The 56826-nt window shown below is 61.1% G+C and carries 53 protein-coding genes and 1 pseudogene (1 of these 54 only partly in view); 24 read left to right on the forward strand and 30 right to left on the reverse strand.

Annotated features, from left to right (window positions below):
• Positions 1–461 precede the first annotated feature (461 nt).
• The 9 genes and pseudogenes from WA145_RS14820 to WA145_RS14860 all read right to left on the reverse strand — a co-directional run bounded on the left by WA145_RS14820 (position 462) and on the right by WA145_RS14860 (position 8138).
• Positions 462–1271, reverse strand: coding sequence for a secretin N-terminal domain-containing protein (locus WA145_RS14820; RefSeq protein ID WP_422582315.1), 810 nt, complete (start codon positions 1269–1271; stop codon positions 462–464).
• A complete protein-coding gene (locus tag WA145_RS14825; protein WP_422582316.1) occupies positions 1268–1909 on the reverse strand; it encodes a histone acetyltransferase HPA2 in 642 nt (213 codons plus the stop codon). Before WA145_RS14825 ends, WA145_RS14820 begins: the two co-directional genes overlap by 4 nt.
• Before the next feature lie 8 nt (positions 1910–1917).
• Entirely contained in the window at positions 1918–2343 is a 426-nt protein-coding gene (locus WA145_RS14830; protein WP_090253657.1) for a GNAT family N-acetyltransferase, read from the reverse strand.
• Positions 2336–3502 carry a JmjC domain-containing protein gene (locus WA145_RS14835; protein WP_422582317.1) on the reverse strand — a complete coding sequence of 389 codons (1167 nt, stop codon included), beginning with the start codon at positions 3500–3502 and terminating at the stop codon, positions 2336–2338. Before WA145_RS14835 ends, WA145_RS14830 begins: the two co-directional genes overlap by 8 nt.
• Before the next feature lie 78 nt (positions 3503–3580).
• The gene (gene purB / locus WA145_RS14840; RefSeq protein ID WP_422582318.1) at positions 3581–4951 is read right to left on the reverse strand and encodes an adenylosuccinate lyase; all 1371 of its coding nucleotides are present in this window, start codon (positions 4949–4951) and stop codon (positions 3581–3583) included.
• A gap of 86 nt (positions 4952–5037) precedes the next feature.
• A pseudogene (locus WA145_RS14845) lies at positions 5038–5899 on the reverse strand (DMT family transporter).
• Positions 5900–5901: 2 nt separating this feature from the next.
• Positions 5902–6522 carry a high frequency lysogenization protein HflD gene (gene hflD / locus WA145_RS14850; RefSeq protein ID WP_422582319.1) on the reverse strand — a complete coding sequence of 207 codons (621 nt, stop codon included), beginning with the start codon at positions 6520–6522 and terminating at the stop codon, positions 5902–5904.
• A complete protein-coding gene (gene mnmA / locus WA145_RS14855; protein WP_422582320.1) occupies positions 6519–7637 on the reverse strand; it encodes a tRNA 2-thiouridine(34) synthase MnmA in 1119 nt (372 codons plus the stop codon). The genes hflD and mnmA overlap by 4 nt, the downstream gene beginning before the upstream one ends.
• Positions 7638–7697: 60 nt before the next feature.
• Positions 7698–8138: an NUDIX hydrolase gene (locus tag WA145_RS14860; protein WP_422582321.1), complete on the reverse strand. Its 441-nt coding sequence runs from the start codon at positions 8136–8138 to the stop codon at positions 7698–7700.
• A gap of 323 nt (positions 8139–8461) precedes the next feature.
• Between WA145_RS14860 and icd the strand changes: the two genes are divergently transcribed.
• Positions 8462–9718 carry an NADP-dependent isocitrate dehydrogenase gene (gene icd, locus WA145_RS14865; RefSeq protein WP_422582322.1) on the forward strand — a complete coding sequence of 419 codons (1257 nt, stop codon included), beginning with the start codon at positions 8462–8464 and terminating at the stop codon, positions 9716–9718.
• 152 nt (positions 9719–9870) lie between these two features.
• Here icd and cspD read toward each other — a convergent pair whose 3' ends face one another.
• Positions 9871–10134, reverse strand: coding sequence for a cold shock domain-containing protein CspD (cspD, locus tag WA145_RS14870; protein WP_422582323.1), 264 nt, complete (start codon positions 10132–10134; stop codon positions 9871–9873).
• A gap of 227 nt (positions 10135–10361) precedes the next feature.
• On the opposite strand from cspD, the gene clpS reads away from it, so the two are divergent.
• On the forward strand, positions 10362–10724 hold the full coding sequence (gene clpS, locus WA145_RS14875; protein WP_422582324.1) for an ATP-dependent Clp protease adapter ClpS: 363 nt from the start codon (positions 10362–10364) through the stop codon (positions 10722–10724).
• A gap of 29 nt (positions 10725–10753) precedes the next feature.
• On the forward strand, positions 10754–13024 hold the full coding sequence (gene clpA, locus WA145_RS14880) for an ATP-dependent Clp protease ATP-binding subunit ClpA (protein ID WP_422582325.1): 2271 nt from the start codon (positions 10754–10756) through the stop codon (positions 13022–13024).
• 98 nt (positions 13025–13122) lie between these two features.
• Here clpA and infA read toward each other — a convergent pair whose 3' ends face one another.
• The 4 genes from infA to trxB form a co-directional block, all read right to left on the reverse strand.
• Positions 13123–13341, reverse strand: coding sequence for a translation initiation factor IF-1 (infA, locus tag WA145_RS14885; RefSeq protein WP_002553999.1), 219 nt, complete (start codon positions 13339–13341; stop codon positions 13123–13125).
• A gap of 100 nt (positions 13342–13441) precedes the next feature.
• Complete coding sequence (locus WA145_RS14890; RefSeq protein ID WP_422582326.1) at positions 13442–14149, reverse strand: arginyltransferase; 708 nt, start codon at positions 14147–14149, stop codon at positions 13442–13444.
• Between the two features lie 55 nt (positions 14150–14204).
• Positions 14205–14885, reverse strand: a complete 681-nt coding sequence (gene aat / locus WA145_RS14895) for a leucyl/phenylalanyl-tRNA--protein transferase (RefSeq protein ID WP_422582327.1) — start codon at positions 14883–14885, stop codon at positions 14205–14207.
• 60 nt (positions 14886–14945) lie between these two features.
• Positions 14946–15896 (reverse strand): thioredoxin-disulfide reductase, encoded by a 951-nt coding sequence (gene trxB / locus WA145_RS14900; protein WP_422582328.1) that lies wholly within the window; start codon positions 15894–15896, stop codon positions 14946–14948.
• A 230-nt stretch (positions 15897–16126) separates the two neighbouring features.
• On the opposite strand from trxB, the gene ftsK reads away from it, so the two are divergent.
• From ftsK to cysG, 6 genes are all read left to right on the forward strand, one after another.
• Positions 16127–18529, forward strand: a complete 2403-nt coding sequence (gene ftsK / locus WA145_RS14905; RefSeq protein ID WP_422582329.1) for a DNA translocase FtsK — start codon at positions 16127–16129, stop codon at positions 18527–18529.
• A 28-nt stretch (positions 18530–18557) separates the two neighbouring features.
• Positions 18558–19184: an outer membrane lipoprotein chaperone LolA gene (lolA, locus tag WA145_RS14910; RefSeq protein ID WP_422582330.1), complete on the forward strand. Its 627-nt coding sequence runs from the start codon at positions 18558–18560 to the stop codon at positions 19182–19184.
• 32 nt (positions 19185–19216) lie between these two features.
• Positions 19217–20542 (forward strand): replication-associated recombination protein A, encoded by a 1326-nt coding sequence (locus tag WA145_RS14915; protein WP_422582331.1) that lies wholly within the window; start codon positions 19217–19219, stop codon positions 20540–20542.
• On the forward strand, positions 20539–20919 hold the full coding sequence (gene crcB / locus WA145_RS14920; RefSeq protein ID WP_422582332.1) for a fluoride efflux transporter CrcB: 381 nt from the start codon (positions 20539–20541) through the stop codon (positions 20917–20919). Before WA145_RS14915 ends, crcB begins: the two co-directional genes overlap by 4 nt.
• Before the next feature lie 120 nt (positions 20920–21039).
• On the forward strand, positions 21040–22320 hold the full coding sequence (gene serS / locus WA145_RS14925; protein ID WP_422582333.1) for a serine--tRNA ligase: 1281 nt from the start codon (positions 21040–21042) through the stop codon (positions 22318–22320).
• A 73-nt stretch (positions 22321–22393) separates the two neighbouring features.
• Complete coding sequence (gene cysG / locus WA145_RS14930; RefSeq protein ID WP_422582334.1) at positions 22394–23788, forward strand: siroheme synthase CysG; 1395 nt, start codon at positions 22394–22396, stop codon at positions 23786–23788.
• Here the strand turns inward: cysG and WA145_RS14935 are convergent.
• The 11 genes from WA145_RS14935 to WA145_RS14985 form a co-directional block, all read right to left on the reverse strand.
• On the reverse strand, positions 23773–24759 hold the full coding sequence (locus WA145_RS14935; RefSeq protein ID WP_422582335.1) for a glycosyl transferase family protein: 987 nt from the start codon (positions 24757–24759) through the stop codon (positions 23773–23775). The two genes, cysG and WA145_RS14935, sit on opposite strands and share 16 nt — an antisense overlap.
• Entirely contained in the window at positions 24756–25091 is a 336-nt protein-coding gene (locus WA145_RS14940; protein ID WP_422582336.1) for a TusE/DsrC/DsvC family sulfur relay protein, read from the reverse strand. The genes WA145_RS14935 and WA145_RS14940 overlap by 4 nt, the downstream gene beginning before the upstream one ends.
• On the reverse strand, positions 25088–25387 hold the full coding sequence (tusB, locus tag WA145_RS14945) for a sulfurtransferase complex subunit TusB (protein WP_411177453.1): 300 nt from the start codon (positions 25385–25387) through the stop codon (positions 25088–25090). The genes WA145_RS14940 and tusB overlap by 4 nt, the downstream gene beginning before the upstream one ends.
• Complete coding sequence (tusC, locus tag WA145_RS14950) at positions 25387–25746, reverse strand: sulfurtransferase complex subunit TusC (RefSeq protein ID WP_422582337.1); 360 nt, start codon at positions 25744–25746, stop codon at positions 25387–25389. The genes tusB and tusC overlap by 1 nt, the downstream gene beginning before the upstream one ends.
• 1 nt (position 25747) lies before the next feature.
• Positions 25748–26140, reverse strand: coding sequence for a sulfurtransferase complex subunit TusD (gene tusD / locus WA145_RS14955; protein ID WP_422582338.1), 393 nt, complete (start codon positions 26138–26140; stop codon positions 25748–25750).
• A gap of 132 nt (positions 26141–26272) precedes the next feature.
• Positions 26273–27067, reverse strand: coding sequence for an enoyl-ACP reductase FabI (gene fabI / locus WA145_RS14960; RefSeq protein ID WP_422582339.1), 795 nt, complete (start codon positions 27065–27067; stop codon positions 26273–26275).
• Between the two features lie 30 nt (positions 27068–27097).
• A complete protein-coding gene (locus WA145_RS14965) occupies positions 27098–28705 on the reverse strand; it encodes an ABC transporter ATP-binding protein (RefSeq protein ID WP_422582340.1) in 1608 nt (535 codons plus the stop codon).
• A gap of 1 nt (position 28706) precedes the next feature.
• Positions 28707–29726 carry an ABC transporter permease gene (locus WA145_RS14970; protein ID WP_422582341.1) on the reverse strand — a complete coding sequence of 340 codons (1020 nt, stop codon included), beginning with the start codon at positions 29724–29726 and terminating at the stop codon, positions 28707–28709.
• Position 29727: 1 nt separating this feature from the next.
• Positions 29728–30801 (reverse strand): microcin C ABC transporter permease YejB, encoded by a 1074-nt coding sequence (locus WA145_RS14975; protein WP_090255855.1) that lies wholly within the window; start codon positions 30799–30801, stop codon positions 29728–29730.
• A gap of 1 nt (position 30802) precedes the next feature.
• Entirely contained in the window at positions 30803–32656 is a 1854-nt protein-coding gene (locus WA145_RS14980) for an extracellular solute-binding protein (protein WP_422582342.1), read from the reverse strand.
• Entirely contained in the window at positions 32653–34482 is a 1830-nt protein-coding gene (locus WA145_RS14985; RefSeq protein WP_422582367.1) for an extracellular solute-binding protein, read from the reverse strand. Before WA145_RS14985 ends, WA145_RS14980 begins: the two co-directional genes overlap by 4 nt.
• Before the next feature lie 375 nt (positions 34483–34857).
• Here WA145_RS14985 and WA145_RS14990 point away from each other — a divergent pair, with 375 nt between their 5' ends.
• Positions 34858–36282, forward strand: coding sequence for an HDOD domain-containing protein (locus WA145_RS14990; protein ID WP_422582343.1), 1425 nt, complete (start codon positions 34858–34860; stop codon positions 36280–36282).
• On the opposite strand, the gene WA145_RS14995 is transcribed toward WA145_RS14990, so the two are convergent.
• Together WA145_RS14995 and gloB are read right to left on the reverse strand one after the other, a co-directional pair.
• Positions 36283–37848 carry a LysM peptidoglycan-binding domain-containing protein gene (locus WA145_RS14995; protein ID WP_422582344.1) on the reverse strand — a complete coding sequence of 522 codons (1566 nt, stop codon included), beginning with the start codon at positions 37846–37848 and terminating at the stop codon, positions 36283–36285. It lies immediately after the preceding gene.
• Between the two features lie 98 nt (positions 37849–37946).
• Positions 37947–38720 carry a hydroxyacylglutathione hydrolase gene (gene gloB / locus WA145_RS15000; protein WP_422582345.1) on the reverse strand — a complete coding sequence of 258 codons (774 nt, stop codon included), beginning with the start codon at positions 38718–38720 and terminating at the stop codon, positions 37947–37949.
• Positions 38721–38815: 95 nt separating this feature from the next.
• Between gloB and WA145_RS15005 the strand changes: the two genes are divergently transcribed.
• From WA145_RS15005 to dnaQ, 3 genes are read left to right on the forward strand one after another with little or no spacing between them, the layout of a single operon-like run.
• Positions 38816–39577, forward strand: a complete 762-nt coding sequence (locus tag WA145_RS15005) for a class I SAM-dependent methyltransferase (protein ID WP_422582346.1) — start codon at positions 38816–38818, stop codon at positions 39575–39577.
• A gap of 37 nt (positions 39578–39614) precedes the next feature.
• Entirely contained in the window at positions 39615–40067 is a 453-nt protein-coding gene (gene rnhA / locus WA145_RS15010) for a ribonuclease HI (protein WP_397493250.1), read from the forward strand.
• Positions 40060–40797 (forward strand): DNA polymerase III subunit epsilon, encoded by a 738-nt coding sequence (dnaQ, locus tag WA145_RS15015; protein WP_422582347.1) that lies wholly within the window; start codon positions 40060–40062, stop codon positions 40795–40797. Before rnhA ends, dnaQ begins: the two co-directional genes overlap by 8 nt.
• 122 nt (positions 40798–40919) lie before the next feature.
• On the opposite strand, the gene WA145_RS15020 is transcribed toward dnaQ, so the two are convergent.
• On the reverse strand, positions 40920–42410 hold the full coding sequence (locus WA145_RS15020) for an aldehyde dehydrogenase family protein (RefSeq protein WP_422582348.1): 1491 nt from the start codon (positions 42408–42410) through the stop codon (positions 40920–40922).
• Between the two features lie 131 nt (positions 42411–42541).
• Between WA145_RS15020 and WA145_RS15025 the strand changes: the two genes are divergently transcribed.
• The 8 genes from WA145_RS15025 to WA145_RS15060 all read left to right on the forward strand — a co-directional run bounded on the left by WA145_RS15025 (position 42542) and on the right by WA145_RS15060 (position 50148).
• Positions 42542–43429, forward strand: coding sequence for a LysR family transcriptional regulator (locus WA145_RS15025; protein WP_422582349.1), 888 nt, complete (start codon positions 42542–42544; stop codon positions 43427–43429).
• Positions 43430–43549: 120 nt separating this feature from the next.
• Positions 43550–44806, forward strand: a complete 1257-nt coding sequence (locus WA145_RS15030) for a 2-aminoadipate transaminase (protein ID WP_422582350.1) — start codon at positions 43550–43552, stop codon at positions 44804–44806.
• Positions 44807–44951: 145 nt separating this feature from the next.
• Complete coding sequence (hglS, locus tag WA145_RS15035; protein WP_422582351.1) at positions 44952–46355, forward strand: 2-oxoadipate dioxygenase/decarboxylase HglS; 1404 nt, start codon at positions 44952–44954, stop codon at positions 46353–46355.
• A 235-nt stretch (positions 46356–46590) separates the two neighbouring features.
• Entirely contained in the window at positions 46591–47364 is a 774-nt protein-coding gene (locus WA145_RS15040; protein ID WP_422582352.1) for an ABC transporter ATP-binding protein, read from the forward strand.
• Between the two features lie 13 nt (positions 47365–47377).
• Positions 47378–48130, forward strand: a complete 753-nt coding sequence (locus WA145_RS15045; RefSeq protein ID WP_422582353.1) for an ABC transporter substrate-binding protein — start codon at positions 47378–47380, stop codon at positions 48128–48130.
• Between the two features lie 66 nt (positions 48131–48196).
• Entirely contained in the window at positions 48197–48892 is a 696-nt protein-coding gene (locus tag WA145_RS15050; protein ID WP_422582354.1) for an ABC transporter permease, read from the forward strand.
• A complete protein-coding gene (locus WA145_RS15055) occupies positions 48889–49578 on the forward strand; it encodes an ABC transporter permease (RefSeq protein ID WP_422582355.1) in 690 nt (229 codons plus the stop codon). The genes WA145_RS15050 and WA145_RS15055 overlap by 4 nt, the downstream gene beginning before the upstream one ends.
• A 108-nt stretch (positions 49579–49686) precedes the next feature.
• Positions 49687–50148 (forward strand): Lrp/AsnC family transcriptional regulator, encoded by a 462-nt coding sequence (locus tag WA145_RS15060; protein WP_422582356.1) that lies wholly within the window; start codon positions 49687–49689, stop codon positions 50146–50148.
• A 53-nt stretch (positions 50149–50201) separates the two neighbouring features.
• Here the strand turns inward: WA145_RS15060 and WA145_RS15065 are convergent, their stop codons facing one another.
• Positions 50202–51911: a thiamine pyrophosphate-binding protein gene (locus WA145_RS15065; RefSeq protein WP_422582357.1), complete on the reverse strand. Its 1710-nt coding sequence runs from the start codon at positions 51909–51911 to the stop codon at positions 50202–50204.
• A gap of 120 nt (positions 51912–52031) precedes the next feature.
• The gene (locus WA145_RS15070; protein WP_422582358.1) at positions 52032–53129 is read right to left on the reverse strand and encodes a saccharopine dehydrogenase C-terminal domain-containing protein; all 1098 of its coding nucleotides are present in this window, start codon (positions 53127–53129) and stop codon (positions 52032–52034) included.
• A 216-nt stretch (positions 53130–53345) separates the two neighbouring features.
• Between WA145_RS15070 and WA145_RS15075 the strand changes: the two genes are divergently transcribed.
• From WA145_RS15075 to WA145_RS15085, 3 genes are all read left to right on the forward strand, one after another.
• Positions 53346–55604: an Orn/Lys/Arg decarboxylase N-terminal domain-containing protein gene (locus tag WA145_RS15075; protein ID WP_422582359.1), complete on the forward strand. Its 2259-nt coding sequence runs from the start codon at positions 53346–53348 to the stop codon at positions 55602–55604.
• Positions 55605–55843: 239 nt separating this feature from the next.
• On the forward strand, positions 55844–56656 hold the full coding sequence (locus WA145_RS15080) for a crotonase/enoyl-CoA hydratase family protein (protein WP_422582360.1): 813 nt from the start codon (positions 55844–55846) through the stop codon (positions 56654–56656).
• Positions 56657–56706: 50 nt separating this feature from the next.
• A protein-coding gene (locus WA145_RS15085) for a ferrous iron transporter B (RefSeq protein ID WP_422582361.1) crosses the window boundary here: on the forward strand, positions 56707–56826 show its beginning. It continues 1560 nt past the right edge of the window; the window shows 120 of its 1680 coding nt (coding positions 1–120); the start codon lies at positions 56707–56709; its stop codon lies beyond the right edge, outside the window.

Below are 56826 nucleotides of genomic sequence, written 5' to 3' on the forward strand. Positions count from 1 at the left end.
TGCAAATGACTGGGTCATTTGGCGTTTACCGGCAAAGATGCCGTTGGACGACTCAACCTGCTGTGCGTGCTGCGCGCTGTTGCTAAACGCTTCCCCGTCCCTCAGGACAACTTCGTTCCAGTCGCAATCTCATCGAACGGCCTTGTGGGCTTTACAACGCAAATCGGCTCTGACGGTAAGTTGGAGCGCGATTCGGAGGGCCTTTCAGCACCTCTGATTAGCGGGAGCGAGGTCATCATGCCTCTGCCAAAAGGGTTCGTCAATTATTTTGTAGTGCTTTTTGCATGACTACTACATAAATCCGAAAGCGACCGACAAGTCAGCTGTTACCGCTCTATCCGGCGGTTTGCGGGGTTGGGCAATGGCTGCGAGGTATTTGTTTTGCGGCGGCGGCGAAGATCAGCCGATGAGTGGTTATCGGCACTGGGCCAGGATCGGCCCAGTGCGGAGGGCGGCGGGGTTTAGTTCACCACGTCGACTTTGACGCGCATGCTCATGTCTTCGCGGCCCTGGGTCGAGCGGTGTTGCATAAAGTCGCCGTGCTCACCCTGGCTTTGCTCACTGACGCCGCCAATGCTGATCCACTCACCCAGCCGCCCGCTGACCCGCGTATCGGTGCTTTGCACATCGATGGCGCCGGGTTGCGACTGGCTGAGGCGGTCACGGTTGCTGCTGATGTTGATATGCACCCGCTCGCCACTAAGGCTGGCGGTGACGTAGAAACCGCGGGTGACGTTGCGGTACTGGGTGTTGCTGTAGGGCTGGCCGTAGGCATCATGCCCACGCGTGGTCAGCGGCACGCTTTGGCCGACCTGAATCAGCGCCGGATACCCCTCCGTGGCCTGTACTTGCTGAGTACCGCCGCTGCGGCTGTCGGTGCTGCGGCGGATGATGCGCACCTGATCGCGGCCATTGATTTCGCCCTGGCCGATCTGCACCTCGGCATCGCCCCCGCTGATCGTACCGTCGGCGCGGTAGCCGCGATCCGACTGAAAGCCCGACTCATTGGTGTCGACGCTGATCAGCAGGCGCCGGGGTTCGGTGTCGAGTTGCTGCAGCAGGGTGCGCACCTCGGCAATCTTCGCCGGCTCGGCATTGACGATCAGCTGGTTGCCATAGGCGTTGACCTTGCCCTCATGGCCGAGCACCGATTGCACCACGCTGAGCACTTCATCAGCCGTGCGGAAATTCAGCGGGATCACTTCGGTAGCGGCGCTAAGCGATAGGCTGCAACTCAGCAGCGCGGCGGTGAGCAGGGCACGAACCTTCATAGCAGAAAACTCCGTAAATCAGCGTCGGTGATGCTGGTATCCCAGGCTTGGTCGAACTGGGCGCGGCGCTGGCGATTGCGCCCGGGGTCTTGGTACAGGGCATAGCCGCTGGTCTGGCCAATTTCTGGTAAGAGCAGCACGCCGCGATCATCGGCCAAGAGGAACGCCAGCTCTTCACTAGGGTAGTCCGGGTGCAGCTTGCGGATCTGCAGGTTGGAGGACAGCCGGCGCGCAAGGCTGAGCAGGCGGTGGCCTTCCTTGACTGCACGGCTGGGATCGCGCAGCAGAATGCGCAGTTGATTGCGCGGGCTGGTCAGGAGAAAACGGCTGCAGGCGTCTTGCACGCTGCTGTGGTGATAGAGCCAGGGCTCCAGGTCGTGACTGTAGATGCACAGGCTGCGCTGCGCTTGTTGCAGCAGGGCCAGGGCGTGGGCGCGGGCCTGTTCGGGCTGGCTGAAACGTTCCAGCGTGGTATGCGCGCCGAGGATAAACGGCGCCGGCTCGGCGCGCGGGCTATCCGGTCTGGGGCTGCCGGGGTTGTGCACAGCAAAACGCCCCGGTGACTGAAACTCGATGGCGGGAAGCTCTAGGGGCTCCAGCGGCTCGGTAGGGTCACTCGGGGCGTTTTCGTCGTTCATTTCGGCCTCTAGGCGCTATGACGCACCATGTCCACGTGGGGGATGCCGGCGTCCAGGTACTCCCCGCTGACGATGGCAAACCCGAGCTTTTCATAGAAGGCAGTGGCGTGCACCTGGGCGCTAAGCATTTGTTGCGTCAGGCCGCGTTTTTCCGCTTCGGCGATCACCGCCTGGATCAGCGCCACGCCCACGTTCAGACCGCGCCAGTCCTTGAGCACCGACACCCGGCCGATATGGCCGTCGGGCAACAGCCGGGCGGTGCCGATCGGGTAGTCGCCTTCCAGGGCGAGAAAATGCACGGCGTCGGCGTCTTCCGCATCCCATTCGAGCTCTGGCGGCACCGCTTGTTCCGCGATAAACACGGTTTCGCGAATGCGCCGCAGGTCAGCGTTGTCCTTCTGCCAGTCGGCCAGCCGAACCTGTATCTCACTCATCAGCAAACTCCAGGCTGCCTTGTTTGACCAGCTCCACCAACAGGTTACGCCCTTCGTCATCGGCGAGCCACGTGCCGAGGTTGTCGATATGCAGGGCGTCGGCCGCGCACACCAGTTTCAGCAGCTCACGCAGGCTGGCCGAAAGCAGGCGGCTCTGGCCGCTGGCGAACAGCACCAGGTCGTCGCCGACTTCCGACCAGGCCATGCGCGCGCTGGGGTTGCGGATCAGGATCGCGCCATTTTCCAGGCTCGCAAGGAAGCCTTCTTCGTCGATCTCGATGCCGGCAATCAGCTCCGGATACTTGGGTTCGGTCATAAACTGGCCGAACCAGGTCATCAGCAGGCGCTCATCGCTCATGTGTTCGCTGAGCAGGGCCTTGAGGCGGTCCAGGGCGTCGCGCTGGATCTGCGTCGGGTCGCTGGTCGGCTCGGCGCCTGCGTCGCTGTAGCGCTCTTCGTCAGGCAGGAACTGGCCGAGAAAGTCGGTGAAATGGGTCAGGACCTCAGCAGCGCTTGGCGCACGGAAGCCTACGGAATACGTCATACAGTCATCCTCAGCGGTACCACAGTGGGCCAGAAGCGGCGGCAGATAGAGCATATCGCCGGGCTCCAGCACCCATTCTTCAGTTTTAACGAATTCAGCGAGGATCTTCAGATCCGCGTGTTGCAGCGTCGGGCTATCGGTATTGCACTGCTGGCCGATCTGCCAGCGGCGCTTGCCGTAACCCTGCAGCAGAAACACATCGTAGTTGTCGTAATGCGGGCCCACGCCGCCACCCGGCACGGCGAAGCTGACCATCACGTCATCGATGCGCCACTTGGGCAGAAACTTGAACGCTTCCAGCAGTTCGGCCACTTCCGGGACGAACTGATCGACCGCTTGTACCAGCAGGGTCCAATCGCGCTCGGGCAGCTCGCTAAAGGCGTCTTCGGCAAACGGGCCACGGCGCAGCTCCCAAGGATGTGCGCCATGCTCAATAACCAGGCGCGACTCGATTTCTTCTTCCAGCGCCAGACCGGCCAGCTCGTCCGGGGAGATCGGGCTCTCGAAGCCAGGGATGGCCTGGCGTACCAGCAGGGGTTTCTTCTGCCAGTAGTCACGCATGAACTCACGAGCAGTAAGGCCGCCCAGCAGTTGTAGCGGAGTATCAGGATTCATCGCTAAGCCCTTGAAGTCAGTAAATACCCATAAATAAAAACGCCCGGCGCAGCCGGGCGTCTGGGAGGCTGTTGCCGCTTAGATGCGCTTGGCCTGAGCGACCGCGTTGCCGATGTAGCTGGCCGGGGTCAGGCATTTCAGCTCGGCCTTGGCCTCTGCTGGCATATCCAGGCCATCGATAAAGGTCTGCAGCGCTTCGGGGCTGATGCCCTTGCCGCGGGTCAGTTCCTTAAGCTTCTCGTAGGGGTTCTCGATGGCGTAGCGGCGCATCACGGTCTGGATCGGCTCCGCCAACACTTCCCAGCAGGCGTCCAGGTCGGCAGCGATACGCGCTTCGTTCAGCTCCAGCTTGCCGATGCCATTGAGGCTGGCTTCGTAAGCGATGACGCTGTGGGCGAAGCCGACACCGAGATTGCGCAGCACGGTGGAGTCGGTCAGGTCGCGCTGCCAGCGCGAGATCGGCAGTTTGCTGGCCAGGTGCTGGAACAGCGCGTTGGCAATGCCTAAGTTGCCCTCGGAGTTTTCGAAGTCGATCGGGTTGACTTTGTGCGGCATGGTCGAGGAACCGATTTCGCCGGCAATGGTGCGCTGCTTGAAATAACCCAGGGAGATGTAGCCCCAGATATCGCGGTCGAAGTCGATCAGGATGGTGTTGAAGCGGGCGATCGCGTCGAACAGCTCAGCGATGTAGTCGTGCGGCTCGATCTGCGTGGTGTAAGGGTTGAACTGCAGGCCCAGGTCACCTTCGATGAACTGCTTGGCGTTGGCCTCCCAGTCGATCTGCGGGTAGGCCGAGAGGTGGGCGTTGTAGTTGCCCACGGCGCCGTTGATCTTGCCCAGCAGCGGCACGGCGGCAACCTGAGCGATCTGCCGCTCCAGGCGGTAGACCACGTTGGCCAATTCCTTGCCCAGGGTGGTCGGCGACGCCGGCTGACCGTGGGTGCGCGAGAGCATCGGCACGTCGGCGAATTTGATCGCCAGCTCGCGAATGGCTTCGGCCGTCTGACGCATCAGCGGCAGCAGCACGGTGTCGCGGCCTTCACGCAGCATCAGTGCGTGGGACAGGTTGTTGATGTCTTCGCTGGTGCAGGCGAAGTGGATAAATTCGCTGACCTTATCCAACTCAGGCAGCTTGGCGGCCTGTTCCTTGAGCAGATATTCCACGGCTTTTACGTCGTGGTTAGTGGTGCGCTCGATTTCCTTGACGCGCTCGGCGTGCTCGACGGCGAAGTTGTCGGCCAGCTGATTGAGCACGGCGTTGGCTTCGGCGGAGAAGGGCGCGACTTCGGCAACACCTTCGTGGGCGGCCAGGCGCTGCAACCAGCGCACCTCAACCAGGACGCGGAAACGGATCAGGCCGTATTCGCTGAAAATCGGGCGCAGGGCGCTGGTTTTGCCGGCATAGCGGCCATCAACGGGGGAAACCGCGGTGAGCGAGGAAAGCTGCATGGGAGGCGTTCTCGGACAATCGGGCATTGAAAAGGGCGCATATCATACATGAAATCGGCAGCTGATTTGCGATTGGCTGCGACCATTCAGCCGCGATTGCTTCGTGCAATCGACAGCAAGCTGGCACTGAAAATCAGCGCCGCACCGATCAGCGATGACAAATCCGGAGTTTCACCCCAGCGCAACCAGGCAATCAGTCCGGCAAACACAATCGCCAGATAGGCAAAGGGTCCGATCAGCCCAGGCGACGCCAGGCTGTAGGCTTTGGACATGACGATCTGGCTGGCGGTGGCCAATAGGCTGATTGCCAGCAGCAGCCAGAGGTTGTGCTCAGTTATCGGCTGCCAGGCCCAGGTCAATGGAATGGCCGAGATCAGGGCGCTGAACAGGGAAAAATAGAACACGATGCGATACGCAGGCTCGGTGTCGCTCATCTCGCGGATCGACACGAAGGCAAAGGCGGCCATTACGCTGGCGGCCAGGCCGATCAGTGCGTGGCTGTCGAGCAGGGCGGCAGAGGGCTTGGCCACCAGCAGCACGCCCATCAGGCCAACCACGGTGGTCAGCAGCATGCGCTTGCTCAGCGGCTCTTTAAGCCACCACCAGGCAATCAACGGGGTAAACAGCGGCGCGGAGTAGGTGAACAGCATGGCTGTCGGCCAGCGGCAGGTGGGCAATGGCGTAAAAGAAGCAGTACATCGCTGCCAGGCCATAGGTGGTGCGCCACAGGTGCGATTTCAGCCGTGTGGTTCTGAGCGGTCGCAGGCCTTTGAACAGAATCAGCGGCAGAAAGAACAACACGCCTACCAGGTTGCGCAAGAACACCACGGACTCGTTGTTGACGCTGACCGAGACTTCGCGGATGCCCACACCCATCAGGGAAAACAGCAATGCCGACAGCGTAAGCAGTGCGGCACCCTGAATGGGTTTGACCGAGCGGGTGCCCATGTTCACGCGCGCAGCAGCGGGTAGAGTTCCTTGAGCAGCTTGCTGCGGCTGAACACCATCTGCCAGCGATGGCCGCCCAGTTGGCGCCACAGGCGCGCAGAGCGAATACCAGCGAGCAGCAGTGCACGGATTTTCGCGGCATTGTTGGTCTGTTGTAGGTGGCGCATATCGCCTTGCACCTGAATGCGCTGGCGGAAGGTGCTGATGGTGTCCTGATAAAGGCTGGCGCAGTTGGCGATGACGTTTTCATGGGTCGGACCGAAGTGTTCGACCTGTTGCTGCACCTGGTCGAGGCGGCTGCCCATGACTTGCAGCATGTCGCTACGCTTATCCAGCTGGCGCTCCAACGACAGCAGGGCCAGTGCGTAACGCAGTGGATCACGCTGCAGGCTGGCCGGGTCACGCTCTAGGGCGCTGACCAGTGAACGATAGCCGTCACGCAGGTTGAGGTCATCGCCGCCGTAAACGTCCAGGGTGTCCTTCGGGTCGCGTACCAGCAGGCTGTTGATCATGCAGGCCACGGCCGGCTCACCGATCTGGCCGGTACGCGCCAGTTTGTCGACCAGTGTCGCCGATTCGAATACCGCACCGAGGGCGATCAGTTGTTCGCGGATTGGGTTCACGCCTGTTGCTCCCGTGCAGTCCAGGGCTCGGCTGTTTCAATCACGCCGCCACCCAGGCAAATTTCACCGTCGTAGAACACCACGGACTGGCCTGGCGTCACGGCGCGCTGTGGCTCGTTGAATATGGCGCGGTAGCCGCTGGCGGTTTTCTCCAGCGTGCAGGCTTGATCGCTCTGGCGATAACGCACCTTGGCGGTCAGCTCGCGCGGCGTGCTCAGATCAAGCGGGTTGACCCAGTAAATCTCCGAGGCGAGCAGGGCGCTGCTGAACAACCAGGGGTGTTCATTGCCCTGGCCAACCACCAGCACATTGCGCGTCAGGTCCTTGTGCAGGACATACCAGGGCTCGTCGCTGGCGTCTTTCAAACCACCAATGCCCAAGCCCTGACGCTGGCCAATGGTGTGGTACATCAGGCCGTGATGGCGGCCGATGACCTCGCCTTCAGTCGTTTCGATAGTGCCCGGCTGCGCCGGCAAGTACTGCTTGAGGAAATCACTGAAACGCCGCTCGCCGATAAAGCAGATGCCGGTGGAGTCCTTCTTCTTCGCCGTGGCCAGTGCGTATTTCTCGGCAATTGCGCGCACCGCTGGTTTTTCCAGTTCACCGACCGGGAACAGGGTCTTGGCGATCTGCTCGCCACCAACGGCATGCAGGAAGTAGCTCTGGTCCTTGTTCGGATCGAGGCCCTTGAGCAGCTCGGTGCGCCCGTCGATATCACGGCGGCGCACGTAGTGGCCGGTAGCAATCAGGTCGGCGCCGAGCATCAGGGCGTAGTCGAGGAAGGCTTTGAACTTGATCTCGCGGTTACACAGGATGTCCGGGTTCGGCGTGCGGCCGGCCTTGTATTCGGCGAGGAAGTGCTCGAACACATTGTCCCAGTATTCGGCGGCAAAGTTGGCGGTGTGCAGTTTGATGCCAATCTTGTCGCACACGGCCTGCGCATCGGCCAGGTCATCCATGGCGGTGCAGTATTCGGTGCCATCGTCTTCGTCCCAGTTTTTCATAAACAGGCCTTCGACCTGATAACCCTGTTCAAGCAGCAGCAGGGCGGAAACGGAGGAGTCGACGCCGCCGGACATGCCGACGATTACGCGCTGAGTAGTTGGATCTGACATGGGGATACTGGGCACGGGCTTAAAAAGAGCGCGATTCTAGCAGGCGCAGAGGTGTGGCCGTTAATCGCGGATCAGGCTCAGGGGAAAACACTGGCCGCTTAGGTAGTCGTCGATACAGCGCAGCACCAATGCGCTGCGCCAACGCTCGGGTTGCGCAACCAGTTCGTCACGGCTCAGCCAGCGCGGGCCGATAATGCCGGCATCCAGCGGGTGATTGGGTCGCTGTTGCAATGCTTTGGCGGCAAAGCATACGCGCTGGTAGGTGATGCCGTTGCTTGGCGCGGTGTACAGGTAAATACCGGTGACGCCAGTCAGTTCGACATCCCAGCCGGTTTCTTCGAGGGTTTCGCGCAGGGCGGCCTGTATCAGACTTTCGTCGGCTTCCAAGTGGCCCGCAGGCTGATTAAATACGGCACGGTTATCGGCCATTTCCTCAACCAGCAGAAACCGCCCTTGGTCTTCAATGACGGTGGCAACTGTAACGTGTGGGGTAAAGCGCATACGGAACTCCTTGAGCAGGCGCGTGATCGTAGCTGCAGCCATCTGCGGCAGTGATAGTCGGAGCAATTAACCAGTGAGCTGCTAGGATGAAATCGTCCTGCACGAACGCTGTGTAGTGAGCTTGTAGTTTGACTACAAGTTGTTGCTGGTTGTTAGCTAGATACCCGCAAGAACGCGCATGGGCAATGTTTCTAGTGGATAAAGTGCGTGACTTTCTGTAGAAAAACTACAAAAATAGTTCGCCTTTCCGAGACCCAAAAAGATCTATTCAGCGTGCCATCTGCACGGCTGAATGCCAGACCACGAAAACAACGGAGTCCAGCATGGGATACCAAAAGATCCAGGTGCCTGCCACCGGTGACAAAATCACCGTTAATGCCGATACATCCCTGAACGTCCCGAATAACCCGATCATTCCTTTTATCGAAGGTGATGGTATCGGTGTCGACATCAGCCCAGTAATGATCAAAGTTGTTGATGCTGCCGTGCAGAAAGCCTACGGCGGCGAGCGCAAGATCTCCTGGATGGAAGTGTACGCAGGCGAAAAAGCCACTCAGGTTTACGATCAGGACACCTGGCTGCCTCAGGAAACCCTGGATGCGGTCAAAGATTACGTCGTTTCCATCAAAGGCCCGCTGACCACGCCAGTCGGTGGTGGTATCCGTTCCTTGAACGTTGCTCTGCGTCAGCAGCTCGACCTGTACGTCTGCCTGCGCCCAGTGCGTTGGTTCGAAGGCGTGCCAAGCCCGGTGAAGAAACCAGGCGATGTTGACATGACCATCTTCCGCGAAAACTCGGAAGACATCTACGCTGGCATCGAGTGGAAAGCCGGTTCGCCTGAGGCGAACAAGGTCATCAAGTTCCTCAAAGAGGAAATGGGCGTAACCAAGATTCGCTTCGACCAAGACTGCGGTATCGGCGTCAAGCCGGTCTCCAAAGAAGGTACCCGTCGTCTGGCGCGCAAGGCCCTGCAGTACGTCGTCGATAATGACCGCGACTCGCTGACCATCGTGCACAAAGGCAACATCATGAAGTTCACCGAAGGTGCCTTCAAAGAGTGGGCCTACGAAATTGCGGCTGAAGAGTTCGGCGCAACCCTGCTCGATGGCGGCCCTTGGATGCAGTTCAAGAACCCGCGCACTGGCAAGAACGTCATCGTTAAAGACGCCATCGCCGACGCCATGCTGCAGCAGATCCTGCTGCGTCCGGCCGAGTACGATGTAATCGCCACCCTCAACCTCAATGGCGACTACCTGTCCGATGCCCTGGCGGCTGAAGTAGGTGGTATCGGTATCGCCCCAGGTGCCAACCTGTCCGACACCGTTGCCATGTTTGAAGCCACCCACGGTACGGCACCGAAGTACGCGGGCAAGGATCAAGTGAACCCGGGTTCGCTGATCCTGTCCGCCGAAATGATGCTGCGCCACATGGGCTGGACCGAAGCGGCCGACCTGATCATCAAAGGCACCAACGGCGCTATCTCGGCCAAGACCGTGACCTATGACTTCGAGCGCCTGATGGACGGTGCCAAGCTGCTGTCCTGCTCGGCATTCGGCGATGCACTGATTTCGCACATGTAAGCGAAACCGCAATAAAAAACTGCAGGGAGCAATTTTTAACGTCGCGCGAGCGACGGCCCTTAGGGTGGTCGCCATGGATGGCAGACCATAAAGAAAGGCCGGTCATATGACCGGCCTTTTTTGTGGGCGATTAACTGCCCAGGTGACTCTAATCAGACTTCAGCCGTTGAGCCCTGGTGTTGCTTAGCTGCGGCGGGCGCTTCACTGACGGCAGTCGCCGCACTGATGTTGACGGCGTGGAGTCCTTTTGGACCTTGAATAATATCGAAGCTTACCGGCTGGCCAGCCTTCAGCGTTTTATAGCCGTCCATCTGGATAGCCGAGTAGTGGGCGAACAGGTCCTCATCTCGACCATCGGCCAGGATGAACCCATAGCCTTTGGCGTTGTTGAACCACTTGACCTTACCGCTAACCATGCTGATATCCCTCTGCAAAGGACTCCATCACTGGAGTATCATCCACTTCAATTCCACGCTGTGCTTGACGTGAGTCGGCAAAGCTGTGAAACCCCTAATACCCGCGCTGGGTATTCATTGTTTGTAACACCGTTTTGCCGATAGTCAAGGCAATGCTGTAACTGGCTGAGAAGCCGTTCAAACTCTGTCTAGCACAGACTATTCGCCCATCAACGAAGCTATTCAGCATGCATGCACGTAGCCAGATTCGACTAACATTCAATCAGGATCGCCCCGCCGGGCATGAGGACGATTCCTTCGGCTTAGCCGTTCAGGAATCCAAGCCCGCCCTGCAGGCGCCGCCTATGTATAAAGTGATTTTGTTTAATGACGACTACACGCCCATGGATTTCGTGGTCGAGATTCTCGAGGTGTTTTTCAACCTGAACCGAGAGTTGGCGACCAAAGTCATGCTGACCGTCCATACAGAGGGGCGGGCAGTGTGTGGAGTGTTTACCCGCGATATTGCTGAAACCAAAGCGACACAGGTGAATCAATATGCGAGAGAGAGCCAGCATCCGCTACTCTGTGAAATAGAGAAGGACGGTTAACGCCGGCCACTTGGGCATGAGGTGAAGCTATGTTAAATCGAGAGCTCGAAGTCACCCTCAATCTGGCTTTCAAGGAGGCACGTACCAAGCGTCATGAATTTATGACGGTTGAGCATTTGTTGCTGGCCCTCCTGGATAACGAGGCTGCCGCCAGCGTACTGCGTGCGTGCGGGGCCAATCTGGACAAGCTGCGGCATGATCTGCAGGAGTTTATCGACTCCACCACGCCGCTGATCCCTCAACACGATGAAGAACGTGAAACGCAGCCTACCCTGGGTTTTCAGCGCGTTCTGCAGCGTGCGGTTTTCCATGTACAAAGTTCCGGCAAGCGTGAAGTTACCGGCGCCAATGTGCTGGTGGCGATTTTCAGCGAGCAGGAAAGCCAAGCGGTGTTTTTGCTCAAGCAGCAGAGCGTCGCGCGTATCGATGTGGTCAACTTTATTGCCCATGGCATCTCCAAGGTGCCGGGCCATGGTGGTCATTCGGAAACCGAACAGGAAATGCAGGACGACGAGGGCGGCGAGTCTGCCAGCTCCAGCAATCCGCTGGACGCGTATGCCAGCAACCTCAACGAACTGGCTCGCCAGGGCCGCATTGATCCGTTGGTCGGGCGTGAGTCTGAAGTCGAGCGCGTGGCGCAGATTCTCGCGCGTCGGCGTAAGAACAATCCGCTATTGGTGGGTGAGGCGGGTGTCGGTAAAACCGCTATTGCCGAGGGCCTGGCTAAGCGTATTGTCGATAACCAGGTGCCTGATCTGTTGGCCGACAGCGTGGTCTACTCGCTGGATCTCGGCGCATTGCTGGCCGGCACCAAATACCGCGGTGATTTCGAGAAGCGCCTGAAAGCGCTGCTCAATGAGCTGCGCAAACGTCCACACGCCATTCTGTTTATCGATGAAATCCACACCATTATCGGTGCCGGTGCGGCATCGGGCGGGGTGATGGATGCCTCCAACCTGCTCAAGCCCATGCTGTCTTCGGGTGAGATTCGCTGCATTGGTTCGACCACCTTCCAGGAATTTCGCGGCATCTTCGAGAAAGACCGCGCCCTGGCGCGGCGCTTCCAGAAAGTCGATGTGGTCGAGCCCTCAGTGGAAGACACCATCGGCATCCTGCGTGGCCTGAAAGGCCGCTTCGAGCAGCACCACAGCATCGAATACAGTGATGAAGCCCTGCGCGCTGCAGCCGAGCTGGCCTCGCGTTATATCAATGACCGGCATATGCCGGACAAGGCCATCGATGTAATCGATGAGGCCGGTGCCTATCAGCGCTTGCAGCCTTTGGAAAAACGCCTGACGCGTATCGACGTGGCGCAGGTCGAAGATATCGTGGCGAAAATTGCCCGTATTCCGCCGAAGCATGTCAGCAGTTCGGATAAAGAGCTGCTGCGCAACCTCGAGCGCGACCTGAAGCTGACCGTATTTGGTCAGGACGCAGCGATTGACTCACTGTCGACCGCAATCAAGCTGTCGCGTGCCGGGCTCAAGGCGCCTGACAAGCCGGTCGGCTCCTTCCTGTTTGCCGGCCCTACCGGGGTGGGTAAAACCGAAGCCGCTCGTCAGCTGGCCAAGGCTCTGGGGGTTGAGCTGATTCGCTTCGACATGTCCGAGTATATGGAGCGTCACACCGTATCGCGCCTGATCGGCGCGCCGCCTGGCTATGTCGGCTTCGATCAGGGTGGGCTGCTAACCGAGGCGATCACTAAAACGCCACATTGCGTGTTGCTGCTCGATGAGATCGAGAAGGCCCATCCGGAAGTCTTCAACCTGCTGCTGCAGGTGATGGATCACGGCACCCTGACCGATAACAACGGCCGCAAGGCGGACTTCCGTAACGTGATCGTGATCATGACCACCAACGCTGGCGCGGAAACAGCGGCGCGGGCCTCCATCGGCTTCACCCATCAGGACCACTCGTCTGATGCCATGGAAGTGATCAAGAAGAGCTTCACCCCGGAGTTCCGCAACCGCCTGGATACTATTATCCAGTTCGGCCGCCTGAGCCACGAAGTGATCAAGAGCATCGTCGACAAGTTTCTTACCGAACTGCAGGCGCAGCTTGAGGACAAGCGCGTCACGCTGGAAGTCAGCGATGCGGCGCGTAGCTGGTTGGCCGAGAGCGGTTACGACGTGCAGATGGGCGCTCGACCGATGGCGCGCCTGATCCAGGACAAGATCAAGCGGCCGCTGGCGGAAGAGATTCTGTTTGGTGAGCTGGCTGAGCATGGCGGTGTGGTGCATATCGATATCGAAGGCGGTGAATTGACCTTCGATTTCGAAACCACGGCAGAAATGGCTTAAGCGTAGTTTCTTGCGCACACAAAAACGCCCGGCAATGCCGGGCGTTTTTACTGGAGCTTGGTGTAACAGATGCCAGGAAGCTGAACTTAGCTGGCCTGTTAACGGGCGCGGTAAGTAATGCGGCCCTTGCTCAAGTCATAAGGCGTAAGTTCAACGCGAACTTTGTCGCCAGTCAAAATGCGGATGTAATTTTTGCGCATCTTTCCGGAGATGTGCGCAGTAACGACGTGCCCATTTTCCAACTCCACACGAAACATGGTGTTGGGCAGGGTGTCGACGACAGTGCCTTCCATTTCGAAGCTGTCTTCTTTCGACATGCAGTAAAGCCCTCGGTATCCAATGAATGGCCCGGTGCAACTGGCGCCAGGCAAAAGCGGCGTGCATTGTGCCCGAAATTTGGGGTTTGCGCCAAGGGCTTCAGTTAAGACTGACCCAGCGTTGGTTGACGAACAGCTCTATTGGCCGGTACTGGGTCTTGTAATTCATCTTGCGGCAGTTCTTGATCCAGTAACCCAGATAGACCGCATGCAGCCCGAGACGCGCCGCTTCGGCAATTTGCCAGAGGATGGCAAAGCGCCCGAGGCTGCGCCGTTCCTCGCTCGGCTCATAAAAGGTGTAGACCGCGGAGAGCCCATTGGGTAGTACATCGGTCACGGCAATGGCCAGCAGGCGGTTGTTCTGGCGGAACTCATAGAAGCGCGAGAAGGCCAGATCACGCACCAGAAAGGTTGAAAATTGCTCGCGGTTGGGTGGGTACATATCGCCATCGGCATGCCGCTGCTCAATGTAGCGCGCGTACAGCGCGTAATATTCCTCGGTAAATGCCGGGCGCACCAGGCGCACCTGAATGTCCTGATTACGCTTGAAGATACGCCGCTGCTGGCGATTTGGGCTGAACTGCGCGGCAGGAATGCGCGCCGGAACGCAGGCGGTGCAGCGCTGGCAGTGTGGGCGATAGAGGTGGTCGCCGCTGCGACGAAAGCCCATTTCCGAAAGCTCAGCATAAACCACCGCATCCATGGGCTGGCTGGGGTCGAGGAACAGGGTGGTGGCCTGCTCGTCGGGCAGATAGCTGCAAGGGTGCGGTTGAGTGGCGTAAAACTTCAGGCGGGCCAGCTCAGTCATGATCGGCTCTCGGGATCGGTCTTGAATCAAGTGTAAGCCAGGCTGGCAAACTCGCCTAGGCGACCCAGTCGGCCTGGCTGGGTTGATCAAGATGAGCGCTCAGATAGTTGGCAAACTCGCTCCGGGAAATCGTCTGCGCGCCGAGGCTGAGCAGGTGTTCGGTCTGCATCTGGCAGTCGATCAGCACAAAGCCCCAGTCTCTCAAGTGTTCGATCAGGGTGACGAAGCCCACCTTGGAGGCATTGTCTGCGCGGCTGAACATCGATTCACCAAAGAACAGCTGGCCCATGGCCAAACCATAGAGTCCACCAACCAGTTCATCATCACGCCAGACCTCAACCGAATGAGCAATACCGCGCCTGTGCAGTTCCACATAGGCGTCCTGCATGGGGCTGGTAATCCAGGTTTCTGCCGCATAGCTGCGTGGTGCGGCGCAGGCGCGGATGACCTCAGTGAAGGCCTGATCAAAGGTCACTCGATAACGGCCTTGGCGCAGCACCTTGGCCAGGCTGCGCGAGACATGCAGCTTGTCCGGCAGCAGCACGGTGCGCGGGTCCGGCGACCACCAGAGAATCGGCTGGCCATCCTGAAACCAGGGGAAGCAGCCGTGACGATACGCCTGGATCAAGCGCTCGGGGCGCAGGTCGCCGCCAGCAGCCAACAGGCCATTGGGCTCGCGCAGGGCTTTGTTAAGCGGTGGGAAATCCAGTGAGTCGCGTTGCAGCCACGTCAGCATGGGCAGGGCCGGAATTGGACAGAGGAGGGCAGGGCGGACAGTGCGTCCGCCCTGGGTGGCTCAATTGTCGTCGAGGAATTTCTCGACATCCAGCGCGGCCATGCAGCCGGCACCGGCGGAGGTAATGGCCTGACGGTAAACGTGGTCAGCCACGTCGCCAGCGGCAAATACCCCTTCGATGCTGGTGGCGGTGGCATTGCCTTCACTACCACCCTTGATCAGCAAGTAGCCGTCACGCATTTCCAGCTGGCCGTGGAACAGCTCGGTATTGGGTTTATGGCCGATGGCGATAAACACGCCGGCCAGCGGCAGGTCTTTGCTCACACCGCTCTGCGTGTCTTTCAGGCGCGCACCGGTAACCCCAGTGTTGTCGCCCAGCACTTCTTCCAGTGCATGGTTCCAGTGCAGCACCACGTTGCCGTTGGCCGCCTTGTCGAACAGCTTGTCCTGAAGAATCTTCTCCGAACGCAGCTTGTCGCGGCGGTGCACCAGGTGTACTTGCTTGGCGATATTCGACAGGTACAGCGCCTCTTCAACGGCAGTGTTACCGCCGCCGATCACCGCTACCACCTGATTGCGATAGAAGAAACCGTCACAGGTGGCGCAGGCCGATACGCCCTTGCCGGAAAATGCTTCTTCCGAAGGCAAGCCCAGGTATTGCGCCGATGCGCCCGTGGCGATAATCAGTGCATCACAGGTGTAAGTGCCGCTGTCGCCTTTCAAGGTGAAAGGGCGCGACTGCAACTCGGCGGTATGGATATGGTCGTAGACGATCTCGGTTTCAAAGCGCTCGGCATGCTTTTGCATACGCTCCATCAGCGCCGGCCCTGTCAGGCCTTCAACATCACCGGGCCAGTTGTCCACTTCGGTGGTGGTGGTCAGCTGACCGCCAGGCTGGATGCCGGTAATGATCACGGGCTTGAGGTTGGCGCGGGCAGCGTAAACGGCAGCGCTATAACCGGCAGGGCCGGAGCCCAGGATGATCAAGCGTGAATGCTTGACTTCGCTCATAAAAACACCTCATAAGCCTTTGTCACAAAAGAGAATGCATGCTCCAATTGAGCCGCACGGAAGATGTTGGCGGATATGCTACACCGAAGCAGGCAAGGAGCGGGAGTCAACCGCCGCAGCTGTTTATGCATACAGCTCGGTCTGGTATCGTTTGGCTAAACCCGTACAATCACTGCATATTTTGCCGTTAACCAATTAGTCGGCGCCTCTGGCGCAGGAACAGATGCGTTTTGAAGAAATCTAGCCCAACCGCACAAGCCCCAATCTGGCGTCAGCAGCTGCCTTATCGATTGAAAGAAGGCGCACTGATCGGCCTGGGTGCACTCTGCCTTTATCTGTGGATGGCCCTGCTGACCTACGACGCTGCCGACCCGGGCTGGACCCACACCAGCAATGTCGAGCAGGTGCAGAACGCCGCCGGCCGCGCCGGTGCCTGGTTTGCCGACATCCTGTTTATGGCGCTGGGCTATTTCGCTTATCTGTTTCCGCTGCTGCTGGCGGTAAAAACCCTGCAGGTGTTTCGTGCCCGCCATCAGCCGTGGCAATGGAGCGGCTGGCTGTTCTCCTGGCGGCTGATTGGTCTGATTTTTCTGGTGCTGTCCGGTGCCGCCCTGGCCTATATCCATTTCCACGCCAGTTCGAGCATGCCGGCCTCTGCGGGCGGTGCGCTGGGCGAAAGCCTGGGGGCGCTGGCGATCAACGCGCTGAATGTGCAGGGCAGCACGCTGTTGCTGATTGCGCTGTTCCTGTTCGGCTTGACGGTATTTACCGACCTGTCCTGGTTCAAGGTGATGGACCTGACCGGCAAGATCACCCTCGATCTGATCGAGCTGATCCAGAGCCTGGCCAACCGCTGGTGGAGTGCACGGGTTGAGCGCAAGCAGCTGGTGGCGCAGTTGCGCGAGGTCGATGAGCGCGTCAGTGAAGTATCGGCGCCGATCGTGCTGGATCGCCGCGAGCAGGCCAAGGTCAAAGAGCGCCTGATTGAGCGCGAAGAATCGCTGAACAAACACATGAGCGAGCGGGTTAACCGCCCAGCCCCAGTGATCACGCAGCCCACAGCGCCGAAAGCAGCCGAACCGAGCAAGCGCGTGCTCAAGGAAAAACAGGTCAACCTGTTCGAGGACAGCGCGCTGGCCGGCAGCCTGCCGCCGATTTCCATCCTCGATGTGGCGGAAAAGGTTCAGAAGAAATACTCGCCCGAATACCTGGAGGCGATGTCGCGTTTGCTTGAGATCAAGCTCAAGGAATTTGGCGTCGAGGTTATTGTCGAGTCGGTCCACCCAGGCCCGGTGATCACCCGTTTCGAGATCCAGCCAGCGGCAGGGGTCAAGGTCAGCCGCATTTCTGGCCTGGCCAAGGATCTGGCGCGTTCGATGGCGATCATCAGCGTGCGTGTGGTGGAAGTGATTCCAGGCAAGACCACCGTCGGTATCGAAATCCCTAACGAAGACCGGCAGATTGTGCGTTTCTCCGAAGTGCTGTCGTCGCCCGAGTACGACGAAGCCAAGTCGCCGGTTACCCTGGCTCTGGGCCACGATATCGGCGGCAAGCCGGTAATCACCGACCTGGCGAAGATGCCCCACCTGCTGGTGGCCGGTACCACCGGCTCGGGTAAGTCGGTCGGGGTCAACGCGATGATTTTGTCGATTCTGTTCAAGTCCACGCCGGAAGAGGCGCGCCTGATCATGATCGACCCGAAAATGCTTGAGCTGTCGATCTACGAAGGCATTCCGCACCTGCTGTGCCCGGTTGTGACCGACATGAAGGAAGCCGCCAACGCCCTGCGCTGGTCGGTGGCCGAGATGGAGCGCCGCTACAAGCTGATGTCGAAGATGGGCGTGCGCAACCTGGCCGGCTTCAACCGCAAGGTCAAGGATGCCGAGGAGGCCGGCGAGCCGCTGAGCGATCCGCTGTACAAGCGCGAAAGCATGCACGACGAGGCGCCGCTGCTGAAAACCCTGCCGACCATCGTGGTGGTGGTCGACGAGTTCGCCGACATGATGATGATCGTCGGCAAGAAGGTCGAAGAGCTGATCGCGCGTATCGCGCAGAAAGCCCGTGCGGCGGGGATTCACCTGATTCTCGCGACCCAGCGCCCGTCGGTGGATGTGATTACCGGCCTGATCAAGGCCAACATCCCGACCCGTATGGCGTTCCAGGTGTCGAGTAAGATCGACTCGCGCACCATCCTCGACCAGGGCGGCGCCGAACAGCTGCTCGGTCACGGTGACATGCTCTATATGCCGCCGGGCACCGGCTTGCCCATTCGCGTACACGGCGCCTTCGTTTCCGATGAAGAGGTACACCGCGTGGTCGAGGCCTGGAAGCAGCGCGGCACGCCTGACTATATCGATGACATCCTGGCCGGCGTCGAAGAGTCCGGTAGCGGTTTCGAGGGCGGTAGCGGCGAGGGCAGTGAAGGCAGCGAGTCCGACCCGCTGTACGACGAAGCGGTCAATTTCGTGCTGGAAAGCCGCCGCGCCTCTATTTCCGCCGTGCAGCGCAAGCTGAAGATCGGCTACAACCGCGCGGCGCGGATGATCGAGGCCATGGAAATGGCCGGTGTCGTCACTTCAATGAACACTAATGGCTCTCGCGAGGTCATAGCTCCAAGCCCTGTTCGCGATTAACGCCTAGCCCGATCTGATAAGGAGTCCCATGCGCCTGATTCGCATGCTGTTACTGACCGTACTGAGTTTTACCAGCGTTGCCGTTATGGCCGACGATGAAGTCGCCGTGCAGCGTCTGACCGAGCTGCTCAACCAGGCGCAGACCATCAACGCGCGCTTTTCCCAACTGACCCTGGACGGCAGCGGCACCCAGCTGCAGGAAACCGCCGGCCAGCTCGCGCTAAAGCGCCCAGGCCTGTTCCGCTGGCACACCGATGCGCCGATGGAGCAGCTGCTGGTTTCCAATGGCGAGAAGGTCTGGCTGTATGACCCGGACCTGGAACAGGTGACCATCCAGACCCTCGATCAGCGCCTGACCCACACCCCGGCGCTGCTGCTGTCCGGCGATGTGTCGAAGATTCGTGAGAACTTCGAGATCAGCCACACCGAAGGCGGCAACGTGGTCGATTTCATCCTCAAGCCAAAATCCAAGGACACCCTGTTCGACAGCCTGCGCCTGTCGTTTCGCAACAAGGTGCTCAACGACATGCAGCTGATCGACAGCATCGGCCAGCGCACCAACATTCTGTTTCTCAACGTGAAAATGAATGAGCCGCAGGACGACGCGCAGTTCACCTTCGAAATCCCGGCCGGCGCGGACGTGATTCAAGAGTAGAAAGCTCAAAGCAGAGGCGTTAAACCGCAGTCATGGATCTGTTTCGCAAGGCTCCCGTCGCTCAACCCCTGGCTGCCCGGCTGCGTGCCGCCAGCCTGGATGAGTATGTCGGCCAGGAGCACTTGCTGGCCCGCGGTAAACCCTTGCGGGAAGCCCTGGAGCAGGGCGCGCTGCATTCGATGATCTTCTGGGGCCCGCCGGGCGTCGGCAAGACCACCCTGGCGCGGCTCTTGGCCCAGGTTTCCGATGCACATTTCGAGACGATTTCCGCCGTGCTCTCCGGGGTCAAGGAGATTCGCCAGGCCGTGGAAGTCGCGCAGCAGCATGCCGCGCAATACGGCCGGCAGACCATCCTGTTCGTCGATGAGGTACACCGCTTTAACAAGTCGCAGCAGGATGCCTTTCTGCCCTATGTGGAAGACGGCACGCTGATCTTTATCGGCGCCACCACGGAAAACCCCTCGTTCGAGCTGAACAACGCCTTGCTCTCACGGGCTCGCGTGTATGTGCTGAAAAGCCTCGACGAAGCGGCGCTGCGCAAGCTGGTTGAGCGCGCCTTGAACGACCCGAAAGGCCTGGGCGAGCGCCAGCTACGCCTGCCGGAAGACAGCTTCAAGATTCTCCAGGCCGCCGCCGATGGTGATGGTCGGCGCCTGCTCAATTTTCTGGAAAACGCCGCGGATCTGGCCGAAGACGGCAGCGAAATTGGCAGTGAGTTGCTACTCAATCTGCTTGGCGATACCCGTCGGCGTTTCGACAAGGGCGGCGAAGCCTTCTACGACCAAATATCGGCGCTGCACAAATCCGTGCGCGGCTCCAGCCCGGACGGCGCGCTGTACTGGTTTGCACGCATGCTCGATGGCGGCTGTGATCCGTTGTATATCGCCCGGCGTGTGGTGCGTATGGCCAGTGAGGATATTGGCAACGCCGACCCGCGCGCGCTGACCCTGTGTCTGAATGCCTGGGATGTACAGGAGCGTCTGGGCAGCCCGGAGGGTGAGCTGGCCGTGGCCCAGGCGATTGTCTACCTGGCCTGTGCGCCGAAAAGCAACGCGGTGTACAACGCCTTTAAGGCCGCCATGCGCGATGCCGCCGAACATGGCTCGCAGGAAGTGCCGCTGCACCTGCGCAACGCCCCGACCAAACTTATGAAGCAGCTGGGCTATGGCGACGAGTACCGCTACGCCCACGATGAGCCCGATGCCTATGCGGCGGGGGAAGATTACTTTCCCGACACCTTCGAGCCACGCGAGTACTACCAACCGGTGCCACGCGGCCTGGAGTTGAAAATTCGCGACAAGCTGCAGCACTTGAAGAGCCAGGACCGCAACAGTCCACGGCAAAGGAGAAAACCATGATCGGCGTGGTATTGGCGGTAGCCCTGGGCGGCATGCTCGGCACGCTGTTGCGCTTCGTAACGGCCAACTGGGTCAGCGCAAACTGGCCGCAGCACTTCTACGGTGCGACCCTGGCGGTGAATATTCTCGGTTGCCTGCTGATCGGCTACCTGTATGGCCTGTTCCTGCTGCGCCCTGAGCTGCCGCTGGAGTTGCGCGCGGGGCTGATTGTGGGGTTTCTCGGCGGCCTGACCACCTTTTCATCTTTTTCCCTCGACACCCTGCGCCTGCTGGAAAGCGGTCAGCTACCGTTGGCCATGGGCTATGCGGCAATCAGTGTGTTGGGCAGCCTGCTTGCTACCTGGGCGGGGCTTAGCTTGGCGCGCCTGTGTCAGTAATGGCGCTGCTAATAACAGCGTTACCGATTGGCGCTTCCCCCCGCTAAAGCCTTAAACTGCGCGGCATTGCGCGTCATGGCCAAGGCCATGCAAACCCTTGTGATGTGTTGAGACCAGAACATGCTCGATTCCAAACTCGTTCGTACCCAGCTCCATGACGTGGCCGAGCGCCTGGCCACCCGTGGCTTTGTCCTCGATGTTGCGCGTTTTGAAGCGCTTGAAGCCCAGCGCAAGATGCTGCAAACCCGCACCGAGCAGCTGCAGGCCGAACGTAACAGCCGTTCCAAATCCATTGGCCAGGCCAAGCAACGCGGTGAGGACATTGCCCCGCTGTTGGCCGAAGTGGACCAGATGGGCAGCGATCTGGAGCAGGGCAAGCGTGACCTCGACAGCATCCAGAGCGAACTCGACACCCTGCTGCTGAATATCCCCAACCTGCCGCACGAGTCGGTACCGGTCGGTGAGGACGAAGAGGGCAACGTTGAGGTGTCGCGCTGGGGCACGCCGCGCAGCTTCGACTTCCCAATTCAGGATCACGTCGCCCTCGGCGAGCAGCACGGCTGGCTGGACTTTGAAACCGCCGCCAAGCTGTCCGGCGCACGCTTTGCCGTACTGCGTGGCCCGATTGCCCGCATGCACCGCGCTCTGGCGCAATTTATGATCAACCTGCACACCAGCGAGCATGGCTACGAAGAGGCCTACACGCCTTATCTGGTGCAGGCCCCGGCGCTGCAAGGCACCGGCCAGTTGCCAAAGTTCGAAGAAGATCTGTTCAAGATCAGCCGCGAAGGCGAGGCGGACCTGTATCTGATCCCAACCGCCGAAGTGTCGCTGACCAATATCGTCGCTGGCGAAATTCTCGACCCCAAGCAATTGCCGCTGAAGCTTGTGGCGCATACTCCGTGCTTCCGTAGCGAAGCCGGCGCATCGGGTCGTGATACCCGCGGCATGATCCGTCAGCACCAGTTCGACAAGGTCGAGATGGTGCAGATCGTCGAGCCGAGCAAATCCTTTGACGCGCTGGAAAGCCTGACTGCCAACGCCGAGCGCGTATTGCAGCTGCTCGAATTGCCATACCGCAAACTGGCGCTGTGCACCGGTGATATGGGCTTCGGTGCGGTGAAGACCTACGACCTGGAAGTCTGGGTGCCGAGCCAGGACAAATACCGTGAGATTTCCTCGTGCTCCAACTGCGGCGACTTCCAGGCGCGCCGCATGCAGGCGCGCTACCGCAACCCGGAAACCGGCAAGCCCGAGCTGGTGCACACCCTCAACGGCTCCGGCCTGGCGGTGGGTCGCACCCTGGTCGCTGTGCTGGAGAACTACCAGCAGGCCGATGGCAGCATCCGCGTGCCCGACGTGCTGAAACCCTATATGGGCGGTATTGAACTCATCGGCTAAGCCAGGTTCCAGTTATTTGCGACGGGGCGGCCAGTGCCGCCCCGTGTTGTTTATCCGACCGAGAGCGTGCGTCATGGATTTTCTGCCCCTGTTCCACAAACTGCAGGATCGCCTGGTACTGGTGGTTGGTGGCGGTGAAGTCGCCGTGCGCAAAGCGCGTTTGCTCAGCGATGCCGGTGCGACGCTGCGGGTAGTGGCGCCGGATATCCGTGAGGAATTGCGCGAGATGGCTAGCGCCCGTAATGGCGAGGTGCTGCTGCGCGATTATCAGTCGGCGGATTTGCACGGTGTGGCGCTGATTATTGCCGCCACCGATGACGAACCGCTGAATGCGCAGATATCGGCCGAAGCCCAGGCCCTTGGGATTCCGGTCAATGTGGTGGATGCGCCGAAGCTGTGCAGCGTGATTTTTCCGGCCATTGTCGATCGCTCGCCGTTGATCGTGGCGATTACCAGCGGCGGTGATGCACCGGTGCTGGCACGCCTCATTCGCGCCAAGATTGAAACCTGGATTCCCGCCACCTATGGCCAGCTAGCCGGCTTGGCCAAGCGCTTTCGTGCCCAGGTCAAGGGGCTGTTTCCCGATGTGCAGCAGCGCCGGGTGTTCTGGGAGGATGTGTTCCAGGGCCAGGTCGCCGAAAGCGTGTTCGCCGGCAAACTGCAGGAAGGTCAGCGTCTGCTGGAAGAGAAGATCGCAGGGATTGCGCCACGGACCTTGGGCGAGGTGTATCTGGTCGGCGCCGGGCCGGGTGATCCTGATCTGCTGACCTTTCGCGCTCTGCGCCTGATGCAGCAGGCCGACGTGGTGCTGTATGACCGTTTGGTGGCACCGGCGATTATCGAGCTGTGCCGCCGCGATGCCGAGCGCATCTATGTCGGCAAACAGCGTGCCGCGCATGCCGTGCCGCAGGAGCAGATCAATCAGCGTCTGGTCAGCCTGGCCAAAGAAGGCAAACGCGTGCTGCGCCTGAAAGGCGGTGACCCGTTTATTTTCGGTCGCGGCGGCGAGGAAATTGAAGAACTGGCCGCCCACGGCATCCCTTTCCAGGTGGTCCCGGGCATCACCGCCGCCTCAGGTTGCGCCGCCTACGCGGGTATTCCGCTAACCCACCGTGATCATGCGCAGTCCGTGCGGTTTGTCACGGGTCATCTCAAGGATGGCAGCTGTGATTTGCCCTGGAGCGAGCTCACAGCCAGCAGCCAGACCCTGGTGTTCTATATGGGCCTGGTGGGCTTGCCGATGATCTGTCAGCAACTGATTGCCCATGGCCGCGCGGCAACAACCCCTGCGGCATTGATCCAGCAAGGCACCACGCAGAACCAGCGGGTGTTTACCGGCACCCTGGCCAATCTGGCTGAACTGGTGGCGCAGCATGAAGTGCATGCGCCGACCCTGGTGATAGTCGGCGAGGTGGTGCAGCTGCGGGAGAAACTGGCCTGGTTTGAAGGGGCTCAGGCCAGCGTCTGATTGCGCGCGGCCCATAGCTGGGCGGCGCGCATCAGGGCTTGTTCGCGCGGCTCGCCAAGGGCGCGCAAGGCCAGGGCCATGGTGCTGATGACGGCAAGCTGGCCGTAATCATCGGCCACTTCACCGCGCCAGAACGCTGCCAGATGAGCGGGCTGCAGGGATTCGGGTTTGACGTGGCGCTGCGCCGACAGCGCCGGCCAGTCCTCATCCCAGTTGGCGCCATTAGCCGTGCCATACAGGTGGCTGGTGGCGTCCGGGTTGATCTCGATTTCACCGCCTTCGCCCTTGATCACCACCGCGCGATCGCCGAGCAACTGGCTGGCTTCGCGGTGCACCGCCTGATAACCCGGATGAAAGATGCTCTGCAGGCCGCAACGTGCGCCCAGCGGATTGAGGATGCGCGCCAGGGAATGAATCGGTGAGCGCAGGCCGAGGATATTGCGCAGGTCGATCATCCGTTGCAGTTGCGGCATCCAGTCGCCCAACGGGATAAACGCCAGCTGCTGTTGCGCCAATGCCTGCTCGACGCTCCCCCAGTTGCGGCACAGCGGGATATGCAGGGTGTCGAGTAACTGCTCGCTGTACATGCGCCCGGCGGTGTGCGGGCCGCCGCCATGCAGCAAGATGCGAATGCCGCTACCGGCCAGGGCTTTGGCGGCCAGCAGGAACCAGGGCAGGTGGCGTTTCTTGCCGGCGTAGCTGGGCCAATCCAGATCGACCTGAATCGCCGGTGCCTGCAGGCGCGCACGTACGGCTTCGGCAAAACCGGCCATCTCCTCGGCGCTTTCCTCCTTGTGCCGCAGCAGCATCAGAAAGGCGCCTAGCTGGCTTTCTTCGGCCTGGCCGTCGAGCAGCATGCCCATGGCGTCGCGGGCTTCCTCGCGGGTCAGGTTGCGCGCGCCGCGCTTGCCCTTACCGAGCATGCGTACAAATTGCGCGAAGGGATGTTCCGGCGGGGTTACAAGGTTCATAGGCAATTGCTCGGCTTGGGCAGGCCCGCCAGCTTGGCGGCAAGTTTGGCGGGAGCGCCATTGAACAGGCGATTGAGGTTTAGGCTATTGCCTTTCTCGGGGCCGAGTTTGACGGCAATAAATTTGATCAGTGGGCGATTGGCCGGCGACAGCTGAAACTCGTCGTAAAAGCTGCGTACCAGCCAGAGAATTTCCCAGTGATCGGCGCTCAGACTGATGCCTTCACGTTGTGCCAGGGCGTGCGCAGCGGCTTCAGACCAATCGGTGAGGTCGAGTAGATAGCCGTCCTTGTCCAGAGCCAGGCGGCGGCCCTCAACATTCAATGCCGTCATAGCCAGGTGTTTACCTTGTCGTATTGGCAGCTCAGGGCGACGAATGCGGGGTAATCGACCAATGTAAGGCGGGCAGGGTGCGCAAGGCCGCGCGCTTGCACATCTTCATCCAGGGCATACAGCGCGATGGCTTCGGGCATCAGCTCCAGCGCCTGGCGCTGCGCGCTGCCGGCCTGCAAGGCATACACCGCATCACCACACAGCAGCAGAGCATCCTGGCTGCCGAGCAGGCGCAGGCAACTGCTCAGGCGGCTATCGGTAAAGGGCGAGTGTGAGAGTACGTGCAAGGTAGCCATCAGAGCGTAATCACCTGGTCGTAACGGTCAATCAAGGCGCTTAGCCCGGCATCATCCAGGTGTTCGACGGCGAGGCTGCTGGGGTGGTCCTGCAGGCCGCGTTCTTCCAGGCTGCGCTGGGCAACATAGAGCGCCTCGACACCAAACATCGGCAGGGCCTTGAGATTGGCGCCGAGGTCTTTCTGCTGCAGGCTGAGCGGTTGCTGCGCACCGTTCAGCTGGAATACCCCGTCATCGAGAAACAGCAGGCCAACCGGCAAATCGAAGGCGCCGCCGGCCAGTGCGATATCCAGCGCTTCCCGTGCACCGGGGCCGGACCAGGGGGCTTGGCGGCTGATGATCAACAGCGATTTACTCATCTCAGGGCCCTCCAAAGCACACCAGGCGATCCGCCAGCTGCGCCGCTTCGTGCAACTGGCCCAGGCCGGAAAGCTCCCAGGGCGCATCCAGGTTGGCGGCGGTGCGCGAGTAGCGCTGCGCTTCATCAGCGTTCAATACGCCACGGCGCAAGGCGGCGGCGATGCACACCACGCCATCCAGTTGCTGCGCGTGCACGAACTCCCGCCATTCACGCGGCAGATCCACTTCATCCTGCGCGCAGACCACAGTGCTCGACGCACTGTGCACGCCGTCCTGATAGAAGAACAGCCGCACAATCTCATGCCCGCCCGCCAATGCCGCCTGCGCAAAGCGCAGCGCGCGGCGCGCGGAGGGTGCGTGAGGAGCAGAGAACAGGGCGATGGCGAACTTCATAGCAAACCTGGCAAGCCAATTTGCCGGAATGATAAAGCCTGAGCCGCCAAGATGCGCGTTGCAGGCAGAAAAAAGACTTGGCAGCAAAAGGCCGCATCACTCAGCGGCCTTTTATTGCTGCGATGTTACGGCTTACTCTTCCATGGCGCCCATGGCGGTGGTGTTGAAGCCGCCGTCGACGTACATGATCTCGCCGCTGACGCCCGAGGCCAGGTCCGAGCAGAGGAAGGCGCCGGCGTTGCCGACTTCATCGATGGTCACGTTGCGGCGCAGCGGAGTCTGCTTCTCGTTGGCCGCGAGCATCTTGCGGAAACTCTTGATCCCGGAAGCCGCCAATGTGCGGATCGGGCCGGCGGAGATGGCGTTGACGCGAGTGCCTTCCGGGCCAAGGCTACCAGCCAGGTAACGCACGCCGGCTTCCAGGCTGGCCTTGGCCATGCCCATGACGTTGTAGTTGGGCATGGTGCGCTCGGCGCCCAGGTAGGACAGGGTCAGCAGGCTGCCGTTGCGGCCTTTCATCATTTCGCGGCCGGCCTTGGCCAGGGCGACGAAGCTGTAGGCGCTGATGTCGTGAGCGATGCGGAAGCCTTCGCGGGTGGTGACGTCGGTGAAGTCGCCGTCCAGCTGATCGCCCGGGGCGAAACCTACGGAGTGAACGATGCAATCCAGGCCGTCCCACTTCTTGCTCAGGGCTGCGAATACCGAGGCGATTTCCTCATCGTTGGCCACATCGCAAGGGAAGCACAGCTCGGCGTTCGAACCCCAATCAGCGGCAAAGCCTTCGACGCGGCCTTTGAGCTTTTCGTTCTGGTAGGTGAAGGCCAGTTCGGCGCCTTCACGGTGCATGGCTGCCGCGATGCCGGAGGCGATGGACAGTTTGCTGGCGACGCCAACGATCAGTACGCGCTTGCCGCTTAGAAAACCCATGGGTGTTGTTCCTCTTCCTGTCTACAAGAATTAACCAGCTGGGACCATAAAGGCTGCTTCCAGCAACTGCTGTGTATAGATGTCCTGTGGCGCGGCAAAGACACGTGCCGCCGGGCCTTGTTCCACCACTTTGCCTTGTTTGACCACCATCACCTGATGGCTGAGGGCCCTGACCACCGCCAGGTCGTGGCTGATAAACAGGTAGGTCAGGTTGTATTTGGCCTGCAGCGAGCGTAGCAGCTCGACCACTTGGCGCTGCACGGTGCGGTCGAGGGCCGAGGTCGGCTCATCGAGCAGGATCAGCGCGGGTTTCAGCACCAGAGCGCGGGCGATGGCGATACGTTGACGCTGGCCGCCGGAAAACTCGTGGGGATAACGGTGGCGGGTTTCCGGGTCCAGGCCCACTTCCACCAGGGCGGCGATAATCGCCTGCTCCTGCTCGGCTGCGCTGCCCATACGGTGGATCTGCAAACCCTCGCCGACAATCTGGCCCACCGACATGCGCGGGCTGAGGCTGCCGAAGGGGTCCTGAAACACCACCTGCATCTGCCGGCGCAGTGGCCGCACCTCATGTTGCGACAGGCTGTCGATGGCCTGGCCCTGGAAGCGGATGCCGCCCTGGCTGCCGAGTAGGCGCAGGATTGCCAGGCCCAGGGTGGATTTGCCCGAGCCGCTTTCACCGACGATGCCCAGGGTATGACCCTGCGGCAGGCTGAAGTTGATACCGTCCACGGCTTTGACATGGTCGACGGTGCGGCGCAGCAGTCCCTTCTTGATCGGGAACCAGACGCGCAGGTTGTCGATTTCCAGCATGGTGTTGCCCGGCGGCTGATCGACCGGGCCGCCAGTGGGTTCGGCGCCCAGCAGTTCGCGGGTGTAGGGGTGCTGTGGGGCTTTAAACAGCGTTTCGCATTCCGCTTGTTCGACGATATGCCCACGCTGCATCACGCAGACGCGGTGGGCAATCCGTCGTACCAGGTTAAGGTCGTGGCTGATCAATAGAATCGCCATGCCCAGACGCGCCTGCAGCTCCTTGAGCAGCTCAAGGATCTTCAGCTGCACGGTGACGTCCAGCGCGGTGGTCGGCTCGTCGGCAATCAGCAGCTCCGGCTCATTGGCCAGGGCCATGGCGATCACCACGCGCTGGCGTTGCCCGCCTGATAGCTCATGCGGGTAAGCCTTGAGGCGCTTGTGCGGTTCGGGAATGCCGACCAGCTCAAGCAGCTCCAGGGTGCGCGCCGTGGCCGCCTTGCCGCGCAGGCCTTTGTGCAGGGCCAGCACTTCGTTGATCTGCTTTTCGATGCTGTGTAGCGGGTTTAGCGAGGTCATGGGCTCCTGAAAGACCATGGCGATGCGGTTGCCGCGAATGCCGCGCAGCGTGTTCTCGTTCAGTTTGAGCAGGTCCTGCCCGGCGTAGTGAATGCTGCCGCTGGGGTGCTGGGCCAGCGGGTAGGGCAGCAGGCGCAGGATGGAGTGCGCGGTGACCGATTTGCCCGAGCCGCTTTCGCCCACCAGGGCCAGGGTTTCGCCACGTTTGATGTCGAAGCTGACGCCTTCCAGTACGCGCTGTTTCAGGCTGCCGCTGACGAATTCGACCGCCAGGTCGCGGACTTCGATGAGGGGGGTGGAGTCGGTCATGTCATTTCCTCGGGTCGAAGGCATCGCGCGCCGCTTCGCCGATAAACACCAGCAGGCTGAGCATCAGGGCGAGCACGGCAAAGGCGCTGATACCGAGCCAAGGTGCTTGCAGATTGGACTTGCCCTGGGCCACCAGCTCACCCAGCGACGGCGCACCAGGCGGCAGGCCGAAGCCGAGGAAATCCAGCGCAGTGAGGGTGCCGATCGCGCCGGTGAGGATGAATGGCATAAAGGTCATGGTGGAAATCATCGCGTTGGGCAGGATATGGCGGAACATGATTGAGCCGTTCTGCATGCCCAGGGCGCGGGCTGCACGCACATATTCCAGGTTGCGCCCACGCAGGAACTCGGCGCGCACTACATCCACCAGGCTCATCCAGGAGAACAGCAGCATGATGCCCAGCAGCCACCAGAAGTTCGGCTGCACGAAGCTGGCGAGGATGATCAGCAGGTAGAGCACCGGCAGGCCTGACCAGATTTCCAGAAAGCGCTGCCCGGCCAGGTCGATCCAGCCGCCATAGAAGCCCTGCAGGGCGCCGGCAAACACGCCGATCACCGAGCTGGCCAGGGTCAGGATCAGGGCGAACAGTACGGAAATACGGAAGCCGTAGATCACCCGCGCCAATACATCGCGGCCCTGGTCATCGGTGCCCAGCAGGTTTTCCGCCGAGGGGGGCGCCGGGGCGGGCACTTGCAGGTCGTAGTTGATGCTGGAGTAGCTGTAGCGGATCGGCGGCCAGATCATCCAGCCGTCCTTTTCCTTGATCAGCTCCTGGATATAGGGGCTCTTGTAGTTGGCCTGCAGCGGGAATTCGCCGCCGAAGGTGGTTTCCGGGTAGCGCTTGAACACCGGGAAATACAGCTCACCGTCGTAGCTCACCACCAGTGGCTTGTCGTTGGCGATCAGTTCGGCACCGAGGGTGACGAAGAACAGCGCAAGAAACACCCACAGCGACCACCAGCCGCGTTTGTGCGCCTTGAACAGCTGGAAGCGGCGTTGATTGATTGGCGACAGTTTCATCTCAACCCTCCCGGCTTTCGAAGTCGATACGCGGATCGACCAGGGTGTAGGTAATGTCGCCGATCAATTTCACCACCAGGCCGAGCAACGTGAAGATAAACAGGGTGCCGAACACCACCGGGTAATCGCGGTTGATCGCGGCCTCGAAGCTCATCAAGCCCAGGCCGTCGAGGGAGAAGATCACCTCGATCAACAGCGAGCCGGTAAAGAAGATGCCGATAAAGGCCGCCGGGAAGCCGGCAATGATGATCAGCATGGCGTTGCGGAATACATGGCCGTAGAGCACGCGGTTGTTGCTCAGGCCCTTGGCGCGGGCGGTGACCACGTACTGCTTGTTGATCTCATCGAGAAAGCTGTTTTTGGTCAGCAGGGTCAGGGTGGCGAAGTTGCCGATCACCAGAGCGGTGACCGGCAGCGCCAGGTGCCAGAAATAGTCGAGCAGCTTGCCGGTAAAGCTCAGTTCGTCGAAGTTGTTCGAGGTCAGCCCGCGCAGCGGGAACCAGTCCCAGTAACTGCCGCCGGCAAACAGCACGATCAGCAGGATGGCGAAGAGGAAGGCCGGGATGGCGTAACCGACGATGATCATCGAGCTGGTCCACACGTCGAAGGCGCTGCCGTGGCGGGTGGCCTTGGCGATGCCCAAGGGGATCGACACCAGGTACATGATCAGCGTGCTCCACAACCCCAGGGAGATCGACACCGGCATCTTTTCGATAATCAGGTCGATGACTTCGGCATCGCGAAAGAAGCTGGAGCCGAAATCCAGTTGCGCGTAACTCTTGAGCATCAGCCAGAAGCGTTCCGGGGCGGATTTATCGAAGCCGTACATGCGCTCGATTTCCGCCACCAGCTCCGGGTCCAGGCCCTGGGCGCCACGGTAGTTGGAGCCGGCCACCGAAACTTCGGCACCGCCGCCGGCGATGCGGCTGGTGGCGCCGTCGAAGCCTTCCAGCTTGGCGATCATCTGCTCCACCGGGCCACCGGGGGCGGCCTGGATGATGATGAAGTTGATCAGCAGAATGCCGAACAGCGTGGGGATGATCAGCAGCAGCCGACGAAAGATATACGCCAGCATCTTATTGCTCCACGTCTGTGCTGGGCTGGGCGGCCGCTTCGTCAACCGCTGCTTCTGCTGATGGCGCACGCGCCCACCAGGTGTGCAGGCCTATGTCGTATTGCGGCGTCACTTTGGGGTGTTCGAAACGGTTCCAGTAGGCCACGCGCCAGGTCTTGATATGCCAGTTGGGCACCACGTAATGGCCCCACAGCAGCACGCGGTCGAGGGCGCGAGTATGGGTGATCAGACTCTTGCGCGAGTTGGCATTGATCAAGCCCTCGACCAGCTTGTCCACGGCCGGGTCTTTCAGGCCGATAAAGTTACGGCTGCCAGGGTTGTCGGCGCTGCTGGAGTGCCAGTATTCACGCTGCTCGTTACCCGGCGAATTGGACTGGCCAAAGCCGCCGACGATCAGGTCGTAATCGCGCGAACGCAGGCGGTTGATGTACTGAGACACATCCACGCGGCGGATCACCAGCTCAATACCTAGATCGGCCAGGTTACGCTTGAACGGCAGCAGCACGCGCTCGAACTCGGTTTGCGCCAGCAAAAACTCGAAGCTTACCGGCTGACCCGTGCTGTCGAGCATCTTGTCGCCATCCACACGCCAGCCGGCTTCCTGCAGCAGCTGGTAAGCACGGCGCTGCTGTTCACGGATGATGCCGCTGCCGTCGGTGACCGATGGCAGGTATTCGTCGGTAAATACCTGCGGCGCAATCTGGGCGCGCAATGGCTCCAGCAGCTTCAATTCGTCGGCGGAGGGCAGGCCGACGGAGGCCAGTTCGGAGTTGTCGAAGTAGCTGCGCGTGCGCGTGTAGGCGCCGTTGAATAGCTGGCGATTGGCCCATTCGAAATCAAACAGCAGACCCAGGGCCTCACGCACGCGGCGGTCGCTGAACAGCGGGCGGCGGGTGTTGAAGATAAAGCCCTGCATCCCCGTGGGGTTGTGGTTGGTGATCTCTTCCTTGATCAGTTGGCCATTGGCCACGGCGGGGGTGTTGTAGGCGGTGGCCCAGTTCTTTGCGCTACTTTCCAGCCAGTAGTCGAATTGCCCGGCCTTGAGGGCTTCCAGGGCCACGGTGTTGTCGCGGTAGTAGTCGACCTGCAGGGTATCGAAGTTGTAGAAGCCGCGGTTGACCGGCAGGTCCTTGCCCCACCAGTCCTTGACCCGCTCATAGCGGATCGAACGGCCGGCCTGCACATTCGCCACCTTGTACGGGCCGCTGCCCAGGGGGATTTCCAGGTTGCCTTTACTGAAGTCGCGCTCGGCCCACCAGTGTTTCGGCAGCACCGGCAGCTGACCGACGATCAACGGCAGTTCGCGATTGCCGGCATGCTTGAAGATAAAACGCACGCGCTGGGTACTTTCGACTTCAACCCGGTCAACGTCGGCGTAATAGCCGCGGTACATCGGTGCGCCTTTGCTCATCAATGTATCGAAGGTGAATTTAACGTCCTCGGCGGTGACCGGCTGGCCGTCATGGAAGCGTGCTTCGGGGCGCAGGTAGAAGCGTACCCAGGCGTTGTCCGGGGCTTTCTCGATTTTCGCGGCGAGCAGGCCGTATTCGGTAAAGGGTTCGTCCAGGGCGTGACGGGTCAGGGTGTCATAGATCATGCCGATGTCGTCGGCCGGCACGCCCTTGTTGATAAAGGGGTTGAGGCTGTCGAAACCGCCAAAACCGGCCTGGCGCAGGGTGCCGCCCTTGGGTGCATCTGGGTTTACGTACTCGAAGTGCGTGAAGTTGGCCGGGTACTTGGGTGGTTCGTCATACAGGGTTTGCGCGTGCTTGGGGCCGGCCAGGGCCAGGCTGGCAACGCCAAGCAGGGCAATGCTGCTGACGTGGATAAACAGGGCGCGCAATGCATGGGTCATTCAGCGTTCTCCATGGATTTCAGCCACCAGCTACGCAGGCCCAGGGTGTAGGGCGGCGTGGTGACGAAGGCAAATCGGTTGCGGTAAGCCAGGCGGTGGTAATCGATATACCAGTTCGGGATGCTGTAGTGCTGCCACAACAGCACCCGGTCCAGGGCACGGGTGGCGGCAATTTGCTCGTCGCGGCTCTGCGCCGACAGGAGTTTTTCGATCATGGCGTCGACCACCGGGTGAGTGACGCCGGCGTAGTTTCTGCCGCCTTTGATCTTGGCCTGGGACGAGTGGAAATACAGCGACTGTTCCAGGCCGGGGCTGAGGGTTTGCGGCAGGGTCAGCAGAATCATGTCGAAGTCGTATTGATCGAGGCGCTGCTTGTACTGCGCGCGGTCGACGGTGCGCAGGTTGGCCTGGATGCCAATGCTGGCGAGGTTTCTGGTAAAGGGTTGAAGAATACGTTCAAGGTTCGGATTGACCAGCAGTATCTCGAAGCGCAGCGGTTGCCCATCACTATTGAGCAGGTGTTGACCGGAGGGCTTCCACCCGGCTTCGGCCAATAGACCGAGGGCGCGGCGCAAGGTTTCCCGCGGGATGCCCCGGCCATCGGTTTGCGGCATGCTGAACGGTTCACTGAACAGGCGCGCCTGCAATTGCTTGCGGTAGGGCGACAGCAGCAGCCATTCCGCGCCTTCCGGCTTACCGCGGGCCGAGAACTCGCTGTTGGGGTAGTAGCTTTTGGCGCGGGTGTAGGAGCTATTGAACAGGGCGCGGTTGGCCCATTCGAAGTCGAACATCAAGCCCAGGGCTTCGCGCACCTGGCGCTCGGCAAACACCGCGCGGCGGGTGTTCATAAACAACGCCTGGGTCTGGGTCGGGATCTGGTGGGGGATCTCGGCGCGGATCACCTCGCCACGGCTCAGCGCCGGGAAGCGATAGCCGTTGGCCCAGTTCTTCGCCTGCTGCTCGATGTAGATGTCGAATTCGCCGGCCTTGAATGCCTCGAAGGCCACATGGCTGTCGCGGTAGAACTCCACATCGACCCGGTCGAAATTGTATTTGCCACGGTTGACCGGCAGCTTGGCGCCCCACCAGTCCTTGACTCGCTCAAACCTCAGGCTGCGTCCGGGGCTGACCTGGGTGATGCGGTAGGGCCCGCTGCCCAGCGGCGGCTCATAGGTAGTGGCCTTGAAGTCGCGGCCTTTCCAGTAGTGTTGCGCCAGCACCGGCATTTCGCCCAGGCGCAGGATCAGCAGGGAGTTGCCGGCACGCTTAAGCACAAAGCGGATGCTATGGCGATTGAGGATATCGATCCGCTTTACTTCCTGCAGGTTGCTGCGGTACTGCGGGTGACCGTCCTTGAGCAGCAGGCGATAGGAAAAGGCCACGTCATAGGCGGTGATCGGCTTGCCATCATGAAAGCGCGCTTCGGGGCGCAGGTTGAACACCACCCAGCTGCGATCATCGCTGTACTCCACCGACTCGGCGATCAGGCCGTAGCTGGAGGCCGGCTCATCACCGGAAGGGTCATAGGCGCCGGTGCCGACCATCAGCGGCGCATTCAACTCATTGACCCCGTATTGCAGAAAGTTGGCGGTACTGATCGGGCTGCTGCCCTTGAGGGTGTAGGGGTTGAGTGTGTCGAAGGTGCCGTTGGCCATCATCCGCAGCGTGCCGCCTTTTGGCGCTTGCGGGTTGACCCAGGCGAAATGGGTGAAGCTGGCGGGGTACTTCAGCTCGCCAAACTGGGCGTAACCGTGACTTTTATACAGAGTGGCCCAGGCAGATGAACTGATGGCCATGCAGAGAAGTAACGAGAGGAGGGGACGTATCAAGTGAAATATCCGATCCGTGGCGTCTGTGGGCTGCTGGTCAGGCACATTAACAGCTTGTATCAACTGGAAAAAGAGTAGGCGCGGCGCTACGAACCTGTTTACGATCTGCCACGCATTGGGCCTGTTGCTTTACAGGCTCGCTGCCGGTTGCGAATAACGCGCAGCAGCCCTGTGTTGAAGGCGGGGGCAGTACTTACAACGCGTAAACTCCGCTTGCTCTGGATTTTTAACCAGTCGGCGGCTGTTACAACCTGGCAGCCTGCATGAGGTTGACTCGCGAGAGGGTAAACAGCTCCCAAGCAGTAGCGACACCTTGGCTACACTTTATTAATTCACTGCGAGGGCATCATTTTGGTATCAGCCTGCCATGGTTTGCAGTCATGGATTGATCGCTTCAATCAAGCCGAATTACCCGCCCTGGCGACGGTGGTGCAGGATCTGCATCGCCTGACTTCGGGCGATAAATCGTCTGTGCAACAATTAGCCGATGTGCTGCTGCGCGACGCGGCGTTGACCACCAAGGTGCTGCGCATTGGCAATAGCGTGTACTACAACCCCTCCCAGGAACCTATCCGCACCATTTCCCGGGCCATTGTGCTGATCGGTTTCGACAACGTACGGCAGATCGGCCTGTCGGTCAGCCTGATTGACGGCTTGCTGGCACGCAGCTCCCGCGATCAGCTCGCCGAACTGTTGGCACGCTCGTTTCATGCCGCCGTGCAGGCGCGCAACATTGCTGGCTACGTGCTGACAAAAAATGATGAGGAAGTGTTTATCGCTGCCCTGCTGCATAACGTCGGTGAGTTGGCGTTCTGGGGCTGTGCTGGGGATGACGCTGATGATCTGGCCAGCGCCCTGGCGCAGCCGGGGGTGGATGAAGACGAGGTGGTGATGCAGTTGCTCGGCACCAGTTTTCGCCAGCTGAGTTTGGCGCTGGTGAAAAGCTGGAATCTGGGCGACACCGTCAGCCTGGCGCATCAGTCGACCAGCCAGAATGATCCTGCGGTCAAAGCCGTGATCCTGGGGGCGAAGATCAGTCAAGCGGCGCTGGATGGCTGGCATACCCCGGCCATGGAGGCACTGGTCGGCCAGTTGGCCAGTTTTATTGGGGTGACCCCGCAGGAAGCCATGCAGCAGGTGCTGGCCAGTGCCGAGGAAACCGTGAAGATGGCCGCCACCTTCGGCGCCAGCCAGTTGTGCAAGCTGATTCCCAATACCGACCCGGAACAGATTCGCCTGCAGCAGGAACAGCGCAAGGCGCGTCTTTTGCAGCCCAACCTGCTGGTTTTGCAGCAGGCCTTGCAGGATCTCGGGCTGATGGTGTCGCGCCGCGGCGAGCTGGGCCTGGTGCTTGATACCCTGTTCAAGGGGTTGCATCAGGGCGCGGGGTTGGAGCGCATCATGCTGGTGGTGTTGGCGGACGGGCAGAGCTGTTTCCGAGCCAAACGGGTAATTGGTGAAGGCACCGAGAACTGGGGGCGTGACTTTGTGCTGCCGGTGGCGCAATACGAGCAAGCGCATATTTTCAGTTATGCGCTGCGCAATAAAGAGGCGCTATGGATGGGCGTGCCGGCCAGTTACAACCTCAATGAACTGGTCACCCAGCCGATTCGCCAGCGCTTGGGGCAGGGCATGTTCTTTATTGCGCCGCTGTTGGCCGGCACCCGAGAAATTGGCTTGCTATATGCCGACAGCCGGTCATCGGGCCGGTCGTTGAAGCATGAACAGTTTGTCGCCTTTCAACGCTTTACCCAGTTGACCGGGCGCTGCCTGGAAGCGATGAGCAAGAAGGCCTGATCAGTTGGGGCTATACAGGGTCAGGGTCTGCCCTGGCTTGAGCGCCTTGCCGGCTTTCGGGTTCCAGGTCTGCAAGCTCTTCATTGGCACCTTGAAACGCTTGGCTATCAGGTACAGCGAGTCGCCCTGGCGCACCTTGTAATAGGTAGCGCTCTGGCGCGCCGAGCTACTACTGCCGCTAACGGGTTTGCCGGCCTGCAAGGTGAGTACCTGACCGACGCGCAGGCGATTGCCGGACAGCTTGTTCCAGCGCTGCACATCCTTGACGGCAACCTTGTGCTGCTTGGCGATCTGCCAGAGGTTGTCGCCGCTTTTAACCCGGTAGGTACGGCTCGGCGCGCTGTGCGCGACGCTACGCTGGAACACCGGCTCGCGCGCCGCTACCCCGGGTTGGGCGGGAATGCTCAACATCTGGCCGATACGCAGGCTGTTGCTGGAGAGCTTGTTGATGTCCTTGAGGGTGTTCACCGTCAGCTGATGGCGGTTGGCGATGCTGTGCAGGCTGTCACCTGAGCGCACGCGGTACTGCTGCCAGTCGACCCGCTCCTGGGGCTTCATCAAGGATAGATTGGCGGTCAACAGCTCGGCCTTGTCAGTCGGTACCAGCAGGTGCTGCGGGCCGTCCAGGGTGATGCCTTTCTTGAACGCGGGGTTGAGCAGGTACAGCTCGTCTTCATCCAGATCGGCCATGGCGGCGACGCGCGAGAGATCCATGCGTTGGGTGAATACGACTTTCTCGAAATACGGCTCGTTGGCAATCGGCGCGAGGCTGACGCCATAGGCTTGCGGCGTCATCACCACTTGCGACAGGGCCAGCAGCTTGGGCACGTAATTCTGGGTTTCCACCGGCAGCGAGAGGTTCCAGTAATCGGTCGGCAGGCCGAGTTTCTGGTTGCGCTCAATCGCCCGGCTGACACGGCCTTCACCGGCGTTATAGGCGGCCAGGGCCAGCAGCCAGTCACCGTTGAACATTTCCTTGAGACGCGTCAGGTAGCTGATCGCCGCATCGGTCGAGGCCATCACATCACGGCGGCCGTCGTACCAGTTGGTCTGGCGCAGGTTGAAGTTGCGCCCGGTGGAGGGGATGAACTGCCACAGCCCAACGGCATGGGCGTGGGAGTAAGCCAGCGGGTTGTAGGAGCTTTCGATCATCGGCAGCAGGGCCAGCTCCATCGGCATATTGCGCTGTTCCAGGCGCTCAACGATAAAGTGGATATAGGGGCTGCTGCGCTCGCCGGCTTTCTCGATAAACGAGGGGTTGCTGACGAACCACAGGCGTTGCTGCTCGATGCGCGGGTTGAGGGTGATGGTGTCTTGTAGCTGATAGCCTTCGCGCACCCGTTCCCAGATGTCTTTGGGCTCTTCGGGTTCCGGCGCCACGCTGCTGTTGAGCCATTCCGGCTCCTGCTCAAGACCGACCGCGCGGTCGGTGTCACGGCCGCTATCGGGGCGGTACTGGTTGCTGGTCTGGCAACCGGCCAGGGTTATCCCCATGATCACCACAAGCGTCTGCGCGCTTTGTGCCAACGCCTTTAAATTCAGGGTCTTGCGTGGTGATAGAGGCATTGGCGGCGAAGTACTTCCCGGCGAAAAGATCGGGCGATTCTAGGAACCAGCCTGCCATTGGTCAAGTTTTAACCAGTCTTTTGTGTGGTTGTCGAGGTTTAGAAATGGTCCTTCCAGGCGCGTAAAGCGGCGAATACCTGCCCTGGCGAGCGGCTGGCGGGTCCTTCGCGTTCGCTGATGCGGGCGCTGACCGACGGTTGTGCGCTGCGCAGAAAAGGATTGGTGGCGCGCTCCAGACCAATCGAGGAGGGCAGGCTGATTTGTCCGGCCTCGCGCCATTGGCTGACCTGCGCCAGGCGTTGTTGGATTTGCGGATTGTCCGGCTCAACTGCTGCTGCAAAGCGCAGGTTGCTTAGGGTGTATTCATGGGTGCAGAAAACCTGAGTCTGCTCGGGCAGGGCGGCCAGGCGGCTGAGCGAGTGGTGCATCTGTGCGGGGCTGCCTTCGAACAGGCGGCCACAGCCGCCGGCAAACAGGGTGTCGCCACAGAACAGCCAGTGCTGTTCGGGCTGGATATAGGCGATATGCCCGAGGGTGTGACCGGGTACTTCATATATATCGAAACGCAGACCCAGCACGTCGGCCTGGTCGCCGTCGTGCAGTGCTAGATCACGCCCAGGGATCTTCTCGTTAGCCGGACCCAGCACTCGCGCGCCTGTCATCGCCTTCAGTCGTTCGATACCGCCGACATGATCGAAGTGGTGGTGGGTGATCAGCATATCGCTCAACTGCCAGCCGGGATTGGCTGCCAGCCAGGCCTCGACCGGCGCCGCGTCACCGGGGTCGACCACTGCGCAGCGACGCTGCTCGGGGTCTTGCAGCAGCCATATATAGTTGTCGGTGAAGGCAGGCAGGGCGTCGATTTTAATCATGAGCGGGTCGCTAAGCAGGGTACAAAGGTGCATCTTAGGTCTCATCGACGGTGCTGACTACTTGGCACCGTGGCCAATGCAACGGGAGCAGCCTTATGTCCGATCATCCGTTTGCCCACGCAGACAGTGAATGGCTCGACCTTATTGGCGCGGCGCGCAGCTGGCTGAGTGGCCCGCTCGGCCAACTGCTGCTGGCGCAGGAGCGGCAACTGCTGGAAGAGGAGCTGGCACGCTTCTTTGGTGGCTATCTGGTGCATTACGGCCCCACAGCCGATACGCTGCCCGATGCTCAGCAGATTCAGCGCAGCGTGCGCCTGGGGGCGCCGTTCAAAGGGGTGGAGATCGTCTGCGAGGAGCAATCCTGGCCACTGACCGAACACGCCGCCGATGTGGTGGTGGTGCAGCATGGCCTGGATTTCAGCCTGTCGCCCCATGGCCTGCTGCGTGAGGCGGCGCGCAGTGTGCGCCCGGGTGGTCATCTGCTGATTGTCGGGATCAACCCGATGAGCTGCTGGGGCATGCGCCATCTGTTTACCCGCGACGCGCTGCGCCAGGCCCGTTGTATTGCGCCTAATCGGGTCAGTGATTGGTTGCACCTGCTGGGCTTCGCGCTGGAGAAACGCCGCTTCGGGTGCTATCGTCCGCCGCTTTCTGCGCCGGCCTGGCAGGCGCGGCTGGCTGGGCTGGAGCGTCTGGGTGCGGCCTGGCAGCCACCAGGGGGCGGTTTTTATCTGCTGGTGGCCCGCAAGCTGGTGGTGGGGCTGCGGCCATTGCGCCAACCCAGCCGGCAACCGCTGGGCAAACTGCTGCCAATGCCCGTGGCCAAGGTCAGCCGCCGCGAAACGCCACAGAAATAGAACCGGCCAAACTAATTGAGCGAGAGATTGCAGATACATGAGTGAACAGGTCGAGATCTACACCGACGGCGCCTGCAAGGGCAATCCTGGCGTGGGTGGCTGGGGCGCGTTGATGATTTTCAAGGGTGTGGAAAAAGAGTTGTGGGGCGGCGAGGCCGAGACCACCAACAACCGTATGGAAATGACCGCCGCGATTCGCGCCCTGGCCGAGTTGAAGCGTTCCTGCGATGTGCGCCTGGTTACCGACTCGCAGTATGTGATGCAGGGCATTCAGGACTGGATGCCCAACTGGAAGAAACGCGGCTGGAAAACCGCCGCCAAACAGCCGGTGAAAAATGCCGACCTGTGGCAGCAGTTGGATGAGCAGGTAAACCGACATAACGTCACCTGGCAGTGGGTGCGTGGCCATACCGGCCATCCGGGTAACGAACGGGCGGACCAGTTGGCCAATCGTGGTGTGGATGAAGTAAGAGGGTTGAAGCATGCGTAGTGTGGTGCTCGATACGGAGACGACCGGTATGCCGGTGGCCGACGGCCATCGGATCATTGAAATCGGCTGCGTCGAACTGATCGGCCGGCGCCTGACCGGGCGGCATTTCCATGTGTACCTGCAGCCTGATCGCGAGATCGACGAAGGCGCAATCGCGGTGCACGGCATCACCAATGAGGCGCTCAAGGACAAACCGCGCTTCAAGGAAATCGCCGACGAGTTCTTCGAATTTATCAAGGGCGCGCAGCTGATCATCCACAACGCGGCGTTCGACCTTGGCTTTATCAACAACGAATTCGCCCTGATCAAGCAGGACGAGCGCGCCGACATCAGCGAGCACTGCTCGATCCTCGACACCCTGATGATGGCCCGCGAGCGCCATCCGGGGCAGCGCAACAACCTCGACGCGCTGTGCAAACGCTACGGCGTCGACAACTCCGGGCGTGACCTGCACGGCGCCTTGCTCGACGCCGAGATTCTCGCCGACGTCTACCTGACCATGACCGGCGGGCAGACCAATCTATCCCTGGCCGGCGATGGTTCGGAAGGCGACAGCAATGGCCGTCAACAGCCCAGTGCGATTCGTCGCCTGCCAGCCGAGCGCGCGCGTACGCGGGTGATCCAGGCCAGCGCTGCCGAGCTGGCTGAGCATGCCGCGCGTCTGGCGATTATCGAAAAGTCCGCTGGCGCGCCGCCGCTTTGGGTGCAGATGGAGCAGCAAGAAGGCTGACCCTGTCGTGTGAACAGGGTGAAGCCTTGTCTCTCTTGTCGATCCAGGTGGCGCATTTATCCTGCTCATAAAAAAGCCACCCCAGCGAGTATCTGGGGTGGCTGAGTGACTCGCGTTGCTTATCAGTCGAAAACGATGCCCTGGGCCAGCGGCAGCTCGCGGGAGTAGTTGACGGTGTTGGTCTGCCGACGCATGTAAGCCTTCCAGGAATCGGAGCCGGACTCGCGACCACCGCCGGTTTCTTTCTCGCCGCCAAAGGCGCCGCCGATTTCCGCACCGCTCGGGCCGATATTCACGTTGGCGATACCGCAGTCGCTGCCGGCCGCGCTCTGAAAGGCTTCCGCCTCGCGCACATCGAGGGTGAAGATGCACGATGACAGGCCCTGCGGCACTTCGTTGTTCAGGCGCAGCGCTTCGTCGAACTCGCGGTAGCTCAGCACATACAGGATCGGTGCGAAGGTCTCGTGGCGCACCACCGCGCTCTGCGCCGGCATCTCCACCAGGGCCGGGGCGACGTAGTAGGCGTTCGGGTATTGATCGCTCAGTTGGCGCTCGCCACCAAACACCACACCGCCTTCCTCGCGGGCTTGGCCCAGGGCGTCCTGCATGACCTGATAGGCCTGCTTATCGATCAGCGGGCCGACCAGATTGCCTTCGAGCGGGTTACCGACGCGGATCTTCGCGTAGGCGACTTTCAGGCGGCTGACGATCTCGTCCTTGACCGATTCGTGGGCGATCAGCCGGCGCAGGCTGGTGCAGCGTTGCCCGGCGGTACCGACGGCGCTGAACAAAATGGCGCGCACGGCCATGTCCAGATCGGCGCTGGGCGCCAGGATCATCGCATTGTTGCCGCCCAGTTCGAGGATGCAACGGCCGAAGCGCGCCGCCACCTGCGGTGCCACTTCGCGGCCCATGCGGGTGCTGCCGGTGGCGCTGACCAGCACCACACGCGGATCGGCGACCAGGGCTTCGCCGGCGTCGCGGTCGCCGACTATCAGTTGGCTGAGGCCTGCAGGTGCATCGCCGAAGGCCTGCAGGGCCTTGTCGAACAGCGCCTGGCAGGCGAGGGCGGTGAGCGGGGTTTTCTCCGACGGTTTCCAGATCACCGCGTTGCCGCAGACCAGGGCCAGGGTGGCGTTCCAGGCCCAGACCGCCACCGGGAAGTTGAAGGCGCTGATCACCCCGACCACGCCGAGCGGGTGCCAGGACTCACGCATATGGTGGCCGGGACGCTCGGAGGCGATGGTCAGGCCGTACAGCTGACGCGACAGGCCGACCGCGAAATCGCAGATATCGATCATTTCCTGCACTTCACCCAGGCCTTCCTGGGTGATCTTGCCGGCTTCCCAGGACACCAGCTCGGCCAGATCGGCCTTGTGTGCGCGCAATACGTCGCCGAACAGACGCACCAGTTCGCCACGCCGCGGTGCCGGCACGCTGCGCCAGCTTTCAAAGGCCTGCTGCGCGGCAGCAACCTTGGCCGCTACTGCGCCGGCGGGTTCCAGGGTCACGGCGCCGATGCGGCTGCCGTCGATCGGACTGTTGATCACGTGATTGCCAGTGGTGGCGGTCTGGGCGTTGACGCCCAAACGGCTGAGCAGGTTGTCGACCATTAGTGTCTCCTGTCGCAAGCTTGATTGAATTTATGCGTGGCACTCAGTATTAATCTGCATGTTGCAAGCTCACAAGTGAGCTTTTTTTGATATGTCATTCCCTCAATTCATGCTGAAGCCGCGAGTTCGCCATGTCCAAACGCCTGATGCCTTCCATGACCGCGCTGCAGTGCTTCGAGGCCGTGGCGCGCCATTTAAGTTTTACCCGCGCCGCCGAAGAGTTGTTCCTAACCCAGAGCGCGGTCAGTAAGCAGGTGGCGCAACTCGAGGACATGCTCCAGCACCTGCTGTTTCGCCGCGTTCGCCGGCGCCTGCAACTGACCCCGGCCGGCTCGCTGTACCTGGCCGAGGTGAACAAGATTCTCAACCAGGTGGAGATGTCGACCCATTACATCCTCTCCTACGGCGGTAATACCGAGGTACTCAAGGTGGCCACTCAGCCGACCTTCGGCGCCCGCTGGCTAATTCCGCATCTAAAGGGCTTCGGTGTGGCCCACCCGCATATCCACCTGGATTTGCACAACGTGCTGGAGCCCTTCGACCTGCTGCAGGGTAAGGCCGATGTGGTGTTTTTCTTCGGCCAGGGCACCTGGCCAGGGGCCGAATGCATCGAGTTGTTCGGCGAGGAGATGGTGCCGGTGTGTGCACCGGATATGTTTGCCAGGGGCATTGCCAGCGCCGAACAGTTGGGTGAACAGGTACTGCTGCAATGCGCCTCGCGCCCGGAAGCCTGGCACGACTGGTTCGACAGCCTGGGGCTGCAGAGCAACCACAGCTACCACGGGCCGCGCTTCGAGACCTTCCATATGTGTATCCGGGCCGCCCAATGCGGCTGCGGTGTGGCTTTGGTGCCGCGCTTTCTGGTCGAAGAGGAACTGCAGGAGGGCAAGCTGCTGATCGCTTGGGAACATGCGCTGCGCAGCGGCGGCAAGCATTTTATGGCCTATGCCGAGCATGCCGCCGACGTGCCGAAGATTCGCAGTTTCGTTGCCTGGATTAAGGGGCAGATTGAGGGGTAAAGCCGTTTGTGAGCCGGGACGGTCGAGAAAAAAAGGAATAGGTGGACGATTTTTTTTCGTTTGTCGGTGAGGCCTGGTTGGCGATCTGATGGCGCGCATCCATTCCCCAAGGAGCCGCCCATGCATGCCGAGCACGCCCATATCAGCCAATCCCTGGCCATCGTCCACCCGCTGATGCTCAGCCACGGCCGCAATGCCGAGGTCTGGGACGCTTCGGGCAAGCGCTATATCGACTTCGTCGGCGGCATCGGTGTGCTCAACCTCGGCCATTGCCATCCGCAGATCGTCGAGGCGGTCCGCGAGCAGGCCGGGCGCCTCACCCATTCGGCGTTCAACGCGCTGCCCCACCAGGGTTACGGCCAGTTCATGCAGGCCCTGGCGCGCTTCGTGCCAGTGTCCTATCCGCTGTGTGGCATGCTCACCAACAGCGGCGCCGAGGCCACCGAAAATGCCCTGAAGATTGTCCGCGCCGCCACCGGCCGCGCCGCCGTGGTGGCCTTCGATGGCGGCTTCCATGGGCGCACCCTGGCTGCGCTCAATCTCAACGGCAAGGTCGCGCCCTATAAACAGAAACTCGGCAGCCTGCCGGGGCCGGTCTACCACCTGCCATACCCCAGCGTGGACAATGAGGTCAGCGTCGAGCAGGCGATGGTGGCCATGCAGCGCCTGTTCAGCGTCGAGATCGATGCGGCCGACGTTGCCTGCATCGTGGTCGAAGCGGTGCAGGGCGAGGCAGGTTTTCAGGCGCTGAATGCCGATTTTGCCCAGCACTTGCGGCGCTTCTGCGATGCCAATGGCATCGTGCTGATTATTGATGAAATCCAATCCGGCTTCGGCCGCACCGGCCAGCGCTTCGCCTTCACCCGGCTGGGCATAGAGCCGGACTTGTTGCTGTTGGGCAAGAGCATCGCCGGCGGCTTGCCGCTGGGCGCAGTGGTTGGGCGTAAAGCACTGCTCGATGCGCTGCCCAAGGGCGGTCTGGGCGGCACCTATTCGGGCAATCCGCTGGCCTGCGCCGCTGCCTTGGCGACCCTGGAGTTGATGAGCGATATCAACCTGGCCACCTGGGGTGAACGTCAGGAACAGTGCGTGCTCAAGCATTACCAGCGCTGGCAGGACAGCGAACTGGCTCCGGCCCTGGCGCGCCTGACCGGCGTCGGCGCCATGCGCGGCATCGAACTGCGCAGTGCCGACGGCGGTCCTGGCAGCGAGCGCCTGAATCGGCTGCTAAGCGCCGCGCGTGAGGCCGGGTTGCTGCTGATGCCCAGCGGTAAATACCGCCACATCATCCGCTTGCTGGCGCCGCTTACTGCCGAAGCCGAGCTGCTCGACGAAGGCTTTGAGATATTCCGGCGTTGTTTGCAGGCAAGTCTTTGAGTTGAAGAATTCCAGCTAGGAATGATCTCTGGAAAATTAATCGTTTGAGCCGTCTGGCAGTCCTGCACAGAATGCTGCGAACAGAATCGAGCAAATCGCCTGTCGATGTTTCGATCAATACGGGCGCTGCCAGGAGTGGAGTTGTATGCAGAACGATGCCTTTGTCAGTCCGGAGCAGATCCGCGCGCGCTTCTCCCAGGCGCTGTCGGCCATGTATCAGGCCGAGGTGCCGCTGTACGGCGAGTTGTTGGCGCTGGTCGCCACGCTCAATCGACAGACCCTCGCCGCCAACCCGCAGCTTGCCGAGCAGCTGCGCCAGGCCGGCGAGCTGGACAGGCTGAACGAGGAGCGCCATGGCGCCATCCGCCTGGGTAGCGCTGCCGAACTGGCGACCATGGCGCGGCTGTTCGCGGTGCTGGGTATGCAGCCAGTGGGCTATTACGACCTGGCCGATGCTGGCGTGCCCGTGCATGCCACGGCATTTCGTCCGCTGAACGAGGATGCGCTACGGCTTAGCCCGTTTCGCGTCTTCACCTCGCTACTGCGCCTGGAGTTGATCGGCGATCCGGCGCTGCGTCAGCAGGCCGAGCAGATTCTTGCCGGCCGGCAGATTTTCACCCCTGGCGCGTTGGCCCTGATCGAGCGCTTCGAGCGACAAGGCGGGCTCACCGAGCAAGAGGCCCAGGCCTTTATCGAGCAAGCCCTGGAAACCTTCCGCTGGCACAGCCAGGCCGGAGTGAGTGCCGCGGTCTATCAGCAATTGCAGGGGCAGCACCGGCTGATCGCCGATGTGGTGGCATTCAAAGGCCCGCATATCAATCACCTGACGCCGCGCATCCTCGATATCGATGCGGCCCAGGCCGCGATGCCGCGCCATGGCATGGCCGCCAAGGAATGGGTGGAGGGCCCACCACCTCGGCGCCATCCGATCCTGCTGCGTCAGACCAGCTTCAAGGCCCTCGACGAGGCGGTGCAGTTCAGTTGCGCCAGCCCAGGGCAGCACAGCGCGCGCTTCGGCGAGATCGAGCAACGCGGCGCGGCGCTTACCGCCAAGGGCCGCGCGCTCTACGACCAATTGCTGCAAGCCACCCGCGAGCGCTGCACAGGCGTCGCCAAGCACGACTACGCGCAGTGCTATGCCGAAACGTTGGCGCAGTGCTTCGCCGACTTTCCCGATGACCTTGAAATGCTGCGCCGTCAGGGCCTGGCGTTTTTCCGCTACCGGGTCACCGAGGCGGGGCGGGCGGCGCAGGCGGCGGGCAGCCTGGCCGGCGACCTGGAGGCTTTGCTCAAGACCGGACAACTGGCCTGCGAACCGCTGGTTTACGAGGACTTCCTGCCAGTCAGTGCCGCAGGCATCTTCCAATCCAATCTGGGCGACGCCAACCGCGAACGCTATCGCCAAGACGCCAACCGCACCGAATTCGAGCAGGCCCTGGGCCGGCCGGTGCAGGATGAATTGGCGCTCTACGCCGATTACCAAAGCCGTTCGCTGCAGGCCTGCGCAAGAGAGCTGGGGATGGATTTTGCCGAGGCCGGTTTGGCCTGAATAGAAGTGCATTTACGCCCTATTGCGGATATTGCTTGAGCTAAATCCCCGGCAGTTTTTGTCGGGGATTTTTAGTTTCTGTAGCCATTGGGTGTTGCGCGGCGAGCGGTGATTTCCCGTTTGCTATCGAGTCATTTTTGGAATGAAGCGAGTCCTTATTTTCGTTTGAGCGTGGCCGGCTTAGTTGTTTAGATCGGCTGGTGTCATTACGTACAAGAATAAAAAGGTAACCCCTATGCAAGCGTGCGTTCCTGCGTTGGAAATCCGTGATTTGCACAAGAACTATGGCGATCTGCAGGTGCTCAAGGGCGTTTCACTGACCGCCCGCGACGGCGACGTGATCTCGATCCTCGGTTCCTCCGGCTCCGGCAAGTCGACCTTCCTGCGCTGCATCAACCTGCTGGAAAACCCCAGCAAGGGCGAGATTCATGTCGCCGGCGAGCGGCTCAAGCTCAGGCCCAGCCGCCACGGCGAGTTGGTCGCCGCCGATAACCGGCAGATCAACCGGCTGCGCAGTGAGCTGGGCTTTGTGTTCCAGAACTTCAACCTGTGGCCGCATATGAGCGTGCTCGACAACATCATCGAGGCACCGCGCCGGGTGCTCGGCCTGAGCAAGGCCGAGGCCATCGAACGCGCCGAGGCGCTGCTGGCCAAGGTCGGTATCGGCGACAAGCGCCACGTCTATCCCAACCAGTTGTCCGGCGGCCAGCAACAGCGTGCGGCCATCGCCCGCACGCTGTGTATGGAACCCAAGGTGATCCTGTTCGACGAGCCGACCTCGGCCCTGGACCCGGAAATGGTCCAGGAGGTGCTGGGCGTGATCCGCGCCTTGGCCGAGGAGGGCCGCACCATGCTGCTGGTCACCCACGAGATGAGTTTCGCCCGCCAGGTGTCCAGTGAGGTGGTGTTCCTGCACCAGGGCCGCGTCGAGGAGCAGGGCAGCCCCGCGCAAGTGTTCGACCAGCCGCAGTCGCCGCGCTGCCAACAATTTATGTCCAGCAACCACTAACGGAGCACCACGCATGCATAACTACAAGAACATCCTGCTCGCTGCCGCCACCACTCTGCTCTTCAGCGGCCAGGCGCTTGCCGCCGACACGCTGAAGATCGGCACCGAAGGCGCTTACCCGCCGTTCAATCTGATCGACGCCAATGGCCAGGTTGGCGGTTTCGATGTGGAAATCGCCCAGGCCCTGTGCGCCAAGATGCAGGCCGAGTGCGAAGTGGTCACTTCTGATTGGGACGGCATCATCCCGGCGTTGAACGCGCGCAAGTTCGATTTCCTCGCCGCCTCCATGTCGATCACCGACGAACGCAAGCAGGCGGTGGATTTCACCGAGGCCTACTACACCAACAAGCTGCAGTTTATTGCGCCGAAAAGCGCGGGCTTCAACACCGACAAGGCCAGCCTCCAGGGCAAGGTTATCGGTGCCCAGCGCGCCACCATCGCCGGCACCTGGCTGGAAGACAACCTCGACGGCGTGGTCGAGATCAAACTCTATGACACCCAGGAAAACGCCTATCTCGACCTGACCTCGGGCCGTCTCGACGGCGTGCTGGCGGACAAGTTCGTCAACTGGCAATGGCTCAAGAGCGCAGCCGGACAAGGCTTCGAATTCAAGGGTGAGCCGGTATTCGACAACGACCGGATCGGCATCGCCGTGCGCAAGAATGACCCGCTGCGCGACAGGCTCAACCTGGCGCTCGCCGCGATCATCGCCGATGGCACCTATGCGCGGATCAATCAGAAGTATTTCCCGTTCAGTATCTACTGACCGCTCTTCTACCGAGAGTTCTTGCCCGGTTATGGCCGGGCAGCAACGCTGACTAAGGTAATCCCTATGATTGCGGATCTGCACGGTTTCGGTCCCGCCCTGGTCGCGGGCACCTGGATAACCATCAAGCTGGCCCTGTCCTCGTTGGCCTTGGGCCTGTTGCTCGGCCTGGCCGGCGCTCTGTGCAAAACCTCCAGGTTTGGTTTTTTGCAGTGGCTGGGTTCGAGCTATTCGACCCTGGTGCGTGGCGTGCCGGAATTGCTCTGGGTGCTGTTGATCTACTTCGGTACGGTCAATCTGCTGCGCTGGCTGGCCGATAGCCTGGGCATCGCCAGCCTGGAGCTGAGCCCCTTTGCCGCCGGCACCATCGCCCTGGGCTTGTGCTTCGGCGCATATGCCACCGAGGTGTTTCGCGGCGCCATCCTGGCGATCCCCAAGGGCCACTGCGAGGCCGGCCAGGCACTGGGCCTGGGCGGGGCAAGAATTCTCTGGCGTTTGGTGCTGCCGCAGATGTGGCGTATCGCGCTGCCGGGCTTGGGTAACCTGTTTATGATTTTGATGAAAGACACCGCACTGATCTCGGTGATCGGCCTGGAAGAAATCATGCGCCATTCGCAGATCGCGGTGACGGTAAGCAAGCAGCCCTTCACCTTCTACCTGGTGGCGGCCTTTATCTACCTGGGGCTGACGATTCTCGCCATGGCCGGCTTGGCGCTGATGGAAAAACGCGCGGCGCGTGGCTTCGTGAGGGCCAGCGCATGAACTGGGAATTGATGATCAAGTGGATGCCGCGTCTGCTCGAAGGCGCCTGGCTGACCCTGGAGCTGGTGGCCATCGCCGTATTGGCCGGGCTGATCCTGGCCATTCCCCTGGGCATCGCACGCAGCGCGCAACAGGCCTGGGTGCGGGCGCTGCCTTACGGCTATATCTTCTTCTTTCGTGGTACGCCGCTGCTGGTGCAGTTGTTTCTGGTCTATTACGGCCTGGCGCAGTTCGAGGCAGTGCGCCAAAGCGCATTCTGGCCGGTGCTGCGTGACCCCTACTGGTGCGCGGTGATCACTTTGACGCTGCACACCGCAGCCTATATCGCCGAGATTTTGCGTGGCGCCATTCAAGCCATACCGCCGGGGGAAATCGAGGCGGCGCGGGCCTTGGGTATGTCGCGCGGCCAGGCGCTGCTGCGCATCATCCTGCCGCGGGCCACGCGCATCGGCCTGCCGGCCTACAGCAACGAGGTGATCCTGATGCTCAAGGCCAGTGCCTTGGCCAGCACCATCACCCTGTTGGAGCTGACTGGTATGTCGCGCACCATCATCGCCCGCACCTATCAGCCGGTGGAAATCTTCCTGATGGCGGGGGTGTTCTACCTGCTCAGCGCCTACGTGCTGGTGCGGCTATTCCGTGTGCTGGAAAAACGCCTGCGGGTGGACGCCTGTCAGGGGCGTTGAGCGCCATGCATGCGTTAGCGTTTACGCCCGGTTGACGCAAGGTCGCCGGGCGGCTGTTTTGCTAAGATGCCGCTCCTTTCCCACTCTCTTGTTTTGGTAGCCCCCTCGATGTCCGAGCTTTCCGCCATTCGCCTCGACGAAATCGACCGTCAGCTGATCGCCGCCTTGCAACTCGATGCCCGCGAGAGCGTGGCCATGCTCGCGCGCAAGCTCGGCATCGCGCGCACCACAGTGATCTCGCGCATCGCTCGGCTGGAGAAGAGCAAGGTGATCACCGGCTACGGCGTGCGTCTGGGCCAGAGCGTGGCCGAGGGCGGGCTGCAGGCCTACGTCGGCATCACCTTGCAGCCGCGTTCGGGCAAGGAAGTGCTGCGCCGCTTGAGCAATATGCCGGAGGTGCAGCAGCTGTGTACGGTCAGTGGTGAGTTCGACTTCGTTGCCTGGCTGCGCGCCGACACGCCCGAGCGGCTGGATCAGCTGCTGGACGAGATAGGCGCGGTAGACGGGGTGGAGAAGACCACCACGTCGATCATCCTGTCGTGCAAGATCGATCGCGGCGGGCGCTTGTAGGCGGGATTTCAGCCGGACGCTGCCGTTTTAAACAGCAGCGTCTCATCAGCTTCTTACTTATTGGATTGCGACAGCAACGCCTGGGCGCGGATCTGATCCAGGCTCTGCCGTGGCGTCAGCGCCTGCGGGTCGATGCGAATTTCGATCAGCGCCGCCTTGCCGGCCTGCTGCGCCCGGACGAAGGCACCGGCGAACTCGGCGGTGGCCTGTACCACCTCGGCATGCAGGCCATAGGCGCGGGCCAGGGCGGCGAAGTCGGGGTTGTGCAAGGCGGTGCCGGATACCCGCCCTGGGTAGTGACGCTCCTGATGCATGCGGATAGTGCCGTACATGCCATTGTTGACCACGATAAAAATCACCCGCGCGTCATGCTGGATGGCCGTGGCCAGTTCCTGGCCGTTCATCATAAAACAGCCGTCGCCGGCAAAGCTGAGCACCTGGCGGCTGGGCGCGGCCAGCGCAGCGGCAATGGCCGCCGGCACGCCATAACCCATGGAGCCATTGGTGGGTGCCAACTGGCTACGAAAGCTCCGGTACTGATAAAAACGCTGCAGCCAAATCGCATAATTGCCTGCACCGTTGCAGACAATGGCGTCGCTTGGCAGATGATCGCCCAACCAGGCGATGATCTCGCCCATCTGCACCGCGCCGGGGGCTGTTGGGCACACAAGGTTGTTGCGGTAGGCCTGATTCAGTTGGCCGATCCAATCGCAGTGGCGTTCGGCCGGCGCGGCGGCTAGTTCGGCGGCCTGGCGGGCGAACGCGGCCATGCCGCTGACTATCGCCAGGGTCGGCTGGTAGACGCGGCCCAGTTCCTCCAGGCCGGCATGCACATGGATCAGGCGCTGGCGGGGCGTGGGAATGTCCAGCAGGCTGTAGCCGCTGCTGCTCACTTCGCCCAACCGGCTGCCCACGACCACCAGCAGATCGGCATTCTTCACCGCCTGAACCAGTTCGGCGCTGGCCGCCAGGCCGAGGTCGCCGGCGTACTGCATATGGCAGTTGTCGAACAGATCCTGGCGGCGGAACGACAAGGCCACCGCCAGGCGCTGGTTTTCTGCAAAGCGGCCGATAGCCTCGACGGCCTGCGCATCCCAACCGCCGCCACCGAGAATCAGCAGTGGCCGTTCGGCTTCGGCCAGCAGCGCGTGCATCTGCGCCAGTTGCGCACCGCCGGGTTGGGCGTGGATCGGCTGGCTGGGCAGGGCGTCGGCGACCGTCGCCGATTCGCACAGCATGTCTTCCGGTAACACCACCACGACCGGGCCGGGGCGGCCGCTGATGGCGCGCTGGAAGGCCTGGGCCAACAACTCGGGTAGGCGCCGTGGATCGTCGATCTGCACCACCCACTTGGCCAGCGGCGCGTACATCTGCCGGTAATCGATCTCCTGAAAGGCTTCGCGGGTCTGTTGGTCGCGGGCCACCTGGCCGATAAACAACAGCATCGGCGTGGAGTCCTGAAAGGCCGTGTGTACGCCAACGGATGCGTTGGTCGCCCCCGGGCCGCGGGTGACCATGCACACCCCCGGTTTGCCGGTGAGTTTGGCGTGGGCTTCGGCCATATAGGCCGCGCCGCCTTCCTGGCGGCACACCACCAGGTCGATCTGCTCGCGGGCATCGTGCAGCGCGTCGAGCACCGCCAGGTAGCTTTCGCCGGGCACGCAAAACACCCGCTCGACGGCATTGAGACGCAGCGCATCGACCAGTATTTGTCCGCCGGTACGCGGTTTGAGATGTGAATTCACAGGGCACTCCGTAAGCATCAAGCGCCTGTCAGGCGCAGGGGTAGTCTGTACCTGGTTGCCTGAAAGCGCCGCGTTAGCGCTGCGCTCTTCTGGCTCTGAATAAGTACCTGCCCGCGAGAGCGGGCAGGTGGCGCTGGCTTATGCGGCTGCTAGGTTCTCTACGACGTTTTCTTCGTAGGCCTTGCCGAAGCGGTTGGCGAGGAAGTCATCGAGGGACACCTGCTCCTGGCTGATAAAGCCCGACTGCGGCAGCTGCTTGGCGCGGAACAGATCCAATGCAGCGCAGATGCCCGCAGCAGTGGTGATCTGGATGGCACTGGTAACGCGGCCGCTGCGTACATCGGCGAAAATCTTGCGGCTGAATACCTGCTGCACCAGCTTGCCATCCTTCAGCCCGCTGACGGTGACAAACACCAGCACCACATCCTGCATGGTGCTCGGCACGGCGCCGCGCAGAATGTCCTTGAGCTTTTCCTGGTTGTCGGAGAGACGCAGGTCTTCCAGCAGGAACTTCATCAGGTCGCGATGGCCCGGGTAGCGCACGGTCTTGTAATCCAGAGTTTCGACCTGACCCTTGAGGGTCTCGCACAGGGTGCCGAGGCCGCCCGAGGTGTTAAAGGCTTCGTACTCGACGCCGTCGAGGGAGAAATGTTCCAGGCCTTCGAGGGCCTGTACCAGTTGCAGGCGACCATTGCGGATCGCTTCGCAAGGGTGGCAGTACTCGTTGACCAGGCCGTCGACGCTCCAGGTCAGGTTGTATTTCAGCGAGTTGGTGGGGAATTCCGGCAGGGCACCGACGCGCATCTTCACTTCGCGCACGCTGTCAAAGCGGCTGGCCAGGGAGTGCGCGGCAATCCCGATAAAGCCTGGGGCCAGGCCGCACTGTGGCATAAACGCGACCTTGGCATCCTTGGCCAATTCCATGATGGTCTTGGTGGCGTGCACGTCTTCGGTCAGGTCGAAGTAATGGGTGTTGCTGTTTTTTGCGGCTTTGGCCACGCCGATAGCCATGTGGTAGGGCAGCGCGTTGAGCACCGCATCCTGATCGACCATGAGCTGCTCCAGGGCCGCGCCGTCGGCGGAGTCAAGCTCGCGGGTGGCGATCCCCAGTTCGGCGATTGCACGCAGGGAGGCCGCATCGCGGTCGGCGACCAGCACGTTATAGTCGCCGCTGTTGTGCAGCAATTGCGCGATGGTGTAGCCGATATGGCCAGCGCCAAGCAGGAGTACGTTCATTGTTGTTTTCTCCAGAGTTCGGGTGAGGACGCAGCCAGTCTAGAGAGCGCTTTATCCGACAATAAGACGTGAAAAGTAGCATTACGATGATTGCGCGATACGTTATGACGACTTTCTGATGCGATATGCAGTGTTCTGCTTGCTGGTAGGTTATGCGTCCTCGCCTGCCATGGTGTTTACTCAAGGCACTTGTGTAGCGGAGGCCGGAACGCGCCTATGTACAAAGACCTGAAGTTTCCCGTGCTGATCGTGCACCGCGATATCAAGGCCGATACCGTGGCCGGTGATCGGGTTCGCGCCATCGCCCAAGAACTGGAGCAGGACGGCTTCAGTATTCTTTCCACCGCCAGCTCCGCCGAGGGGCGCATCGTTGCCTCCACGCACCATGGCCTGGCCTGCATTCTGGTCGCCGCCGAAGGCGCGGGGGAAAACAAGAACCTGTTGCAAGATATGGTCGAGCTGATCCGCATCGCGCGCCGTCGTGCACCGCAATTGCCGATTTTCGCCTTGGGCGAGCAGGTGACCATAGAGAACGCACCGGCCGAAGCCATGGTCGACCTCAACCAGCTGCGCGGCATTCTCTATCTGTTCGAAGACACCGTGCCGTTCCTCGCCCGCCAGGTGGCGCGCGCCGCGCGTAATTATCTGGATTGTCTGCTGCCGCCATTCTTCAAGGCGCTGGTGCAACACACCGCGCAGTCCAATTATTCCTGGCACACGCCCGGCCATGGCGGCGGCGTGGCCTATCGCAAGAGTCCGGTGGGGCAGGCCTTTCACCAGTTTTTCGGCGAAAACACCCTGCGTTCTGACCTCTCGGTGTCGGTGCCGGAGCTGGGTTCGCTGCTCGATCACACCGGCCCCCTGGCCGAAGCTGAGGCTCGCGCCGCGCGTAACTTCGGCGCCGATCACACCTACTTCGTGATCAACGGTACTTCGACGGCGAATAAGATCGTCTGGCACAGCATGGTTGGTCGCGATGACCTGGTGCTGGTGGATCGCAACTGCCACAAGTCGATCCTCCATTCGATCATCATGACCGGTGCGATCCCGCTGTACCTGTGCCCGGAACGCAACGAGCTGGGCATTATCGGGCCGATTCCGCTGAGCGAGTTCAGCCGCGAGTCGATCCAGGCCAAGATCGACGCCAGCCCGCTGGCCAAGGGGCGCGTGTCGAGCAGCAGCGGGGCGATGGTCAAGCTGGTGGTGGTGACCAACTCGACCTACGACGGCCTCTGCTATAACGCCGAGCTGATCAAGCAGACCCTGGGCAATAGCGTCGAAGTGCTGCATTTTGACGAGGCCTGGTACGCCTACGCGGCGTTTCATGAGTTCTATGCCGGGCGCTACGCCATGGGCACCGCTCGCACCGACAATGCGCCGCTGGTGTTTAGCACCCATTCCACCCATAAACTGCTGGCGGCCTTTAGTCAGGCCTCGATGATTCATGTGCAGGACGGCGGCACGCGCCAGCTCGACCGCGACCGCTTTAACGAAGCCTTTATGATGCATATCTCCACCTCGCCGCAGTACGGCATCATCGCCTCGCTGGATGTGGCCTCGGCGATGATGGAAGGGCCGGCCGGGCGCTCGCTGATTCAGGAAACCTTCGATGAGGCCCTGAGTTTCCGCCGCGCCCTGGCCAATCTGCGGCAGAACCTCAGTGTCGATGACTGGTGGTTCAGTATCTGGCAGCCGCCGCAGGCCGAAGGCACCGATGATGTGGTGACCCAGGACTGGCTGCTGCAGCCGCAAGCCGACTGGCACGGCTTCGGCGATGTTGCCGAAGACTATGTGCTGCTCGATCCGATCAAGGTGACCCTGGTCACCCCAGGGCTGACCGCCGATGGCAAGCTGGCCGTGCGCGGCATTCCGGCGGCGGTGGTCAGCAAGTTCCTCTGGGAGCGCGGCCTGGTGGTGGAGAAAACCGGTCTGTATTCCTTCCTGGTGCTGTTCTCCATGGGCATTACCAAGGGCAAGTGGAGCACGCTGCTGACCGAGTTGCTGGAGTTCAAGCGCAGTTACGACGCCAACCTGCCATTGAGCGATGTGCTGCCCTCGATTGCCCAGGCCGATAAGACCTTCTATCAAGGCATGGGCCTGCGTGACCTGTGCGATGCCTTGCATGCCTGTTACCGCGAAAATGCCACGGCCAAGGCGCTCAAGCGCATGTACACGGTGCTGCCGGAAGTGGCGCTCAAACCGGCCGATGCCTATAACCAACTGGTCCGCGGCGAAGTCGAGGCGGTGCCGCTTGAGCAGCTGGAAGGTCGCATTGCCGCGGTGATGCTGGTGCCCTATCCGCCCGGTATTCCGCTGATCATGCCGGGCGAGCGCTTTACCGCGCAGACTCGCTCGATCATCGATTACCTGGCCTTTGCCCGCACCTTCGATCGCAGCTTCCCCGGTTTCGATGCCGATGTGCACGGCCTGCAGCGCGAGGAGGGGCTCTACACCGTGGATTGCATCAAGGCCTGATCCTGCTCTGGTCTGCAGCCGTGCCTGGCGGTGCCGACGTTATGCGCCGGCTGCCGCCTGTCTTTCTCAGTAGATCAAGCGCTTATCGCCGATAAGTAAAAAATGAGCTTAACTTTGATGACGTGGTCTGCGTCACAGTGGTCAGCATCGACATTTGTCGGTTGGTTGTTATAGTTGCTCGATTTTTAGCATAAGAAGATTTTCATTGTGCGCTTGCGCCCCAGCTGAGGATGACTGCCATGTCCGACTACAAAGCCTTTAATGTCGTATTGGCAGATAAGGTCGCCCATGTGGCGATCAATCGCCCGGAAAAAGTCAACGCGATGAACGCGGACTTCTGGCGCGAAATCATCGAGATTTTCCGCTGGATCGACGCCACCGATGAAGTGCGCGCCGTGGTGATTTCCGGGGCGGGCAAGCATTTCTCTTCGGGTATCGACCTGATGATGCTGGCCTCGCTCGGCAGCCAGATGGGCCCGGATGTCGGCCGTAATGCGGAAAAGCTGCGGCGCAAGATTCTTGAACTGCAAGCCTCGTTCAATGCCGTGGACAATTGCCGCAAGCCGGTGCTTGCAGCCATTCAAGGCTACTGCCTGGGCGGCGCGATTGATCTGATTTCGGCCTGCGACATGCGTTACTCGACGGTCGATGCGCAGTTTTCGATCAAGGAAATCGACATTGGCATGGCGGCCGACGTCGGCACCTTGCAGCGCCTGCCGCGCATTATTGGTGACGGCATGATGCGCGAACTGGCCTTTACCGGCCGCACCATCGCTGGTGAAGAGGCCCGTAGCATTGGCCTGGTCAACCGCACTTACGCCGATGCCGATGCCTTGCTCGATGGCGTGATGGGCATTGCCCGCGAGATCGCCAGCAAGTCGCCGGTGGCGATTCGTGGCACCAAGCAAATGATTCGCTACATGCGCGATCACCGGGTCGATGACGGCCTGGAATATATCGCCACTTGGAACGCCGCCATGCTGCAATCGGTGGATCTGCGGGTGGCCATGACGGCTCATATGAGCAAGCAGAAACCGGAGTTCGCCGACTGATGTTGCCCTTTCACCTGTCTTTATTCCCAACGCGGGAGGCGCAATAGCTCATGGTTTCTGGAGCCACGTCGCTTAATCTGGTGCGCGATGAACTGTTCACCACCATGGAAGAGGCTGAGTCGAGCCTCGAACACTTTATCGCCGACCGGCACAACGGCAGCCTGCTGCAA

It is taken from the genome of Pseudomonas sp. (assembly GCF_049301935.1).
In the GTDB taxonomy this organism is placed as follows: domain Bacteria; phylum Pseudomonadota; class Gammaproteobacteria; order Pseudomonadales; family Pseudomonadaceae; genus Aquipseudomonas.

Bases quoted from the DNA above. Each gene is read 5' to 3' on its own strand.
- WA145_RS14820 (WP_422582315.1), bottom strand. From the start codon at position 1,271: ATGAAGGTTCGTGCCCTGCTCACCGCCGCGCTGCTGAGTTGCAGCCTA.
- WA145_RS14825 (WP_422582316.1), bottom strand. From the start codon at position 1,909: ATGAACGACGAAAACGCCCCGAGTGACCCTACCGAGCCGCTGGAGCCC.
- WA145_RS14830 (WP_090253657.1), bottom strand. From the start codon at position 2,343: ATGAGTGAGATACAGGTTCGGCTGGCCGACTGGCAGAAGGACAACGCT.
- WA145_RS14835 (WP_422582317.1), bottom strand. From the start codon at position 3,502: ATGAATCCTGATACTCCGCTACAACTGCTGGGCGGCCTTACTGCTCGT.
- purB (WP_422582318.1), bottom strand. From the start codon at position 4,951: ATGCAGCTTTCCTCGCTCACCGCGGTTTCCCCCGTTGATGGCCGCTAT.
- mnmA (WP_422582320.1), bottom strand. From the start codon at position 7,637: ATGTCAGATCCAACTACTCAGCGCGTAATCGTCGGCATGTCCGGCGGC.
- WA145_RS14860 (WP_422582321.1), bottom strand. From the start codon at position 8,138: ATGCGCTTTACCCCACACGTTACAGTTGCCACCGTCATTGAAGACCAA.
- icd (WP_422582322.1), top strand. From the start codon at position 8,462: ATGGGATACCAAAAGATCCAGGTGCCTGCCACCGGTGACAAAATCACC.
- cspD (WP_422582323.1), bottom strand. From the start codon at position 10,134: ATGGTTAGCGGTAAGGTCAAGTGGTTCAACAACGCCAAAGGCTATGGG.
- clpS (WP_422582324.1), top strand. From the start codon at position 10,362: ATGCATGCACGTAGCCAGATTCGACTAACATTCAATCAGGATCGCCCC.
- clpA (WP_422582325.1), top strand. From the start codon at position 10,754: ATGTTAAATCGAGAGCTCGAAGTCACCCTCAATCTGGCTTTCAAGGAG.
- infA (WP_002553999.1), bottom strand. From the start codon at position 13,341: ATGTCGAAAGAAGACAGCTTCGAAATGGAAGGCACTGTCGTCGACACC.
- WA145_RS14890 (WP_422582326.1), bottom strand. From the start codon at position 14,149: ATGACTGAGCTGGCCCGCCTGAAGTTTTACGCCACTCAACCGCACCCT.
- aat (WP_422582327.1), bottom strand. From the start codon at position 14,885: ATGCTGACGTGGCTGCAACGCGACTCACTGGATTTCCCACCGCTTAAC.
- trxB (WP_422582328.1), bottom strand. From the start codon at position 15,896: ATGAGCGAAGTCAAGCATTCACGCTTGATCATCCTGGGCTCCGGCCCT.
- lolA (WP_422582330.1), top strand. From the start codon at position 18,558: ATGCGCCTGATTCGCATGCTGTTACTGACCGTACTGAGTTTTACCAGC.
- WA145_RS14915 (WP_422582331.1), top strand. From the start codon at position 19,217: ATGGATCTGTTTCGCAAGGCTCCCGTCGCTCAACCCCTGGCTGCCCGG.
- crcB (WP_422582332.1), top strand. From the start codon at position 20,539: ATGATCGGCGTGGTATTGGCGGTAGCCCTGGGCGGCATGCTCGGCACG.
- serS (WP_422582333.1), top strand. From the start codon at position 21,040: ATGCTCGATTCCAAACTCGTTCGTACCCAGCTCCATGACGTGGCCGAG.
- cysG (WP_422582334.1), top strand. From the start codon at position 22,394: ATGGATTTTCTGCCCCTGTTCCACAAACTGCAGGATCGCCTGGTACTG.
- WA145_RS14935 (WP_422582335.1), bottom strand. From the start codon at position 24,759: ATGAACCTTGTAACCCCGCCGGAACATCCCTTCGCGCAATTTGTACGC.
- WA145_RS14940 (WP_422582336.1), bottom strand. From the start codon at position 25,091: ATGACGGCATTGAATGTTGAGGGCCGCCGCCTGGCTCTGGACAAGGAC.
- tusB (WP_411177453.1), bottom strand. From the start codon at position 25,387: ATGGCTACCTTGCACGTACTCTCACACTCGCCCTTTACCGATAGCCGC.
- tusC (WP_422582337.1), bottom strand. From the start codon at position 25,746: ATGAGTAAATCGCTGTTGATCATCAGCCGCCAAGCCCCCTGGTCCGGC.
- tusD (WP_422582338.1), bottom strand. From the start codon at position 26,140: ATGAAGTTCGCCATCGCCCTGTTCTCTGCTCCTCACGCACCCTCCGCG.
- fabI (WP_422582339.1), bottom strand. From the start codon at position 27,067: ATGGGTTTTCTAAGCGGCAAGCGCGTACTGATCGTTGGCGTCGCCAGC.
- WA145_RS14965 (WP_422582340.1), bottom strand. From the start codon at position 28,705: ATGACCGACTCCACCCCCCTCATCGAAGTCCGCGACCTGGCGGTCGAA.
- WA145_RS14970 (WP_422582341.1), bottom strand. From the start codon at position 29,726: ATGAAACTGTCGCCAATCAATCAACGCCGCTTCCAGCTGTTCAAGGCG.
- WA145_RS14975 (WP_090255855.1), bottom strand. From the start codon at position 30,801: ATGCTGGCGTATATCTTTCGTCGGCTGCTGCTGATCATCCCCACGCTG.
- WA145_RS14980 (WP_422582342.1), bottom strand. From the start codon at position 32,656: ATGACCCATGCATTGCGCGCCCTGTTTATCCACGTCAGCAGCATTGCC.
- WA145_RS14995 (WP_422582344.1), bottom strand. From the start codon at position 37,848: ATGCCTCTATCACCACGCAAGACCCTGAATTTAAAGGCGTTGGCACAA.
- gloB (WP_422582345.1), bottom strand. From the start codon at position 38,720: ATGATTAAAATCGACGCCCTGCCTGCCTTCACCGACAACTATATATGG.
- WA145_RS15005 (WP_422582346.1), top strand. From the start codon at position 38,816: ATGTCCGATCATCCGTTTGCCCACGCAGACAGTGAATGGCTCGACCTT.
- rnhA (WP_397493250.1), top strand. From the start codon at position 39,615: ATGAGTGAACAGGTCGAGATCTACACCGACGGCGCCTGCAAGGGCAAT.
- dnaQ (WP_422582347.1), top strand. From the start codon at position 40,060: ATGCGTAGTGTGGTGCTCGATACGGAGACGACCGGTATGCCGGTGGCC.
- WA145_RS15020 (WP_422582348.1), bottom strand. From the start codon at position 42,410: ATGGTCGACAACCTGCTCAGCCGTTTGGGCGTCAACGCCCAGACCGCC.
- WA145_RS15025 (WP_422582349.1), top strand. From the start codon at position 42,542: ATGTCCAAACGCCTGATGCCTTCCATGACCGCGCTGCAGTGCTTCGAG.
- WA145_RS15030 (WP_422582350.1), top strand. From the start codon at position 43,550: ATGCATGCCGAGCACGCCCATATCAGCCAATCCCTGGCCATCGTCCAC.
- hglS (WP_422582351.1), top strand. From the start codon at position 44,952: ATGCAGAACGATGCCTTTGTCAGTCCGGAGCAGATCCGCGCGCGCTTC.
- WA145_RS15040 (WP_422582352.1), top strand. From the start codon at position 46,591: ATGCAAGCGTGCGTTCCTGCGTTGGAAATCCGTGATTTGCACAAGAAC.
- WA145_RS15045 (WP_422582353.1), top strand. From the start codon at position 47,378: ATGCATAACTACAAGAACATCCTGCTCGCTGCCGCCACCACTCTGCTC.
- WA145_RS15050 (WP_422582354.1), top strand. From the start codon at position 48,197: ATGATTGCGGATCTGCACGGTTTCGGTCCCGCCCTGGTCGCGGGCACC.
- WA145_RS15055 (WP_422582355.1), top strand. From the start codon at position 48,889: ATGAACTGGGAATTGATGATCAAGTGGATGCCGCGTCTGCTCGAAGGC.
- WA145_RS15060 (WP_422582356.1), top strand. From the start codon at position 49,687: ATGTCCGAGCTTTCCGCCATTCGCCTCGACGAAATCGACCGTCAGCTG.
- WA145_RS15065 (WP_422582357.1), bottom strand. From the start codon at position 51,911: ATGCTTACGGAGTGCCCTGTGAATTCACATCTCAAACCGCGTACCGGC.
- WA145_RS15070 (WP_422582358.1), bottom strand. From the start codon at position 53,129: ATGAACGTACTCCTGCTTGGCGCTGGCCATATCGGCTACACCATCGCG.
- WA145_RS15075 (WP_422582359.1), top strand. From the start codon at position 53,346: ATGTACAAAGACCTGAAGTTTCCCGTGCTGATCGTGCACCGCGATATC.
- WA145_RS15080 (WP_422582360.1), top strand. From the start codon at position 55,844: ATGTCCGACTACAAAGCCTTTAATGTCGTATTGGCAGATAAGGTCGCC.